The sequence below is a fragment of the Nocardia paucivorans NBRC 100373 genome, from assembly GCF_000308675.1.
In the GTDB taxonomy this organism is placed as follows: Bacteria; Actinomycetota; Actinomycetes; order Mycobacteriales; family Mycobacteriaceae; genus Nocardia; species Nocardia paucivorans.
This window is the reverse complement of sequence record NZ_BAGE01000001.1, coordinates 57,672-115,342: the sequence shown is the minus strand read 5'-3', so window position 1 is coordinate 115,342 and position 57,671 is coordinate 57,672. Positions and strand designations below refer to the sequence as shown.

Below are 57,671 nucleotides of genomic sequence, written 5' to 3'. Positions count from 1 at the left end.
CCAACAGCAGCCGGGGCGGGGCGGTCAGCGCCGTCCCGAATGCCTTGGCCTGCGCCACACCGCGTTCGGTCAGCGGCAGACCGGGTAGTCGGGTGTCGAGTATTTTGGCGACATTGCCTTCGGTTTCGCCATGTCGCACCAGGACGAGCTTGCCGGTCACAGGTCGGCAACCCCCTTCCGCAATCGGGTGAGCCACAGCGCCGGTTCCTCATCGGAGGGAGGTGGTGTTCCGGTCGCCGAGGCAGCGGGCCAGGATCCGAGATAACGGACCTGAGCGGTGCGATGCAGCGCTTTCAACGCTTCCGCCACCGCCGTGTCCTCGATATGACCCACACAGTCCAGATAGAACCGGTAGGTACCCATACCCGTTCGAGTGGGGCGCGACTCGATTCGGGTCAGGTCGATACCTCGGGTGGAGAATTCGGCGAAGGCGCGCATCAACGAACCCGGGACGTTCGGCAGTTCGAAAACGATCGAGGTCCGGTCGGCGCCGGTCGGCGCGGGCGCCGGCCGGGGCCGGGTCACCAGGACGAACCTGGTCACCGCTTGCTCATGGTCGGCGACGCCGGTGGCCAGCGGCGTCAGGCCCAGTCGTTCCCCGGCCAATGCGGTGGAGACGGCGGCATCGGCCAGACCCGAGCAGACGTCCTCGGCCGCCGCGGCATTGGAGTCCGATGTGTGAATCCGTACCCGCGGCAGCGTGCGCTCGACCCACTGTCGCACCTGGGCGAGCGCCACGGGATATGCGGCCAGGGTCGCGATCTCGTTCAAACCGACACCCGGATGGCCGAGGATGGTGAAACTCACCTCGAGCTCGTTTTCGGCAATGATCTGCAACCGGGATCCCACCGCCAGCGAGTCCAGGGTCGCAGCGATCGAACCTTCCACCGAGCTCTCGATCGGCACCACCGCGCCTTCGACGTCTTTCGCCCGGACCAGCTCCAGGGCAGCGGCCTGGCTGGACGCGGCGACTCGCTCCACAGGACCGTCGAAGGAACCCGCGGACTCGAATTCGGCGAGGGCCATCTCGGTGAATGTTCCGGACGGCCCGAAATAAGCGATACGCGGCACGCCTACGAGACTACTGGCGGCCGGGGAGCACAGCCGGCGCCAATCCGTTCGTCGGCAATCCGCTCTCGGTGGCGAATGCGGAGGTAAACGCGCCGTGCACCGACCCCGGCGAATCCGCCGATACCGCGACACGCACGGTGGCAGTGAACGCGCGAAACGCCCGTTTCCGGATTCATATCCCGAGACGCGCGCGCAGCACTTTCTCGACTTCGAGGGGGGTGTCGGATTCGATGGCCCGCAATACGTCGCGAACGGCCGCCATGGCCTCGCCGGACAAACCGATGAGAAACGGGATATCGGGAGTCACCAGCGCGGTCCGGATATCCTCCCCGCACAATGCGGCGGCGGTGGCGGCGATAATGGCGACCGCGCGGTCACCGTCGGTCGTGCGGGCCACGAAACCGCCCTCGTCGTGTGCGGCCTCGGCGAGTGCATCGGCAATCCGCTCGTCGGCCAGGGCCATGTCGACGATCCGGGCGGCCTGCCCCGTTCCGATGGGCACGACCAGGCCCTCGATCAGAGCCATCGGCGTGCCGCCGGCGGATCGTTGTCCCGCGGTGTCGAACGAGCCGCGTCGAGTGGGCATCGTCAGCGGTACGAGCACCGGTTCACCGTCAACCACCTTTTCACGGTATCCCGCCACTATCGACGAAGTGATGGCGGTGTCGAAGCGCCGAGGTGCTTGCACTCCCCCGCCGCGTCACTTAGCTTAGGGTAACCTAATTGATCGCCGTGAAGTCGGGCACACCCGGCAGTGGAGGTTCCTGATGCCACCTACGCCCCTCGCACCATCGACCGCCGAACGCGTGCGCAGCGCCTGCGCCCACGCCGACCACGCAATGCTCGCCCTGCCCGGTATGGACCCGATTCCGACCACGATGCACTACCTGCGCCCATGCGGCGACACGGTGATCGCCGTCCTTCGCGACTGCGCGGCGGTCACCATCATGGGCGGCCTCGACCCGGATACGGCGGTCACCGCGCCCGCGGTGCTCGAGCTCACCGATCACGCGCCACTACCGCTGCGGGAACCCGTCCGCGCCCTGGTCTGGTTGCGCGGTCGAATCCGGGCGGTCCCGGAACAGGCCCAGCGCGCCCTCGCCGCCGAAGTGGCCCAGGAATGCCCGGATCCCGCCCTGCTGGATATCGGCCACACCTCGACCCTGCTGCGCCTCGTTCTCGAATCCGCCGTGGTCGCCGACACCACCGGCGCCGAATCGGTTTCCATCGACGAACTGCTCTCGGCGCGACCCGATCCGTTCTGTGCCATGGAATCGGCCTGGATCCAACACATGGACGCCGACCACGCCGATCTCGTCGCCCAGATGGCGCGTCACCTACCGGCACGGCTCCAACGCGGTCGCATCCACCCACTGGCCATCGACCGCTACGGCCTCACCCTGCGGATCGAGTGCCTCGACGGCGATCACGACTTCCGGCTCCCATTCGCCGCCCCGGTCGAGGACATCGAATCGCTCGGCCGTGCCGTCCGTACCCTCGCGGGTTGCCCCTTCCTCAACGGCCTGCGCCGCGGCTGAGGAGATCCACGCCGGTACCACCGCGCCCACCATGGTCCAGGCGGAAGTGCGCCTAGATTCGGCATATGCGCGACACCAACCCGGACACCACGGAACGAGAACGGACGGCGATCCGACTCGAGATACTCGTGGTGCTCTGCGTCACCTTCGGGCTCAGCGGGCTGAACGCCATCCTCTCGCTGATCGACAGCGCCGCGGCGCCGGGTGGTTTCCGGGACCGAACCGTCGCGCTCAATGCCTCACGTTCGACGCAACCCACCCTCGACCTGCTGTTCCAACTCCTCGGGGTGCTACGACTGGCCGCCTGGGCGGCACTGGCCCTGTACCTGCTCTGGCGCAGCGGAATCGGCCCCCGGGCCATCGGATTCGCGCGGGCCCGGCTGCGGCCGGACTGGTTGCCCGGTCTGGGATTGGCCGCGGTGATCGGACTGCCCGGATTGGGGCTCTACCTCATCGCACACGCGCTGGGGTTCAGTGTGACGATCGTGCCGGACGCGCTGAACGAGCACTGGTGGCGGTTACCCGCCCTGGCCGCCTCGGCCTGCGCCAATGCCGTGGCGGAAGAAATCGTGGTGGTGGCCTACCTGATAACCCGATTGCGCGCACTGGGGTGGTCGGCCAACTCCGCCCTGGCGGCCTCGGCACTGCTGCGCGGCAGCTACCACCTGTACCAGGGCCTGGGCGGTGGCCTCGGCAATATCGTGATGGGCCTGATCTTCGGCCACTACTGGCAGCGCAGCGGCCGATTGTGGCCGTTGATCATCGCGCATGCCGTGATCGATATCGTCGCCTATATCGGGTACGGTGCGCTGCACGGCCGGGTTTCCTGGCTGCCGTGATCGGGAGCACGCCCGAACCCCGCTCACCGCCGCACCGAAGCCGGGCACATTCGGATCCGCGATTCCACCGGAGTTGACGACCGTGACTCGTTCGCGATGATCCGGACCGACCGGATAAGTAGAGTTTGAAAATGATGTACGGCGACGACCCCAGGCTTCGCCGGGTCCCGCCTCCCGATGGACCCGGCCGCCCCCGCGCGCGGCGACCCGCCCCACCACCTTCTCCCCCCGCCGAACCGACCCAGGTCATCCGTCGCAGACCTGCACCGGGATACTCACCACCACAGGCCTGGTCCCAGGTTCCCGAGGCGGCACCGGGCCGGCCCCGACCCGGTGCCACGCCACAACGGCCCCGCCCCCATCGCGACGGCAAACCCAACCCGCCGCGCACCCACGCCCCCACTCAGCGGCCGGTCCCCTATCGCGACAATCGCCGTCGCCCCCCGACACCGCCGCCCGCTCCACCCCGGTCCGGGCGCGCACCCCGCCCCGCGGAGCGGCGACGGAAGCGCCGACCGGGTCGCTGGTTGCTGGTGCTACTGCTGGTGTTCGTGGTCGGCATGGTCGCCGCGGTGGTTCAACTCGACAACTCCCTCACCCGAATCAACGCGCTCACCAACTACACCGACCGGGTAGGCGATACCGCCGGCACGAACTGGCTGCTGGTCGGCTCGGACAGCCGATCGGGACTATCCCCGGAACAGGAACAGAGCCTGGCGACCGGTGGCGACGTGGGATCCGAACGCACCGACACCATCATGCTGGTGCATATTCCGCCATCCGGCCGCACCACCCTGGTCAGCCTGCCCCGCGACTCCTATGTCGGTATTCCCGGTTACGGCCGAGACAAGCTCAACGCCGCCTTCGCATTCGGCGGCGCACCCCTGCTGGTGCAGACCGTGGAGATCGCCACCGGACTGCATATCGACCATTACGCGCAGATCGGTTTCGCCGGTTTCGCCGGTGTCGTGGATGCGCTCGGCGGTATCGAGGTCTGCATACCGCAGGCCATCGACGATCCACTCGCCGGTATCAACCTGCCCGCGGGCTGCCAGATCCTGGACGGACCGCAGGCATTGGGTTTCGTGCGCAGCAGGGCCACCGCAATGGCCGATATCGACCGGATGAACAATCAGCGCCTGTTCCTGTCCGCGCTGCTGAAGAAGGCAACCAGCGTGGGCACCCTCGCCAATCCGTTCGCGCTGTGGCCGATGGCCCGCAATACCGCGAAATCGCTGACCGTGGACGAGGACGACCACATCTGGGATCTGGCCCGCCTGGCCTGGGCGCTCGGTGGGGACACACTGGCGACAAGTGTTCCGGTGGGCGGTTTCACCGATACCGAGGGCGGCAACGTATTGCTGTGGGCCAAACCCGACGCGAGCCGTTTCTTCGAGGCCCTCGCCGAGGGCAAACCCGTCCCGGAGGATTTGCGCGGCGACTGAGCATCGGCGCAGCCGCCGCCGTGTATTTCGAAGTGCAGCATCTGCCGTGCAGCGCCTGCCGCAATTGGCCGCATACTGCTATCGATGTGGTGAGGAACACCGTGGGCACGCATTTCGTATTGTGCAGTATTTGCTCGATCGCGAGCCGGAGGTAACCGCCGGCGAGCTCGACGAGGTCCGCCCCACCTTCGAATCTCCGCATACCGCAGCGGCTTTCCTGCCGGCCCGGGAGGAGACGTTGGCGGAGCAGATCGGCGAGCTGGTGCGCCTTGCCCGAGAATAGGGCGACTACCTGGGCGAACAATTCGCGGGATGGCTACCGGAACACCAACTGCGGGACGATGCGGAGATGTCGACATTGATGGCGGTGATCGACCGCGTGGCGGGTGATTTTTCGATGTGGAGAAGTTTCGCCGAACGAGAGCCGAGTTCCGCTTCGACAGGTGCGAGCAATTCCGGCCCGAAAATGACAGGAAGAGGACGGAATTGAATTAGGCAATACTACCCTCAATAAGGGTGCACTTGGATGACATGGCACTTTTTCGACGTTAATGTCGAGTTATGTCAAACCGTCCAGAGAGCCCGCGCAGTAAATTTCATGCACTGTTGCACGATCAGATCCGGCATGAATTCAATGCCGAGCACCAGTACATTGCGATCGCTGTGTGGTACGACAACGCCGACCTGCCGCAACTCGCCAAGCGCTTCTACGCTCAGTCGGTGGAAGAGCGCAATCACGCAATGATGATTGTGCGGTACTTCCTCGACCGGAGTATCAGCGTCGAGCTGGGTGGTGTCGATGCGGCGAAGTCGCATTTCGAGAATGCGCGTGAGCCGATCGCGCTGGCGCTCGAACAGGAGAAGACGGTCACCGACCAGATCGTCCAGCTGGCCAGTACCGCTCGGGAAGAAGGCGACTATCTGGGCGAGCAATTCATGCAGTGGTTCTTGAAGGAACAGGTGGAAGAAGTCGCCAAGATGAACACCCTGCTCACGGTCGCCGATCGCGCCGGGTCGAACTTGTTCGACCTCGAGGAATTCATCGCCCGGGAAATGAGCACTCCCAGCGATACCTCCGGCGCGCCGAAAGTCGCGGGCGGCCACGCCACCGTCTGAGCGATACCGCAGGCTCGGCTGCGGCCCGGGCTCGGCCGCATATTCGGCATATGCCCCGTCTCTCCGGCGAAGAAACGGGGCATTTCGCCCTGCGAGTCGTATTCCGATTGCCGGAACTCAGCGCAAAGTGACCTGGCGCGAACGCAGTCCGTCCCGGGATCGACGCTGCTCGGAGGTCAACGGGGCGTCCACGGCCAGCGCCTCGGCCAAGCGCGCACCGAATGCGAGGGCCGCCTCCCGCCATTCATCGGCGTGACGTTCGGGGTCCAGATCGAATACCGGCACCAAAAGCCCATGGGTGCGGAACGATCCCGCGAAACGCGATCCCGCGCCCAGATTCAATCCGCCCGCCGCATGCACCCGGGCCAGGGCCGCCATGAGATCGTCCTCGGGTTCCGGCCGCACCCACCGAAGATGCGCTTTCTCCCCGGCATCCACCCACCAGGCCGCCCCGATCCCCTCCGGCCCCAGATCCAGTCGGGCCGATGGCATGATCGCCTGTTTTGCCTGTTCGATGGTCGCCGCGATCTGCGGGTCCGGCTGCGTCCCCTCGGGCACCCACCAGTCGAAGTCCTGGTGCACGGTCAACTCCAGTGGCGCATCCGCAACCAGGACATCGGCCAGTCCCGGCCCGACCTCCTTCGCCACGGCGGTGGCCAGCGAATCACCCGGTTCGGCGGACTGTGTCCACAAAATGGCGGCGGCCAGATCGGCCGAGGGGTCCGATCCCTGCGCCTGCACCTGGGCCCCGACGTATCCGGTCGGTTCGTCTCCCGCCCGCACCAGGGCCGCCACCGCGCCGGGCAGTACGGTGGCGAGCACCACGGCCCGCTCGGCCCCGACCTCGGGTGACAACGACAATGTCGCGGTGGCCGACGGCACGAACTCGCGCAAGGCGACCAGATCGCATTCGGCGGCCAACCCCTGGAACGGCCGCTTCACGGCCTGCTCCGCCTGCGCCAGGGCGGCACGCCGTTCGGCCAGGCGTTGGGCCCGGTTCCCGCCGGGCTTCGGACTGTTGCGCTTGCTCTTTCCCACGGCTGGTCAACCTACACCGGTCGTGAGCGGGCACGGGATCGCGCCACACCACACCGGCCGACCGGAGCGAAGTCAGGATGCCAGAAGCGCTTTGGTGCGCCCGGGATGGTTGGTCGCCACCCAGCTCACGCCGAGATCGGCGCACAGCCGAACATCGTCGGGCTCGTCGACGGTCCAGCAGTAGGTGGCCCGCCCGGCCGCGGCGGCCTTATCCACCAGATCGGGATGTTCGCGCAGCGTTTTCACCGAGGGGCCGACCGCCGTCGCACCGACCGTGGTGGCCGCACTACCGCCCAGATACCGCGAGGACTCGCCGAGCAGTACCGTCGGCAACAGTGGCGCGGCCCGACGAATTCGCCATACCGCGGTGGCCGCGAACGACATCACCACCGCCCGGGAGTGATCGGCCGAAGCAGGGGTGGCGATCCCGAAACGTTGGAGCTCGGCCAGCACCTTGCTCTCTACGAGCGAGCCGTAGCGGACCGGGTGTTTGGTCTCGATGAACAGTTTCGTGGGTCGGCTGCGCCAGTCCAGGACCAGAGCGATCAACTCGCCGAGGGTGAGCACCGAGGCCGGTTCCTCGGCGGTGCCGAAATCGTAACCCCGCAACTCGTCCAGGGTCATCTCGCTGACCAGGCCGCTACCGGAGGATGTTCGGTCGATGGTGCGATCGTGCACACAGACCAGATGTCCGTCCCGAGTGAGCCGCACATCGCATTCGACGCCGTCGGCTCCTTCTTGTAGAGCCAGTTCGTAGGCGGCCAGGGTGTGTTCCGGGCGGGCCGCCGACGCGCCCCGGTGCGCGACGACGAACGGCGCACGAGCACTCTGGCTCACTTGATGACAACCTCCTTCGGTGCGTGGTCGGCAAGAATCCGCGCACCCTCCGTATCGACCGATTCCGCGTCGACCGCCTCGGCATTGCCGGATCCGGTGCGACGATCATCGGGAACGGCTGGGTCGCCGGCGGGTTCCGCGGTGCTCACCGTGGCGGCCGACCCCGGTTGGACGGGCTCGATCACCGGTACGGCCGGATCGGTGGCGACCACCCAACGTTGCGCGGTCCGCGACCGGCCACGCAGATCCCTGCCCTCGACCATCCGGACGGCCCACAACGTCAACACGGCCACCGCCGCCGCCACCGCATCGGTGAGCGCAGTGAACAGTACCCCGTCGGCCTCGGCCTGCAACGAGTCCGCGAACCGCCACATCAGCGCGGCCACGGACAGCGCCCCGCCGAACACCCAGGCCGACCACCAGATCCGGACCGCCTGGACCGCTCGGGGCTCGGATACCACCTCGGTGAGGAACACACCCGGCCACAGCAGATTGACCACCGGGATCAGGCAGCCGAGGGCCAGCATGCGCACCGAACGCGGATCGCTGCGTTTACGGCGCGCATACTCCACCCGGCGGAGCTCGATCAGCCACCCGAGGGCTCCCACCGCGGCCGGCAGCGCGAGGATCAGCGCGATCAGCGAGGCGCCGATCACCAATGCGTCGGATACGGCCAGCAGCCACGGCTCGATGAGTCGGGTGCGGTTGCGCAGCAGGATCAGATATCGACCCAGTTCGGCTCCCGCGGCGAGGGCGTAGAGCACGGCCACCGCGGCCAGTAGCCCGTACACCCGATCGGCCAGGGCGCGCAGGGGTCGGCGGCGAGTCGGCTGCGGCCGCGGCGGCTCATCGCGCAGCCCCCACCGCGGAATCTCGGTATAGCGCGGGGTCGGCCGGACGGGTCGACGCCTGGGCACGACGGGACGGCGGGCGAGCTGTCCCGGCCGACGCGCGACCCAGCGATAGTTGCGGTGTTCAGGGGGCGCATCGATCGGGCCGGGCGACAACAGCACGCCACGGCAACGCGGACACCAATGCATGGGGGCTCCCTGCACGGCCCAGCGCGTGCCACAGCGCGCACAAGGTTGCACCACCGTACTCACCCGCGCACCTCGCTCTTTCCGTCAGTAGATCTTCGCCACCCGATCACCCTCGGCGGTCAACGGACGACCGAGGCGCTGCCAGGCCACCATGCCGCCCTCGACATGCACCGCCTCGAAACCGATCCGGTTCAGGTATTTCACCGCTTCGATCGATCGACCGCCCTGTCGACACACGACATACAGCTGCGCGTCGGGGTCCAGCTCGTCGGTGCGGGCCGGGATATCGGACAGCGGGATGTGAACGGCGCCCGGGGCGTGACCGAGCTGCCATTCGTCGTCCTCGCGTACATCCAGCAGGATGGTCGGCTCGGTGCCATCCCCCGGTCCGGTGGCCGCGATGTCGAATTCGGCCGGTACGGCCTCGACCGGTACCGACGGGATATCGAAGCTCGTCACGTATTCGATCCTGCCATGGGCACGGCACTGTCGCGCGATCGGCGACCTCCACCCCCTGGCGACACACCGAACCCGAGGGCTTCGGCGATTCGGTGAACCGGCGCGGACGAGGTCGGACAGGCCCCGCCCGGAAGCGGGTTATCCACATTATCCACAGATCGATCCACAGATATCGGCTATCACACCCGGTCGAAATGAGAGCTTTTCGCTATAACATCTGTATCCGGTTGTGACCTGGATGGAGCGGGCGGCCGATCCGGAACTCCCCTCCACCTATTCCGGAGCGACCACCCGCTCGCCGCGCCGGCACCGTGCCGTCGAAGGTGCCGACATCTGGTTGGACGCACCCTCCGTGGCATCGGTTCCCCCGAAATGAAAAAAATCCAAATACCCCGATACGGACGGTCCGCTCGGTAGCCTGTCGCTATGACATCGAGCAGGGGGATTCTCGAAGAGTTGGATACGACCGGCCTCGACACCGTGTTGTCCGAGGCGGCCTGCCTCGGGGCGACCGTCGACACCCGCGCGAAACTTCTGCACCTCGAAGTCGAGGCGCAGACCCTCCCGGAGCCCGGTGGCATCCTCCCGACCGCGGACCCGCTCACCGGGCACACGCGGATCCGGCTCACCTTCGAAGGAGTCACCCGGGTGGCGGCCTCGCTGCGATCCCAACGCTGGAACGACCTCGGCCCCCGGGTCCTGCCGCTGGAGCTGTCCGGCCTGGGCGAGGCGATCACCAGTTTCGGCGGCGGTCGCCTGCACGGCTGGGAGTTCATCGATATCGACGACAGCGGATGGGCGTTGTGGAGCGAACTGCTCAGCTTCGACACCGTGATCGACGACCGGCGAAACGCCCGCCATGTCCTGGAGTTCTCTCAGGAAGAGGGCGTCGACCCACGGGAACTCGATGTGCGGGTCTGGTTCGACACCGTCGAGGCACACCTCACCGACGGCCGGACGGTACCGCTATCGGAATTGGTCTCGGCCGCCCGACGCTGGTGGGCGGCGCACGACGCCGGAGACCCACGGGCTCTGCACCCCGGTATCACCCCCGCGCTCTGATACCCGACACCTCGAACGATCGGGCATCGGGCCCACCGACGAGACCATTTCGAGTACGAGAAGGCGGGCCCGTCCGACTAGTTGGTCGCGCCCCGGCATGATTCGATGCTACGCATGGGTCGGTCCCGACACGGCGGACACGGGAATGGCGAGACGTCGGGACGAGTTCGACCCATCGGGTGTACGAATGATGGTCGAGGGCACCCCGGTACGGGAAGCGCTCGACCCGACTAGGAAGGGACATTGTGGCTGAGTACACGCTGCCAGATCTGGATTACGACTACGGCGCCCTGGAGCCGCATATCTCGGGGCAGATCAACGAGATTCACCATTCCAAGCACCACGCCGCCTATGTCGCCGGTGTGAACGCCGCACTGGAGAAGCTGGAAGCCGCCCGCGAATCCGGTGATCACTCCGCCATCTTCCTGCACGAGAAGAACCTCGCCTTCCACCTCGGCGGTCACGTCAACCACTCCATCTGGTGGAAGAACCTCTCCCCCAACGGTGGTGACAAGCCGACCGGCGAGCTGGCCGCGGCCATCGACGACCAGTTCGGTTCGTTCGACAAGTTCCGCGCGCAGTTCACCGCGGCGGCCAACGGTCTGCAGGGTTCCGGCTGGGCGGTGCTCGGCTACGACACCCTGGGTCGGAAGCTGCTGACCTTCCAGCTGTACGACCAGCAGGCCAATGTTCCGCTGGGGATCATCCCGCTGTTGCAGGTCGATATGTGGGAGCACGCCTTCTACCTGCAGTACAAGAACGTCAAGGCCGACTACGTGAAGGCCTTCTGGAACGTGGTCAACTGGGCCGATGTGCAGGAGCGTTTCGCCAAGGCCACCAGCCAGGCCAACGGACTCATCTTCGGCTGAGTAATTCCGGCCGAGCACTACTCGACCGAATACTCGCCGTACCGAACGGAAACGAGACCCGCGACCGCATGGCCGCGGGTCTCGTTTGTTTCTGCCGCGCTTCCCCTGGGCAACCAGGTGATTTCGGGCCGATAACTAGCACTCTCTGGTACTTGTGTGCCAGATAACTCTCGAGTAATTCTCGTCTTCCAAGAAGTTCGAGGACGGGTAAGGCCGCCGCCCCGGCATATGCGGGAGGCATCATGCGCAGCAGTAGTTCGATCGGTATCACCCCCTTCCAAGCGAAAGGTTCCCTGCGGGGTTTCGTCGTCTCCGGCCGCTGGCCGGAAACCACCAAGGAGTGGGCACAGGTATTGGTGCTCGCGGTGCGGGTGGCCACCCTGCCCGGACTACTTCCCACCTCCACGGTCTTCGGCGTACGCGAGGAACTCCCCGACGATCCCGAGCCGGATACGGTTGGCCTGGTGATGGCCGAGGGACCCGTGCTCGGTGCGGAAGCGGTGGAACCCGGCCGGTTCGCCGAGCACATACCACCGGCCCTGCTCATGCTGCATCCACCGTCGGAAACCACCCCATCCCTGCCCGAGTGCACCGGCGCCGCCTCCGGATGCGTGTTGTTGCCCGGGTTGCCCCATCTGGGTCTGGGACATCGCGCCGCATGGGCCGAGGCCGAGGCGGATGGCACCATCACCTCACTGGTCAGCCGGGTAGGGCTCGATCCGATCAGCGATCCCGATACCGCTGTCCTGGCCATGCTGCTGGCAGCCTGACGAGCTCCTCGACCGTCGGTCGATCGAGGTGCGCAGATCGCGGAATCCGGCGTTCACCGGCGGTGATCGCCGGGACGAGCCATGCCCTTCACCGGCCCGAACGGGTTTGCCAGGCGCATGCCGACATGGTGTTGAGGCTACCCAGGAACGGTTTTCAGGTAACCCTGAATATCACCAAAGCCTTACCAAACTTATTGTGACGGTTGACTTTTCGATACCGCCTCGTTGTCGGCGCCGGAATGCTGCGGTACAGTTGCCGATAACGAAGGGGAGTAGCCCCCAATCACGTAATCGACATACTGACCCACACCCGTTGGGTCCGGTTGCGTGAACCGACGGCGTTCGGTGGGCGAGACCTTCGGCCGAACAAGCCCTACGTTGTCGGCCGGAGGCGTACCCGTATCCGGCCGGCAGGCCGAAGAAACGGGAGCAACAGCCAGAAATGATCGCCACCATCGGACTCGCCATCGGCATCGTGTTCTTGGCCGAACTGGGCGATAAATCCCAGCTGATGGCCTTGACGTTCGCCCTGCGCTACCGCTGGTGGGTCGTACTCGGCGGGATAGCCGCGGCCAGCGCGGCGGTCCACCTCATCTCGGTGACGATCGGCCACTTCCTCGGCACGGCGCTGCCCGCCGATGCGATCGCCTTCCTCGCCGCCCTGACCTTCCTCGCCGTCGGCCTCTGGACGCTGCGCGAGCTCGCCACGGACACCCCCGAGGAGCAGTCGTCACCGTCCCGGTTCACCACCGCCGCCCCGTTCTTCGTGGTGGTCTCGGCCTTCCTGCTGGCCGAACTCGGCGACCGCACCATGTTCGCCACCGCGGCATTGGCCACGGAGAATTCGTGGGCCGGGGTCTGGCTCGGCTCCACCATCGGCATGGTGGCCGCCGACGCGCTGGCCCTCGCCCTCGGCATTCTGGTCGGCAAACACCTACCCGAACGTGCCATCGGTATCGGCTCCGGCCTGTTGTTCCTCTTCATCGGCACACTCACCGCCCTCGACACCGGCCTGCCGAGCCTCGGGCTCCTGCCCGCCGCAACCATCGCGCTGCTCGTGCCGCTCATCGCGGGGGCGGTGCTGTGGGCGACCCTCGGCCGTCGGACACGCGAACTGCCCACCGCCTCGGCGAGCCCTGCCGAGATCCCGACCCAACGGGCGGATGATCTTCGGTAAGGGGTCCGCTCCCGACCACGCGGACCGCGGGCCGATATCCGGCCGAGCCCGAAGAATGGATCTCTACCTGCACTTCAACCCGACGAGGGCCGGCCACGGGACCGTGTCCGGTCGGGTCGGTTAGGGTGCAATTGACGTAATGCCAACTGGCTTGTCACGAACGAGAGGACCATCGTGGAGATTTCGGGTTCCGCCGCCATCGTCACCGGAGGCGCGTCCGGGCTGGGCGCCGCCACCGCCAAGCGCTTCGCCGAACTGGGCGCCACTGTCTTCGGGCTCGATGTACCGCAGTCGATCGAGCGGGCCGGCGACAATGTGCCCGACGGGGTCACCCTCCTCGCCGCCGATGTCACCAGCCACGAAGAGGTCGAGGCCGCCGTCGCCAAGGTGGTCGAATCGGGCTCGCCGCTGCGTATCGTGGTCAACTGCGCCGGTGTCGGCTGGGCCGGACGCATTCTGTCCAAGAACGGCCCACACGACCTGGAACTGTTCCGCACGGTGATCACCGTGAACCTGCTCGGCACCTTCAATGTCATGCGGCTGGCCGCCGACGCCATCGCCAAGACCGAGCCCGTCGACGAGTTCGGCCAGCGCGGTGTGATCATCAACACCGCCTCGGTGGCCGCGTTCGAGGGTCAGATCGGCCAGATCGCCTACTCGGCGTCCAAGGGTGGTGTGCATGGTATGACCGTTCCGGCCGCCCGCGACCTGGCCCAATTCGGTATTCGGGTCAACACCATCGCCCCCGGCATCATCGACACCCCCATGCTGGCCGGTGTCACCGAGGAATACCGCAAGGGCCTGGAGGCCGGCGTGCCGTTCCCCTCGCGCCTGGGCCGTCCCGATGAGTACGCCCAGCTGTCGCAGTACATCGTCGAGCACGACTACCTGAACGGCGAGACCATCCGGATGGACGGCGCCCTGCGCATGGCGCCGCGGTAATCACTTCCGCGCGATTTCCCGACGTCCGCCCTTCCGGCCACCACGCCGGAAGGACGGACGTTGTCATGGGGGTATCGACCCCGATATACCGCGAAGATCGACCGGCACCATCACTCGGTCGCACACGATCGTCAAGGGCCCGCGGGCCGTATGAACGAGCACACGAACCCGCGGGCGAACCACTCGACGACTACAGCGTGCGGGTGAGCCGATCGGTGAGGATATGGGCGAATTTCGCCGGATCCTTCAGTTCACCGCCTTCGGCCAGGACCGCCGTGCCGTAGAGGAGCTCGGCGGTTTCGGTGAGCTCGGGCACCTTGCCCGCGTCGGCATCCTGTTTGCGGCTGTCGTAGGCATCCCGCAACCCGGTCACCAGCGGGTGGGTCGGGTTGAGCTCCAGGATCCGCTTGGTTGTGGGCAGCAGCTGCCCGGAAGCGCGGTACATCCGCTCCAGCGTCGGCGTGAAGTCGAAGACATCACCGACCAGGCAGGCGGGCGAAGTGGTGAGCCGGTTGGTCAGGCGCACCTCCTTGACGTTCTCCTCGAGCGTTTTGCCCAGCCAGGACAGCAGGTCGGCGAACTCCTTGTCCTGCTGTTCACGCAGCTGTTCGGTTTCCTTCTTCTCCTCCTCGGTCTCCAGATCCACTTCGCCCTTGGCAATGGACTGGAACTGTTTGCCGTCGAATTCCGGCACCGAACCGACCCACATCTCGTCGACCGGGTCGGTGAGGATCAGCACCTCGAGGCCCTTGGCCTTGAACGCCTCCATATGCGGCGAGCTCTCGACCTGCTGTCGGGACTCGCCGGTCATGTAGAAGATCTTGTCCTGACCGTCCTTCATCCGCTCCACGTACTGGGCGAGCGTGGTCGGCTCGGTCTCGGAGTGCGTGGACGCGAACGACGACACCTGCAGGATGGTCTCGCGGTTGTCGAAGTCCGACAGCAGACCCTCCTTGAGGACGCGGCCGAACTCCCGCCAGAACACCTGATACTTGTCCTGCTCGGTCTTCGCCGACTCCTCGCTGTCGGTCTCGGCGCTCTTGGCCTCGAGCCACGCCGTCTGCATGTCCTTGACGGTGGACAGCACCTTCTTGACCAGCCTCTTGCGGATCATCTGGATCTGCCGGTCCTGCTGCAGAATCTCGCGCGAGACGTTCAGCGACAGATCCTGCGCATCCACCACACCCTTGACGAAGCGCAGGTACTCCGGCATCAGCTCTTCGCAGTTGTCCATGATGAACACCCGCTTGACGTAGAGCTGAACCCCGCGCTTGTGCTCCCGGGTGAACAGGTCGAACGGCGCCTGCGACGGCAGGAACAGCAGCGCCTGGTATTCGAAGGTGCCCTCGGCCTTGAGCGGGATGACCTCCAACGGATCGTCCCAGGCGTGCGAGATGTGCTTGTAGAACTCTTTGTATTCGTCGTCGGAGACCTCGCCGCGGGGGCGGGTCCACAACGCCTTCATGGAGTTGAGGGTCTGCTCCTCGGTGACCGTCTTCTCCTTTTTGTCCTCGCCTTCCCCTTCGGTGACGGTCCGCTCCACCTTCATGCGGATCGGCCAGGCGATGAAATCGGAGTATTTCTTGACGATCTCGCGGAGCTTCCACTCCTGCGTGTAGTCGAAAAGATGATCCTCGGTATCGACCGGTTTGAGATGCAGCGATACCGCCGTGCCCTGCGGGACATCATCGAGGGTTTCGATGGTGTAGCCGGAGCTGCCCGCGGTGGATTCCCAGCGGGTGCCCGTGGTTTCACCGGCGCGACGGGTGGTCAGTGTGACCTTGTCCGCCACCATGAACGTCGAATAGAAACCGATACCGAACTGGCCGATCAATTCCTCGGCCGCGGCCTCGGACTTGGCCTCGTTCAGTTTTTTGCGCAGCTCCGCGGTTCCGGATTTGGCCAGGGTGCCGATGAGATCCACCACTTCGGCACGTGACATGCCGATACCGTTGTCCTTGACCGTCAGGATCCGCTGATCCTTGTCGACCTCCAGCTCGATGTGCAGGTCGGTGGTGTCGACATGCAGATCCTTGTCCCGGTAGGACTCCAGCCGCAGCTTGTCCAATGCGTCGGAAGCGTTGGATATCAGCTCCCGCAAAAAGGTGTCCTTGTTGGAGTAGACCGAGTGGATCATCAGCTCGAGCAGCTGATGGGTCTCGGCTTGAAACTCGAGGTGTTCGACGTTATCGGTCACGTCGAAATATTACGACTCCGCCGAGGACAAAACCGCGCCACCCGAGCGAGTGAAATCGGCCAGCGCGGGCACCTCGCGTTCGGCACAGTGCTCGCGGGGGGTGCGGGGGGTCATCCACTCCCGTAGCACGGCGGTGGCACGCACATCGTCCTCGTTGTACTCCAACAGCCGGGTGCGCTGGGTGAGATCGGGCTCGCCGTCGTAGCCGACCGCGTGCCGATACCACGTCATCGACGCCTCCCCATTGGCCTCCGGATCGCGCCAGGAGAAACCGGCGACCGGGGCGATCTTCTTCAGACCCTTACCGCTCGGGCAGATGAACTGGTCGGTCACCGCCTGGAACATATCCACCCACTGGGGGGAGTTCACGAACTCGGTGACCTGTTCGACCGTGGGCACTCCAGGACGTCCGGCGAACCGACGGGCCGATTCGAAGAGCCATTTGTCCTCTGCGGTGCGGGAGTAACAGTAGGCGGCGAAAGTTTTACCGGCCGCGGTGGCATCCGCCCGCACCCGCATCAACCAGGTCCAGAACTCGCCGAAGGACCGTCCCTCGTCCTCGGTCGGGAGCGGATCCCAGGTGACGAACGGACGATACCGTCCCTCGAGCAGGGTGCCCCATAGATAGGCGCCCTCCTCCTGATAGCTCTCCAGGTCGACGTCCACCTCGACATCGGCGCGGCGCACCCGCACCCGATCGAACCGACGAACCAGCGGCGCACCCGCGAGCCAGGCCCGAGCGGTGACCACGGCCTCCTCGAACGGACCGTGTTGCCAGTCGTCGGGTTCGGGCCCGGACCAGGCGGCGAGCTCGTCGATGGTCCGAACGCCGTGACCACGCAGCACCTCGGCGCGCGAACCGGGCGCCACCACACTGACATCACGCCGCGCGGTCAGCCACTCCTGGCAACCGCCGGGCTCCCCGCGGGTCCACCAGGGGCACTGCCGACATTCGGGCACCTTGGACGGCAGCGTCGGCGCCTGGCCGCGCAGGACCGCGATTCGGTCCGCGTATCGGCGGTCGTAGTCGTCCAGGACCGAGGTGAGATCGTGCACCAGTATCCGATCGAAGTGGTAGCCGATCACTCCGCCCACCACCGCCGGGCTCGCCAGACCATGGCGCTGCAACATGCGATACAGGTGGGCCAACCGCTGCTGGTTACGCGGCTGCTGACGCAGTTTGCGGTGGGGGTCGGGTTGCGGATCCCAGCGGTACAGATCGGAGGTGGTCGGATGGAAGTCGGCGGGTTCCGGGCGGCGCGGGTCGGTCACCTTGTGATTGACCACGATCACCGGGATATATCCACCTCGCTCGGGGTCGCGAAGCAGAATCTCCGCCCCACCGCGCCTGCCGGTATCGGGTTCCTGCGGCAACAGTCCACCCCAGATACGCGGCGCTCCGGCGGCGCAGGCCCGCATAGTGGCCTCCGCCCGCGCGCTCGCGGACAATGTCGGGTCTATGACCACCCAGCTCTCGGGGTCGGCCGACACCAGGGCGTCGCGTACCCGCGCGCGATGTTCCGCGGCGGCGATACGACGTTGCTGGACGCCCGGGTCCTCTCGGACCGTTGCCAGTATTTCCGGGTGCGCCGCGTCCAATCCGAGTCGATGCCGACAGCCGATCAGCCCGCGGGCGTCGAGATACACCGGGGTCGAACCGCGCCGATCGGCGTGCTCGCGAACGGAAGAACCCGTCTCGTCTCCACTGGTGCGAACGCCGTTCGCCCGTCCGGCACGGTCGGCGTCCATACCACCCTCATGGTCCAAATTCTCGTGACCTTCGCGGTCGGCACTGCCCGGCTGCACTCATGCAGTATGGTCCCTCCCCCCGACACTTCCGCCCACCGCATATATCCACAGCCATTCCGCACCCACGGTCGAGCCCACCGCTCGCCGGAGCGACACTCGACCCGATAGGGTGTCGACAGACCGTGTGACATGGGCGAACGACGCCGTTCCCGCGCCGTATCGCCATGGCGAACCAGCATGACGGAGGGCTTCGATGGGGTTGTTCAAGCGCAAGCGGCGGCCGAGTCGCCGGGCCGAGGCGAAAGCCCTCAAGCACAAGGCCGCGCTGGAGGCCAAACTGGCCGCGAAGAACGACCGCAAACGCCATCGCGCGGAAGCCCGCACCCAGCGCAAGGTCGCCAAGGCCCAGATCGCGACCCTGCAGGCAGAGGAGAAGGCCGCGCTCAAACTGGCCGCCAAGGCCGAACGCGACCCGTTCGGTCCGGCACAGATCAAGAAGTACCTGAGTGTGGCGCGGATACTGCTGCCCGTACTCGCTCCGCTGGCCTACCGCGGCGCCACCTACCTACGCGGGCAGCTCGATGCCCGACGTGCCGCACAGCTGGGGATCGGCATGGACCAGCTCGGTGATTTCGCCGGTCACGGTGGGCGGCTGAAGGTGCGCATCGCCAATGCCGAGGCGGCGCTGGACAAGATCACCTCGAACAAGGACGCCGACGGGGCGCAGCGATTCGTCACCGCGACCCGCAAGCGCCTCGATTCCCTGTCCACGGCGATCCGCACCGCCGAGCAGCTGCCGCCGGCGCGCCGCCGGGCAGTGCATACCTCCGTCGATACCGAACTGGCCACCATCGAAGCCGATGTGCTGGCCCGCCTCGGCGTCTCCTGACCCGCTCGACACCCCGCCGTGTCCCCCCGGTCGGCCGGCTGTCCGCCCCGCGGTTGCGCGGTCGGCGCGACGACGGGCGCGTTGGCCCTCGCCGCGCACGGTATATCCGGCGGTGGCTACCCTTCCACCGCCGGTGCCGCACTACTCGTTCTGACGGCGGCGCTCACGGGATTCGCCGCCGGGTCGGTCGATTCCGTGGCGCTCGGGCACAACCGCTCGTGGCCCGATAGCGGTGGTTCCGGCTCGACATCGTTCGCCGGCCTCGTCACCACCCTGGCCGCCGGACAACTCATCGGGCATATGGCCCTGACCGCCCTGGTGGGACACGCATCCGGGACGGGCCACCACCACCCGGACGCTGCCGGGGTATTCGGTGGTGTGCCGTTCGGCGATATGCCGGCGCCCTGCCGGTCGGCGATCGCACATATGTTGGCGACCCTGCTGTGTGCCGCCGCCATCGCCGTCGCCGAACGGCTGTATCGGCTGCTCTCCCGAGTGTTGCGCATACTTCTCACCGCACCTGCTACGCCGCCCGGCGCCGAACAGCGCACCTGTCACGGAAATCCGGTGGCATCGCTTCGTCTTTCTCCGAACGGGCCCGGTGGACCGCGTGCTCCACCGATGGGCCTACGCGTTGCCCGACCGTTCCCTTCGAAGAGAAAGCGATCCGCTCATGCACAGTTCGATCCCGCATGCCCGGGCTCTGCCCCGACCCGCATCAACCCCCCGCTCCGTGGCCGTGCTGTTCGCCTTCGTCGCCGCCGCGCTGTTCCTCGTGGTGGGTCCGGCCGCCGGCCCGGCCCTGGCGCATTCCGCGGTGGTCGGCAGTTCACCGGAGGACGGCGCCACCGTCGACAGTGGTCCGGCGCGGGTGACGATCACCTTCAACGAACCCATTCAACCGAATTTTCCGGCCATGACCGTTGTCGGGCCGGACGGGCACCTGTGGTCGAAGGGTGTTCCGATCGTCGAGGGCAAGACGGTCAGCGTCCCGCTCGGGGAACTCGGTCCGGCCGGGGTCTACCGGGTGGCCTATCGCGTGACCTCGGCGGACGGCCATGTGGTCAAGGGCGAGCGCACCTTCACCCTGACCACTCCGGGTACAGGCACTCCCGGCCCCAAGGCGGGTGCGGAGCAAAGCGATGAGGGATCCGGTGGTATCCCGGCCTGGGTGTATGTGGCCGGGGTAGTGGTGCTGTTCGGAGCCGTGCTGGCCTTCGCCCTGTTCGGGACCAAATTGTTCGGCGGCAAGGGCAAGTCGAACCGGTGATCGGTACCACCCCCGAGCACGCTCGGCCCACCGCATTGTTGCCGATCGTGCCGGCGGGGCTGTTCGGAGTGGCGCTCGCCTGGATATTGGCCACGGTCACCGGCGCGGCCACCGTTCGTTTCGGCGCCGACGGGGCCGGCGCCGCGGTGCTGGGGTTGGCTGCGCTGCCTCGGCTACACGACCGGCTCCGCGTGCCCTGGCGAATGCTCGCCGTGCTGGCCGGTCTCTGGTGCGGCACCGAGTTCACGGTGCTGGTCTTCGAGGCGGCCGATGTGGTGGGTGTGGGGCCGGAGACGATGGGCCTCCACGACTTCGGCATCTACCTGGGCGAAACCAGTAGCGGCCAGGTGGGAGTGGTCATTCTGATGGCCACTGCCGCCATCACCGGGTACGCGGTGTTCGCCTTCCGACGACCGGAGCAGGTCACACCCGATCTGGTGTTGGTCTTCGCCGCGGTGACCCTGGTACTGCGGCCGATCACCGGGCATATGTCCCAGCAGCCGTTGGGGTCGGTCCTCGCCGCGATCCACACACTGGCGGCGGCCGGCTGGTTCGGTCTGCTGATCGGATTGGCTCTGGTGGTGCGTGGTCGCGGCGACTGGGCGGTGACCCTGCCTCGATATTCGGCGATGGCCCTGCCCTTGGTCGCGGTAATCGCGACGACCGGAGTGGTCAACGGCCTGGTCCGGATCGGCGGGCTCGAACCTCTCGTGAGCACCGGATACGGGCGAATACTGCTGGCGAAGACCTCGATCCTGGTGATCCTGTCGGTGCTGGGCTGGTGGTGGCGGCGCACCTGGGTGATCCGGGCCGCGGCGCATCGAATGCCCGCCGAGGCATCGCTGCGGCGGGCGGTGGTGGAGTTGACGGTGATGGCGCCGGCATTCGGGTTGGCGGCTTCCTTGGCGGTTACCGCCTGAAAAGTCAGCGGTCACCGCCGGAAAAGTCAGCCGCGCGACAACCCGGGCATATCCGCCGGTCGGGTCCATAATCACCCTGGCATGATGCACACCATAGGAATAGCCTATTGATATGAAAAAGCCCACTTTCAAGCAACGGATCGCCTACGATCTGGGCCGCGAACTTCCCGCGGAGCTGCACGAGTGGGTGCTCCACGACCTCGTCGGTCACGGGGCCATGGAACGCTACCTCGTCCGTTTCGTCGGGCCGATCATTCCGCTCCTGGCACTGATCCTGCTGTTCCCCGGTGGGTCGACCACTCTCGAGGTGGCAATCATCGGAATGATGATCGTCCCACTGATCATCTTCACGGTCGCACTGAGCCATGTGTGGCGGCGGTTCCGCTTGGTCCAGCACGGGCTCGACCCCGAACTGGTCGACCACAGCAAGGTTTCCGAGCGTGATCGACAGCTGTACAACCGGCACTACCGGCACGGATAGCGCATTGCGATAACCAACCGGAGACCGGGCCGACCGAACGGCCGGTTCGGTGAGGCGGCACAATCGACTATGTGACCGAATCAGCGCATGACACGGCGACCGCGGATCTGGCCGACGAGATCGGCCCGGATATCCGCAGCTGCGATACCCAGTTCATCCAATTCGGCGGCCGGGCGGTTTTCTCCGGTCGGATCACCACTATCCGCTGCTTCCAGGACAATCTGCTGGTCAAGCAGACATTGAGCGAGCCGGGCGAAGGTAAGGTGTTGGTCGTCGACGGCGGTGGCAGTGTGCACACCGCCCTGGTGGGCGATATCATCGCCGGCCGCGGCGTGACCAACGGCTGGGCCGGGGTCGTGATCAATGGCGCGGTGCGCGACTCCGCCATCCTGCGCACGCTGGACATCGGCATCAAGGCCCTGGGCACCAATCCGCGCAAGAGCACCCAGACCGGCGCCGGAGAAAAGGATGTTCCCGTCGAGTTCGGCGGTGTCACCTTCGTTCCGGGCGAAATGCTCTACAGCGACCACGACGGCATAGTGGTCCGCGCGCAGGACTGACCTGGTCACGCAGGGAAGACGGTCGGCGTCCTCGCGCGCCGGCCGCACACTATCCTGCGGCGACCCGCGCCCGGTGACCGGCCAGGGTGACCACATCACCGACCTGCAACTGCCGACCACGCCGTAACTCGACCTCGTCGTTCACCCGCACCAGTCCCGCGGCGATCACCGTTTTGGCCTCCGATCCGGAGTCGATCAGATTGGCCAGTTTCAGGAATTGACCGAGTCGGATGATTTCGTCATCGATCGGTACATCGACTGGTTCTGACATGAAGTAAATACATACTCCCCCTTTCGGACTCGCCGAACACCACCCCATCCCGTCGACGACATCGAGCACCTCCCTTTGTCGGCGACAACGATAGTGGCGCACGAGGACGACGAACACGCCGCGCCAGAGGCATGGCATATCCGACATCCCTGTGTACAGACTGGTCAGGTGATGTCCACGCAGGCTCGACAACACCTCGAAGCCACAAGTCCGGCACAACGAACGAAACCACCCGTTCCCCATCGGGGGCACGGGCGTTTTTCGGAAGTGCCGCATATCGCGGGATCGATACTCGGCGTGTTCGCGGTGCTGTGTTTTCTGTGGAGTCTTTCGCCCACACTGCGTTTTCTCATGCGAGCACCGCGTCACTATATCGATAGCTATTACTTCGACGCGCCGGATACCAACCTGATGTGGGCGCTGATCGTCGGCCTGCTCGCGGGCGCGATCAGCAGTCGCAAACGGGTCGCCTGGTGGCTCCTGTTGGGCTATATCGGCTCCTATGCGGTGGTCAACGCCATGGCCGTCGTCCGACACGGCGATATGCACGCGCTGGTGGCCCTGGTGGTGCATCTGTTGATACTCGCCGTCCTGGTCGCGGCCTGGCCGGAGTTCTACACGAAAGTGCGCCGCGACGCGGGGTGGAAAGCGGCCGGGATATTGGTCGGCGGCCTCGCGATCGGCACATTGTGGGGCTGGGTTCTGGTGGAGTTGTTTCCCGGCAGCCTCCCGCCCGGGATACAGCGACCCGCCTGGGCGCTCTACCGCGTAACCGCGGCGGTACTGGCGGAGAACGAGCACTTCGATGGGCATCCGCACCCCTTCGTCAATTTCCTGCTCGGCCTTTTCGGTGCCATCGCCCTCTTGGCGGCGGTCGTCGTCCTGCTGCGTTCCCAGCGGGCGGCGAACGCGATGACCGGTCTCGACGAATCGGCGATCCGCGGCCTGCTGCAACGCTCCGATGTGGAGGATTCGCTCGGTTACTTCGCTACCCGACGGGACCGGGCGGTGGTATTCGCGCCCAGCGGCAAAGCGGCGATCACCTATCGCGTCGAATTGGGTGTCTGCCTGGCCGGTGGTGACCCGATCGGCATCAAAGAGGCGTGGCCACAAGCGATCGACGCGTGGCTGCGGCTGGCCGATCGGTTCGGCTGGGCGCCGGCGGTGATGGGCGCGAGCGAGCTCGGCGCGACGGCATATCGGCGGGCCGGACTCTCGGCCTTACGCCTCGGCGACGAAGCCGTTCTGGACACCCGGAATTTCTCCCTGGCGGGGGCCGAGATGAAACCACTGCGTCAGGCCGCGAACCGACTGCGCGCGCACGGCGTCACCGTACGTATTCGCCGGCACGGCGATATCCCCGCCGAGGAATTCACTCGCATCGCCGCCCGCGCCGACATCTGGCGTGATACCGAGACCGAGCGTGGCTTCTCCATGGCGCTCGGCAGGTTGGGTGACCCGCTGGACTCGGACTGTCTGCTGGTCGAGGCGGTCGACGCCCAGGGCCGGGTACTGGGTATGCTGTCGCTGGTCCCGTGGGGACGCACCGGCGTCTCACTGGATCTGATGCGTCGCGACCCCACCGGTCCGAACGGGGTCATGGAGCTGATGATTTCCCAGCTCGCCCTGAATTCCGAGTTGTACGGCATCACCAAGGTGTCGTTGAACTTCGCGGTATTTCGCTCGGTATTCGAAGAGGGCGGGCGAATCGGGGCCGGTCCCATACTTCGGCTGTGGCGTGGCGTACTGCTGTTCTTCTCCCGCTGGTGGCAGTTGGAGGCCTTGTACCGCTCGAATGCGAAATACCGGCCGCGCTGGGTGCCCCGGTTCTTCATGTTCGAAGAATCCAGACAGCTGCCACGAGTCGCGGTGGCCGCCGCACTGGCCGAGGGTTTCCTGCCGCGGTTCGGTAGGGAACCGGAGGCGATGGCCCACACCGGTGTGCGCACATCGGTACCCGCGACCCTCACCGGACTGCACCCCGACGGCAGCGCGCCCGATCTCGTCGAAGGGGCGGTGGAAACACGAGCGCCGCGGCGACCGGAGCAGGTCAAGGTGCGCATGGACAAGCTCGCGCGTCTGGCCGCCGCGCAGATCGACCCGTATCCGGTCGCCTACCCGCCCACGCACACCATCGCTGCGGCCCGACATTCTCCGCTGGGCACTACGGTCCGGGTCTGTGGGAGATTGCTGCGCATCCGCGACCACGGTGGGGTGATTTTCGCGCTGATCCGGGACTGGACCGGAGATATTCAGCTGCTCATCGAACGCGACCGGGTGGGGATCGAGCGCAGCGCCGAATTCGGCGCGTTCTTCGATCTGGGCGATCTGATCGAAGTGAGCGGCCGACTCGGACACAGCAGACGCGGTGAGCTGTCCCTGCTCGCGGCGGATTGGCGGATGCTGGGCAAATGTCTGCATCCGCTGCCGAACAAATGGGAAGGGCTGACCGATCCCGAGGTCAGGGTGCGGCAGCGCTACCTCGACATGGCGATCAATACCGATATTCGGGAGGTGCTGGCCAAACGCAGCGCCGTGCTGCGTTCGCTGCGCGACTCGCTGAACTCGCTGGGATATCTGGAGGTGGAGACACCGATCCTGCAGCAGGTACACGGTGGCGCAAATGCGACACCATTCGCCACCCATATCAATGCCTACGATCTCGACCTCTATCTGCGCATCGCGCCGGAGTTATATCTCAAGCGGCTGTGTGTGGGCGGTATGGAGAAAGTGTTCGAGATCGGACGGACTTTCCGCAACGAAGGCGTCGATTACAGTCACAACCCCGAATTCACCATTCTCGAGGCCTATGAGGCGCACAGCGACTACGAGCGCATGATGCACATCTGCCGCCGACTCATCCAGGAGGCCGCGATCGCGGCGAACGGCGCGATGGTGGTGTTGCGACCGAATGGCGACGGCACCTTCGCGGAGGTGGACATCTCCGGTGACTGGCGGGTGAAAACGGTGCACGGCGCGGTATCCGAGGCGATCGGAACCCAACTCACCCCGGCGACGCCGGTGGAGGAACTGCGCGTATTGTGCGACAAGGCCGAAGTGCCCTATCAACACGCCTGGGACGCCGGCCAAATGGTGCTGGAGATGTACGAGCATCTGGTCGAGTCGCGCACCGAGGAACCCACCTTCTATATCGACTTCCCCACCTCGGTATCGCCGCTGACCAGGCAACATCGCAGTATTACCGGCGTCACCGAGCGCTGGGATCTGGTGGCGTGGGGAGTCGAACTCGGCACCGCCTACAGCGAACTCACCGACCCGGTGGAGCAGCGGCGCAGGCTCACCGAACAATCGCTGCTCGCGGCCCACGGCGACCCGGACGCAATGGAACTCGACGAGGACTTCCTGTTGGCGCTCGAACACGCCATGCCACCGACCGGTGGGCTCGGGATGGGCGTGGATCGACTCGTCATGCTGATCACCGGCCGCAGTATTCGCGAAACCCTCCCGTTCCCATTGGTGAAACCACGCTGAATCCGGCAGCGCCGGAAATATTCCCCATCCCTGGTGGCGCCAGTAGGGTGGGAACGAGCCAGGACGCAGGAGGAGGCGTCCGGATACCATCCAGATCGGGGTTTTCTTTGTACCATCTTGACCTGCTCACCAATGCGAGTCTGCTGGATCATTCGACCTGGGCGAGCCCGGATGTGCTGACATCCGCGCTGGAATACGAGGCTCGTAAACGGAGTAGGAGTAAAGGTCGCGGCGGCTTCGGACTGTTCGGCCTGCTCTGCTGCGTGATCGTTGTCCTCCTGATCGTCGGTCTGATCCTCCTGATGAAACGGAAGAACAACAACCAACAGCCTCCCGGACAATTTCCGCAACAGCCCTATCCACCGCAGGGCGGTTATCCCCAGGACCCCAATAACCCCTACCCGCCGCAGGGTGGCTACCCCCAGAATCCGAACAATCCCCACCCACCACAGGGTGGCGGTCAATATCCGCCGCCCCCGCCCCAAGGCTGGTGACACCGGTCCGCGCGGTCGAATACATCACCTCGGCCCGGCTCGCGAACTCGCGGGTCGGGCCGAGTGCTGTCCACCCGTCCTCGGCGGGACCGGGCGGCCGCGTCGATATCCGGTATCTGTCCGGTGATACCCGAATGGTGGCGGGCGCCGGGATGGGGCAGAGTTGATCGAGTGCAGTTGATACTCGTTCGCCATGCGCAGCCCCAGCGGATCGAGCAGGCCGCTACCGAATCGGAAACATCGCTGCCCGCCGCCACGGAATCGGCTCCTTCGAGGACGGTGTCGGCCGCCGACCCGGCCCTGGCTCCGATCGGGGTCGAACAAGCCGAGCGAGTGCCGACCGCATTGGACCACCATCGGATCGTCCGGGTGATCAGCAGTCCGCAGCGACGGGCTCGGGAAACGGCCGCACCGCTGGCCGCAAAGCTGGGACTGTCCGTCGATATCGTCGATGATCTGGCCGAATACGACCGTGACCTTCCGTTCTATATTCCGATCGAGGACGCCAAGGTCGATCACCGGGAATCCTACGAGCGGATCAAGGCCGGTTTCCTACCGACGCAAATCGATGCGGACGCATTTCGCATGCGGGTACACGATGCGATAACCGAGATCGCCTCGACCACCGAACCGACCGATACCGTGGTCGCCTTCACCCATGGCGGGGTCATCAATGTCACCCTGCAGGAATTACTCGGTCTGTCCCGGCCGCTGACCTTTCCGATCGACTACTGCTCCATCACCCGAATTCTGTTCTCCCGGACCGGTCGACGCACCGCGGCGACGGTGAACGAGAACGGTCATGTCTGGGATCTGCTGCCCCGCAATATGACTTCGCGTTCCTGAACACCCGATCGGCGACGCCACACCGCAAACGAACGGCCGCCCGACCCAAACCTGGGTCGGGCGGCCGTTCGAGTCGAAGGTCCGTGGTTCGGATCAGGCCATACCGGCGATCCAGTTGTGCATCCAGGAAACAGCGGTCTGACCGCCACCCACCTGATAGCTGCCGTAGCTGTTGTGGGCCTGGGACTTGTAGAACTGCTCCAGCTCCTTGGCCCGCCGCTCGGTTGCGCTTTCGCTGAGCTGCTGATGCAGGGCCGGCACCCCGCCGTGCCGCATCAGATCATTGACGATGGCCGCCGCTTCCAGCTGATAACGCCACAGATTCGCCGGATTGGCGTCGGAGATCTGCACGAGGAACCCCGCGAAGCGGGTGACGAAATCGTCCGGGGCCGTCGAGCAGTAGAGGTCGTTCACGGCGCAGACGGTCCGCACTCGGTCGCTGATCCAGCCGAAACCACCTACCCGCGGGCCGCTGGCCCCGGCGCCGGGCGCGGGCGTACCGACCTGGATATCGGTCGGCGACCGACGCGGATCGGAGATCAGCCCCACCCCGGCAATGCGATCGGGCGGAACGACGCCGAGTCCGGTGCCGATCTCGGCGGCGAGATCACCGGCGGCGTCGGCACCCTGGCTGTAACCGACCAGGGCGATCTTGGTCGCCCCGCAGCGCTGCGCCATGGCCGAGATCATACCGCGCGCATTGTCCACGGCCTCTTTCTTGGACTTACCGTAAACGTCGCCCTCCCAAGGGAAAGCGGTGGCCGCGTAGGTCACGTAATCGACTTTTGCCGAGGATGGCAGACCACGGGTGACCCCGGCCAACATGCCGGGCTGCGGTGTCCGATCATGGCCGGTTTCCCAGGTGCCCGGGATCGCCACCACATACAGACTCGGGCAGCCGGGTGCCGCCGATGCCGCGCCGCTACCGAATACCAATCCGGATGCGACCGTCGCACATGCACCCAGGGCCGCGGCAATCCTTTTCAACCGCATACCGCTCCAGTTCCCTACTGCCTCGCCCGGGAGGCCCTTCGATATCGCCACGTCCGTGACCCGACGGATACATCGAGAACCGCGCCGTTCACATCCGTGTCCGGGCCACTCCGGAAGATAACAATAAGGCCACTCAACCCACCGCGCCATACGGAAAACCAGCGCGTCCTATTTCGGTCATATAAAAAGACGCCTGCCGGAATGAATCCGGCAGGCGCCTTGCTCGCGAGCGTAATTCAGCGTTGGGCGACCATGGTGGGAGTGATGGGAGCCGGCAGCGCGGTCTCACCTTCCAGGTAACGGTCGACCGCGGAGGCAGCGGAACGCCCCTCGGCAATGGCCCAGACGATCAGCGACTGACCGCGACCCATATCACCGGCGACGAAAACACCGGGCACATTGGTGGCCCAATTCTTGTCGCGCTGCACATTTCCGCGCTGGTCGTAACCAACCCCCAGATCGTTGAGCAGCCCCGACTTCTCGGGTCCGACGAAGCCCATGGCCAGCAGCACCAGATCGGCCTCGAGCGTGAAGTCGGTGCCCTCCACCTTCTCGAAGCGACCGTTGACCATTGTCACCTCGTGCGCCTCCAGGCCGGTGACCTTGCCATCCGCGCCGATGAACCGCTCGGTGTTCACCGAGAACACCCGTTCGCCGCCCTCTTCGTGCGCCGAGGACACGCGGTACATCAGTGGGTAGGTCGGCCACGGGGTGGAGCCGGCCCGCTCGGCCGGTGGACGCGGCATGATCTCGAACTGGTGCACGGTGGCCGCGCCCTGGCGGTGCGCGGTACCCAGGCAGTCGGCACCTGTATCGCCACCGCCGATGATGACGACCTTCTTACCGCGCGCGTGGATCGGCGGCAGACCGTCACCATCGGTGACGGGATCGCCGTGCTGCACCCGGTTGGCCCACGGCAGGTACTCCATGGCCTGGTGGATACCGTCCAGATCGCGTCCCGGGATCGGAAGATCCCGGGCCACGGTGGCACCACCGGCCAGCACGATCGCGTCGAACTGTTCGCGCAGCCGATCGGCGGTGATATCGACACCGACGTTCACCCCGGTCTTGAAGATGGTGCCCTCGGCCTCCATCTGCGCCAGCCGGCGGTCGATGAAGCGCTTCTCCATCTTGAATTCCGGAATGCCGTAGCGCAGCAGCCCGCCGATCCGGTCGGCCCGCTCGAACACGGTCACGGTGTGTCCGGCGCGGGTCAACTGTTGAGCGGCGGCCAGACCCGCCGGCCCGGAGCCGACGACGGCGACCTTCTTACCCGTCAACCGGGTCGGGTACACCGGCGCGACCCAGCCCTCGTCGAAGGCGTTCTCGATGATCTCGATCTCGACCTGCTTGATGGTCACCGGGTCCTGGTTGATACCGAGCACACAGGACGCCTCACACGGCGCCGGACACAACCGACCGGTGAATTCCGGGAAGTTGTTGGTCGCGTGCAACCGGTCGATGGAATCGCGCCAACGGTCCTTGTAGACCAGGTCGTTCCACTCCGGGATGAGATTGCCCAGCGGGCAACCGTTGTGGCAGAACGGGATACCGCAGTCCATGCACCGGCTGGCCTGGCGTTGCAGGGTCTCGTGCGGGAAGCCCTGCTCGTAGACCTCTTTCCAGTCCATCAGGCGCAACGGCACCGGACGCCGGGCGGGCAACTCCCGCTGTGTGTACTTCAGAAATCCCTGGGTGTCACCCACGAGCGGCCTCCATGATCGCCTCGTCGACGTCCTTGCCACTCTTCTCAGCCTCGGAGATAGCGAGGAGTACCTTCTTGTACTCGCGTGGCATAACTTTCACGAAGTGGTTCACCTGCTGCGACCAGTCACTCAGAATCCGCTCGGCGACAGCCGACGCGGTCTGGTCGCGATGCTCGGTGATGATGTCGCGCAGCCAACCGAAGTCGTCCCCGGACAACGGCTCGATGGCATCGCTCTGTTCGGGGTTGACCCGGGACGGGAACACCCCGTCGGGGTCGTAGACGAACGCGATACCACCGGACATACCGGCGCCGAAGTTGCGTCCGGTCTCGCCGAGGATGACGACCCGACCGCCGGTCATGTACTCGCAACCGTGGTCACCGACACCCTCGACCACCGCGATGGCGCCGGAGTTGCGGACCGCGAATCGTTCGCCGACCACACCGCTTATGAACGCCTTACCGCTGGTCGCGCCGAACAGGATCACATTGCCCGCGATGATATTGCGCTCCGCGGCGAAATCCGCCGGTGCGTTCGGGGCCGGGCGCACCACCAGGTGTCCACCCGAAAGACCCTTGCCGACATAGTCGTTCGCGTCACCGCGCACCCGCAGCGTGATACCCGCCGGGACGAACGCGCCGAAGCTGTTGCCCGCGGAACCGGTGAAGGTGATGTCGATGGTGTTGTCGGGCAGGCCGGCGCCACCGTAGAGCTTGGTCACCTCGTGGCCGAGCATGGTACCGACCGTCCGGTTCACGTTGGTGATCTTGGTTTCGATCTTCACCGGCTTGCCGAATTCGAGCGCGTCGCGACTCTGCGCGATGAGCTCGTTGTCCAGCGCCCGGTCCAGACCGTGGTCCTGCTCCTTGGTGCGGCGACGGTCCTGGTACATGAACGCCGTCTCGATATCGTCGAGGATCGGCGACAGATCCAGCTTGCTCGCCTTCCAGTGCTCTTTGGCCTTGGTGGTGTCGAGCAGATCGACGCGGCCGATGGCCTCGTCCAGGGTGCGGAAGCCCAGCTGGGCCAGCAGTTCCCGAACCTCTTCGGCGATGAACATGAAGAAGTTCTCGACGAATTCCGGCTTACCGGTGAACCGCTGCCGCAGAATCGGGTTCTGCGTGGCCACACCAACCGGGCAGGTGTCCAGGTGGCAGACCCGCATCATGACGCAGCCGGACACCACCAGCGGAGCGGTCGCGAAACCGTACTCCTCGGCGCCGAGCAGCGCGGCGATCATGACATCGCGGCCGGTCTTCATCTGGCCGTCGACCTGCACCACGATCCGGTCGCGCAGACCGTTGAGCAGCAACGTCTGCTGGGTCTCGGCCAGACCGAGCTCCCAGGGGCCACCGGCGTGCTTGAGCGAGGTCAGCGGCGACGCGCCGGTACCACCGTCATGGCCGGAGATCAGCACCACATCGGCATGCGCCTTGGACACACCCGCCGCGACGGTACCCACACCGGGCTCCGCGACAAGTTTCACGTGAATCCGCGCCTGCGGGTTCGCGTTCTTCAGATCGTGGATGAGCTGCGCCAGGTCCTCGATCGAGTAGATGTCGTGGTGCGGCGGGGGCGAGATCAGACCCACACCCGGTGTCGAATGCCGCACCTCGGCGACCCACGGATACACCTTGTGCGCGGGCAGCTGACCGCCCTCGCCCGGCTTGGCGCCCTGGGCCATCTTGATCTGGATATCGGTGCAGTTGGTCAGGTAGTGCGCGGTCACACCGAATCGACCCGAGGCGACCTGCTTGATCGCGCTGCGCCGCCAGTCGCCGTTCTCCTCCGGTTCGAAACGGGCCGGCGACTCACCGCCCTCACCGGAGTTGGAGCGACCGCCGAGACGGTTCATGGCGATGGCCAGCGTCTCGTGCGCCTCCGCGGAGATGGAGCCGTAGCTCATCGCGCCGGTGGAGAACCGCTTGACGATCTCACTCGCCGGCTCGACTTCTTCGATCGGGATCGGGGAACGCACGCCGGTCTTGAACCTGAACAGACCGCGCAGCGAGGCCAGCCGCTCGGACTGGTCGTCCACCAGCCTGGTGTACTCCTTGAAGATCGAGTACTGCCCGGTGCGGGTGGAATGTTGCAGCTTGAAGACGGTGTCCGGGTTGAACAGGTGATATTCGCCCTCACGCCGCCACTGGTATTCACCGCCGACCTCGAGCTCGCGGTGCGCGCGCTCGTTGCGGTTCTCCAGGAAAGCGATCCGGTGCCGGGCCGCCACCTCCGCGGCGATCTCGTCCAGCCCTATACCACCCAGGTGCGAGCGCAGACCGGTGAAGTACTCGTCCACCAGCTCCTGCGACAGACCGATCACCTGGAACAGCTGGGCGCCGTTGTAGGAGGCCAGAGTGGAGATGCCCATCTTGGACATCACCTTCAGCACACCCTTGCCGGCGGCCTTGTTGTAGTTGGCGACCGCCTTGCGGTAGTCGGCGGCCAACCCGGCCTTGCCGTCGGTGCTCGCGGTGCTGTCCGGCATCTGCAGCACACCGCGTTCGAGCATGTCCTCGATGGACTCGAAGGCCATGTAGGGGTTGATCGCAGCGGCGCCGAAGCCGACGAGCATGGCCATATGGTGCACCTCACGGGCGTCACCGGCCTCGACCACCAAACCGACCATGGTCCGAGTGCGCTCGCGGACCAGGTGGTGATGCACCGACGAGGTGAGCAACAGCGACGGAATGGGCGCCAGCTTCTCGTTGGACTCACGGTCGGACAGCACGATGATCCGGGCCCCGCCGTCGATCGCGGCCGAGACCTGGGTATTGATCGCCTCCAGCGCCTTGCGCAGCCCCTCACCGCCCTCGGCCACCGGATACAGACCGCGCACCACCACCGAACGCAGTTCGGGATGACTGCCGTCGTCGTTGATGTGGAGCAGCTTGGCCAGCTCGTCGTTGTCCAGAATCGGCTGCTCGATGGCGATCTGCTTACACGAGTCCGGGGTGGGGTGCAGCAGGTCGGCCTCCGGGCCGATATGCCGACGCAGACTGGTCACCACCTCTTCCCGGATGGCATCCAGCGGTGGGTTGGTGACCTGCGCGAACAGCTGGGAGAAGTAGTCGAAGAGCAGTCGCGGCCGCGCCGAGAGCACGGCGATCGGGGTGTCGGTGCCCATCGAGCCGAGCGCCTCGGCCCCGGTGCGGGCCATCGGCGAGATCAGCAGGTTCAGTTCCTCGTTGGTGTAGCCGAAGATCTGCTGCCGGATCAGCACCCGGTCGTGCGGCATATGCACATGCGGACGGTCGGGCAGATCGGACAGGTGCTTGACCCCGGCCTCGAGCCATTCCCGGTAGGGGTGCTCGGCGGCCAGTTTCGCCTTGATCTCCTCGTCGTCGACGATCCGACCCTGTTCGGTGTCGACCAGGAACATTCGGCCCGGCTGCAAACGGGCCTTCTTGATCACCTTGGACTGGTCGATATCGAGCACACCGACCTCGGAGGCCATGACGACCAGGCCGTCCTCGGTCACCCAGATCCGACTGGGACGCAGGCCGTTGCGGTCGAGCACGGCGCCGATCACAGTGCCGTCGGTGAAGCACACCGAGGCCGGACCGTCCCACGGCTCCATGAGCATGGAGTGGTACTCGTAGAACGCCCGCCGAGCGGGGTCCATGTTCTCGTTGCGTTCCCAGGCCTCGGGGATCATCATCAGCACCGCATGCGGCAGGCTGCGTCCGCCCAGGTGCAACAGTTCCAGGACCTCGTCGAAGCGCGCGGTGTCACTGGCACCGGGGGTACAGACCGGGAAGATCTTCTCCAGCCGGTTCTTACCCGCCGAGTCGTAACCGAACACCTCCGAACGCAGCAGCGCCTCTCGCGCCCGCATCCAGTTCTCGTTGCCGGTGACGGTGTTGATCTCACCGTTGTGCGCGACCCGGCGGAACGGGTGGGCCAGCGGCCAGGACGGGAAGGTGTTGGTGGAGAAGCGGGAGTGCACGATGCCCAGGGCGCTTTCCACCCGTTCGTCCTGCAGATCCAGGTAGAACGCCCGCAGCTGCGGGGTGGTGAGCATGCCCTTGTAGACGAAGGTCTGCCCGGACAGGCTCGGGAAGTAAACCGTTTCCCGGCCGACCGCACCCTCGCCCGGACCGGATTTGCCCAGCTCGCGTTCCACCCGCTTGCGGATCACATAGGCGCGCCGCTCCAGGTCCATTCCGGACAGCTGTTCGGCGGACCCGGCGGGCGAGCCGATGAAGATCTGCCGGAAGGTCGGCATGGCGTCGCGGGCGAGCGCACCCAGCGACGATTCGTCGATGGGCACCTCGCGCCAGCCGAGTACCGCCAGGCCCTCTTCCTTGACGATCTTGTCCACGCGGTAGGCGGCCAGGGCCGCTTCCCGACGGGCCTGCGGCAGGAAGGCGATACCGGTGGCGTAGGAACCTTCGGGGGGCAACTCGAAGTCGACCACTGCCCGGAAGAAGCGATCCGGGACCTGGATCAGGATGCCGGCGCCGTCGCCGGAGTTCTGCTCGGCGCCGGCGGCACCTCGATGCTCCAGATTCAACAGAGCCGTAATAGCCTTGTCGACAATGTCACGGCTACGACGACCGTGCATATCGACAACGAATGCGACGCCGCAGGCGTCGTGCTCGTTCGCCGGGTCGTAGAGCCCGATGGGTCCGGGCGACCTGTGGCCAGGAAGTTGCGTCATGCCTCTGCCTTCGAGAAAGTCGACATTCGACGTGGTACGGCCCATCGGATGGCCCGTCGAACGCCTGAGCTGTCGAACGCTTTCGTCTCCGACCGCGTCCGTACGTTCCGGAAACCAGCCGCGCTGATGGTCTTCGGCGTGCAGTCACGTCTGAAGTTGTCCACCCGCATGTGCCGCGGGTCTCGGGGTAACAAAACGCCTATGTATCCCTATCGGCGAGCGGGGTTCACCCGCTCGGCTCGGGTCCCCGCAGTGGGTTGTCCGAGCGTGCGCTCCTCGCCGGACATTTCCTGTTCGACGTAAGAGCAAACGATAAGTCAGGTCCGGGGCCCAACCAACCAAGGTTCCCCTAAGAAAAAGAACTAGCTGGGCTTCTTCATCCGATCCTCCACATATGCGTGTTATTCAGTGTAAAGCAGCGAGCGGGCCCGGATCGAACTCGATCGGTCGTTCCGAACAGCGATGATCCACCGATCGCGGCCGTTCCCAGGTCGCCCCGTTGCGACCTCGGACCCTCGCTCACCTGCGTCGAAGATGAATTCCCGGCGATGGAACCAGGCAAACACATCCGCGCGCGGCTAACTGTCCTCCGCCGGAAAGAGATGTCCGCAACAGCAGCGTGACAAGCGCGTAACATGATCCGACCGTCCGGCCTGTTTTAGAAATTCCGAGAGCCGGCACACATTCAGCAAACCGCCCCATAGTGGAATCGGACACACTTTTCGCCCCCATTGACACCCCCGGATCCACCCGGCATCGGCGGCCCACACGGCCGCGAGAAAGAGTTCGATCTCACCTCTGTGACACCGGACACAGACGCTTGTTCGTACTCGGTATATCGCGCGGAGCCTGTCACGCTGAAACAACGAACCAGTGACAGTTCGGCCCACGTCCGCCCGGGATTCGGACCGACGGCGCATACCCACGGACGACACGTGTGGCGGCGAACTGGTCCGTACCCAAGAGCTCTGGGACGTGGAGGAGACGTAGAGGATGTGGCTCCCATGACCGTCGCCGGCATGTTCGTCTGGCTCGGCGGAGGCCAACCGGCCGAGCCGGCCGATGGGTACGAACGTACCGGATACCTCGTCACCGGTGCGAGCGTTACGGTCTTCGCGCTGGTCGCCGCCGGAATCGCCATGACGGCATTGGGTCTCTCCGATGGATGGCCGCTACCTGCCGCCATCGCGGTCGCGGTGGTGGTGGGATTCGTCACCGGACTGATCGGGCGCACCCTGGCCGGGGCCGAACAAACCGGACGTCCCGATCTACCCGCCGGCACACCGAACCGTCGGGCGGTGGTAGGACGGATCACGGTGGCGGCGTTGATGGGAATCCTGCTCGCCGAACTCGCCGCCACGGTGCTGTTCGACGGCACGATCGATCGGCTGCTCGACGAACGGGCCGCGACCTCCGCCGCGGCCACACCGGAAGTACGTCTCGCCCACACCCGACTGGACCGCGCCGTTGCCGACCGCGCCGCACTCGACCGGACCCTCACCGAGGCCGAGACCGCGCTCGACGAAGCTCTGATCATCGCCCGATGCGAATACCACCCGACCCCACAGTGCCCGCAGACCAAGATCACCGGGGTACCCGGGCGCGGACCGGAGGCCCGAACGGCCGAAACCATGCTCGACGACGCCCGCGCCCGGCTACGGGACGCCCGAACGCGAATCACCCCGCTGGACCAGCGGATAGCCGACGCCCGCGGCGCCCTGGACGAGGCCGAGGCCACCGCGATCGCCACCGCCGACCGCGGCTTCGGCGCCCGCTGGGCGGCCATGCACGACCACACCGTCTCGACGCCGAGCGCGTTCATCCTGCGGCTGCTCGGCACCATTGCCTTCGTACTGTTCGCCCTGTTGCCACTCGTCCTGCGATGGTGGCGCGGTGAGACCACCCAGGAGCGGCGTCGAGCCGCCGCCGCGGTGCGTGACCGGGCCGAACGCGCCGCGGATGCGGCGATCGCCGAGAAACAGGCCCAACTCCGGGCCGAAGCCGAAACCCTGCGCGCGGAACAGCAACTGGCCGAAACCCGGCTGGCCGCCGAGGCCGATACCGCCATTGCCCGGGAACAGCAGCGGACTCGCATCATCGCCGCCATCGGCGGCCTGGAGATCGGGGTCACCGAATCACCGCGCCGCACCCCCGAACAGGTCGGGCGAGAAGTAACCACCCGCGACCGCGCCCTACCTGTCGGCGACCTCGCACCCGACGACGCGAACGCCGAGCCCCACCATCGCCCCGGCGACCCGGCCGAAGCCCCGGCAGCCGTCGACCCGCGCTCCGACCGCCTCCCCGACGTGCGGACGGCACCGCCGGCCGGCTCGGATGGCCTGGAGCTGCCGCTGATCGGCATCGTTCCGTTCAGCGATACCGCGGTTCGCCTGATCCGCCCATTGGTCCCGTCGTTCGTCACCTCGGCCATCGATACCGCGAGTCGGCCGCTGCGCACCGCCCGACAGGTCCTGGAAGAAGCCGAAGAGATCACCTTCACCCTGCGCCGGACCCGGGCGGTCACCATGAACACCACCACCGGTCCGGTCCCGTCGTCTTCCCCCGAATCCGGCACCGACCGGCAACTCTCGGCCTCGGTCGTCGATATCACCTACCCCGACGCGGAAACGGTCGCCGTGCCCACTTCCCCGCTCACGGGCGAACCGGATGTCGTCGACCCCGACGAGCTCTCGGCACCGCACGCCACCGCACTGTCGAAGCGACCGAACCCGCCACAACTGCCTCCCGGCCACTGACCCCGGCCATTTCACCCACCGACACCAGGAGCGGCGAAACCGTCGACGGGCCGATGGTGGCCGCACCCACTAGACTCGGCCGCGTGCTGCCGGCCGCCGACACGGACGGCGCCGTCGGGGCGGGAACGGATTCGCAATCGCTACCCCACGACATGACGGTGCCGATCCGCCCCCTGACCTTCCGCGAGCTACTGGACCTTCCGTTCGCCCTCGTCCAACCCGATATCGGCCGGCTGGCCGGCTTCGCGGGCATCCTGTTGGTGGTCGGTGAGGTGGCAGTGGTGGGAGTCACCGGCGCGGTGTCCTGGCTGACCGACGGCTCGGACGCCGGCACCGCCCTCGCGGCGATTCTGACGACGATATGCGCCGCCTGGCTGCTCCGCTTCGTCCTCCGCGGGGTGTGTACCGCCATCGGACTGGCGCGGGTCTTCGCCGAACCGATCGGTTGGCGGACCGCAGTGACACGATTCGGCACGCGATGGCGGCCACTACTGCTGTTTCAGACACTGTTCACCCTGGTGGGGGTGGGTGTCCTGCTCATCGGCATTCCGCTGGCGTTCATCGGTCCACTCGGACTGGTCTGGCTGGGATGGTTGCGCGCGAAGCGATTCATAGCGGTGCCGATCATCATGGCGGAGGGGTTGCCCGGCCGAGCCGCGATGGATCGCGCGCACCTACTGGACCGGGATGTGCTGTGGGCCCGAACGAGCCTGTGGATCTGTCAACGCCTACTGCTCGGGTTGCTGACGATCCCGCTGCTGGCGATTCCCTGGTTCATCAGCGATATCTCCGGCACCCACCGCTGGGCGTTCACCGCACTGCTCTCCTCGGCCGCGCTGTTGCTCGTCGCCTTCGGCGAAATCGTGGAGGCGGCCGGGCGAGTGGTTTGCTACATCGATTCACGCTGCCGGAGAGAAGGTTTGGACATCCGGGTTCCCGGCTTTTCGCCCGGTGGCCGACCAACCGACGTGGGCGAACCCGGTCCGACCGGCTTCCCGGCCGCCGAACCGTTCGGAGGGCGATGTTGATCCCCATGCATCAACCACCGTCAGACCCCTACCGGCCGCCTCCCGCACCCGACATACCGCATCTGGAGTCCGCCGAAGCCCACCGTGCGGCAGCGGAAGCGGCGGCCGCACGCCAGGATTTCGACACCGCGTTGCGGGAACGATTCCGCGCGATGCTGCGCGGTATGGAGCAGCACGGCGTCCTGAAGGTGCGCCGATCCCGAACCGCCCACGAAACCGCCCACGAGGCGGCCGGAACCCTACCGTCGCCGCAATCCACCGAGTTGTCACCCACCGCCCGGGGTTTCGACGAGGTCGTCTACGGCGGCCGACCCGCCGGCGAAGACGAGTACCACCGGTTGTCGACCGTCGATATCTTTTCCGCCGCGGCGCCTCCGCCCGCCCCCGAACCTGTCGAGGTGGACGCCGGGGAAAGGAAGAACCGCGCTCACCGGTCCCTATCCCTGCCGACACTGCTCCGGGACCATCGGTTCTGGATCACACTGGTGGCTTCGGTTCTCCTCGTCGTGCTGTTGTGGGCCGTACTGCACTCGTGCGGCGCACCGCCCACCTCGTCGGCTCCCGACGCACCGCCACCACCGACCCGACAGCCTCGAGATGGCGACACCGCACCACCCGGGCTCGTGGGCTCCGATTCCGTCTTCGGCCGGTTACCGGCCCCGGTGGCCTTCGGCGGTTTGCAATTTCTCATCGTCATCGGACTCCTGGCCTGGTGGCGGGCTCGACGCCGCGGGGCGTTGGTCGGCGAACCACGCCCGGTGGAGGTCGCGGCCGATGAGCTGCTCACCGGCCAGGCCGGGCTCTACCGCCGGTCCGGCGACCACGAACACATCGCGGCCGTCCTTCGCGCCGCCACCGTGCGCCGCGTCCGGCGCGCGCTCGGCACCGGCGCGGGCGATACCCCGGATGCGCTGATCGCCGCGATCGCCACACGTATCAACGCCGATCCACGGCTGATCGGCACTGCTCTCTACGGCCCGGTTCCCGACGCATCCACCGTGGAACTGATTGCCGCCCAACTCGAATGGATCGAAGCGGAGATCGGATGACCAGCATCGACACCAGTAAAACCCCCGCCCCGACCGCGGCCGAAGCCGGGGCCGCGCTGGCCGCGCTGCGCACCGAGATCGGCAAGGCCGTGGTGGGTAACGACGAGGCCGTCATGTATCTCGTCCTCGCCCTGCTGTGCCGCGGCCACGTCCTCCTGGAAGGTGTTCCCGGCGTGGCGAAGACGCTACTGGTGCGGGCCCTGGCCACCGCCCTCGACCTGGAGCACACCCGGGTGCAGTTCACGCCCGACCTCATGCCGGCCGATGTCACGGGTTCGCAGATCTACGATCCGCATTCGGCGGAGTTCACCTTCCGCCAGGGGCCGGTGTTCACCAATCTGCTACTGGCCGACGAGATCAACCGCACACCGCCGAAAACCCAGTCCGCCCTGCTGGAATCGATGGAGGAACGACAGGTCTCCGTCGACGGCCGCCCTCGCCCGCTGCCCGACCCGTTCGTGGTGGTCGCCACCCAGAACCCGATCGAGCACGAGGGGACCTACCCGCTGCCGGAAGCGCAGCTGGACCGGTTTCTGTTCAAGGTCGATATCCGACTTCCCGGCCGCGACGACGAATTCCATATTCTGCAGCGGCATGCCGCCGGGTTCGATCCCCGGGACCTGAACGCCGCGGGTCTGCGACCGGTCGCCGGTTCGGCGCATATCGCCGCCGCCCGGGCCGCCATCACCCAGGTCACCATCAAACCGGAGGTGCTCGCCTACATCGTCGATATCTGCCGGGCCACCCGCGCCGCGGCGGCCGTCCGCCACGGTGCCTCCCCCCGAGGTGCGACCGCGCTCATGGCCGCCGCCCGCGCACTGGCCTGGCTGAACGGCCGCGGGTTCGTCACCCCCGACGATGTGAAAACGGTGGCCGTGGCGGTGCTGCGGCATCGGCTGCAATTGAAACCCGAAGCGGAGCTGGACGGGGTGACCGGTGAGCAGGTGATGTCGTCGTTGCTGCTGTCGGTCCCTGTCCCGGTGTGATCATGGTCGTCACGGGTCGGTTGGTCGCCGCGGCGGCAGTGGGGGCCGTATTGGTCACCTTCGCGGTGCCGTCGTGGCTCGGTGTCGCCTTGACGAGCCTGACCATCTTCACGTTGATGATGATCGACCTCGCCCTGATGGGTCGTGCCGACGACCTGCTCCTGGAACGGACACCGCTATCGGTGGTGCGGCTGGGTCGCAGTATCGATAGCGAGTTGGTGGTGACGAATATCGGTGACCGGCACATTCGCGGACTGCTGTGGGACGACTGGCCGTACAGCACCCGCCCGGCCCACCGCGAACACCGGATCGATCTCGCACCCGGCACCCGCACCCGCCTGCGCACGACGCTTACCCCCACCCATCGTGGAGACCGCGCGGCGGGTCCGATCACCCTGCGGCTGTTGGGTCCACTGGGGATGGCCGGCCGACAGACCCGACAGACGGTCGACACACGGGTTCGGGCACTGCCGCCGTTTCGCAGCGAGCGACTGCTCGTGTCGAAGGCGAAACAGTTGCAGCTCCTCGAAGGCCGTAATCGATCCACTCTGCGCGGGCAGGGTACCGAATTCGATTCGTTCCGGGAATACGTTCCGGGCGACGATGTCCGCGCCATCGACTGGCGTGCCACCGCTCGGGCCGCCGATGTGTTGGTGCGCACATGGCGGCCGGAACGCAACCGCCATGTGCTGATGCTGCTGGACACCGGCCGGATCAGCGCGGCCCGCGTCGGCGACGGCACCCGACTGGACGCCGCGATCGAGGCCGCCCTCCTGCTCGGTGGGCTCGCCGCCGCGGCCGGCGATACGGTCGGCCTGCTCGCCTACGACCGCCGTGTCCGGTGCGAAGTAAGCGCCGAGAACGGCCGGGGACTGCAGCCGAAACTGATGCACGCCCTCGCCGGTGTCACACCTGCCCTGGTCGATACCGATACCGGCGGCCTGGTGCGGGAGGCCGTGCACCGGTCCCGCAGGCGCGGTCTGCTCGTCTGGTTCACCGGCCTCGACGGCGTCGCGGCCGCGGAGAACCTGGTGCCTGTGCTTCCGATGCCGGCCCGTCGGCATCGGGTGCTGATCGTCTCGGTCACCGATCCCGAGATCGCCGCCGCGGCCGACGACCGCACCGATCTCGACGCCATCTACCGCGCGGCCGCCGCCGAAACCCGACTCGCCGAACAGGCATTGGTTCAGGAATCGCTGCGCCGGATGGGGGTATCCGTGGTCGCCGCGACGCCGGAACGACTGCCCGAGGTCCTGGCCGACGAATATCTGGAACTCAAACGATCCGGCGCCGTGTAGCTCGACGCTTTCACGGCCGCCGGATCACGACGAACGCCGCCTACGAGACGAATCCCACAGGACGGGTCGGCATTACAACGCCCGGCGGCAGCACACCGGGGACCGGCATCGTGGACGGCACCGGCGGTGGTAGCGCACGTCGCTGACGTTCCGCGATCACGCTGCCCAGGATCTGCACCGGTGGGTATCCCTCGGGGGGCGCGACCCGTAGCCGCGCGCAGACCGCGCTCACCAACGCCACACCGAGCTCGTGCTGCGCGGCCGGGGTCAGAGAGTGCACCCGGGTCAGATAATGTCGCATCGACAACGCCAGATCGTCCGGCAGCGCGGCCAGGTCGAGTTTCGCCGACCAGCCGGTGAGCCAATGCGGCGGCACGGCCAGGGCCGGTGGTGGCAATTGTTCCCGGATGTACACGACCACGGTGCCCGCGAGCACATCGCCCACCCGCCGGGCGTGCGGCGAACACATCGAGGTGATCACCGCGATGACGCCGAATCCGCCCAACATCCAGAAGTCCACGATGGCACCGGCCAGACCACGGGTGATGGTGTGCCGGAAGTCCACCGGTCCGCCGTCGGCGCGGACCACCCGCAATCCGAAAACCAGTTTGCCCGGGGTACTGCCCCGCAACAGGGTTTCGCAGGTCACCGGATACCCGACGAGCACCGTGACGACCATGAGCACCGACGCGGTAGCGACCCACGCCCTGTCCGCGGACGAGAACAGCACCAGGACGCCGAACGCCAACAGCCAGCCCAGCAACAGCTGAACCACGACATCGATCAGGAACGCGGCGGCCCGGGACGGGATGCGGGCCACGGGTAGCTGTAGCGCCACCGCTTCGCCGGTCGTGAATTCAGCCATGTCGAATAGCATTCTTCCACGGCAGCGCCGCCACCGCCGGATCGGCGGAACCGGCCGGGCGCACGAATCGGGAGCGGGAGGCAACCGTATGGACGTGGATGCATACAGCTACGCACATCGCGGGGCCTGGATCCGCTTGGATGCGCTGGCTCGCAAACGCAAGCTCACCGGTGCGGAGGCCGACGAGCTGGTCACGCTCTATCGGCGTGCCTCACAGCAGTTGGCCCGATTGCAGACACACAGCCCCGAACCGGAACTGGTGAGCGGTCTCAGCGCGGTGCTGACCCGGGCGCGGGGTCGGATCGTCGGCAGCCGAAACGATACCCGGACCGAGATCGGTCGCTTCTTCGCCCATCGCTTCCCGGCGGCGGTGTATCGCGCCGGCCCGTGGGGTTTGACGGTGGCGGTGGTATTCCTGGCGGTCTCCGCCGGTTTGGCCCGTTGGATCGCCGAATCGGATTCGGCGCGTACGGTGCTGGGCATCCCGACGAACACCGCGGACCTGACTGCCCCCGGGGGGCGGTTCGAGTCCTACTACTCCGAACATCCCAATGAGGCGTTCGCGGCACAGGTCTGGACCAATAACGCCTGGGTGTCGGCAATTGCGCTGTTCACCGGCGTACTGATCCTGCCCGCGGTGTACCTGCTGTTCATGAATGCGCTCAATCTCGGGGTGACGGCCGGATTGATGATGGAAGCAGGTCGTCTCGATGCCTTCTTCGGCTTCATCCTCCCGCACGGGATCCTCGAGCTGTCGGCGGTGTTTCTCGCCGGGGGCGCCGGATTGAAACTCGGCTGGACGCTGGTGGATCCGGGCCGGTCGAGCCGAATGGAGGCGGTGGCCCGACAGGGCCGGGCCACCGCGACGATCGCGCTGGGACTGGTGCCGGTATTGCTGGTGGCGGGCCTGTTGGAGGGATTCGTGACACCGAGTGATCTGCCCACACCGGTACGGATCGGATTCGGGGTACTCGCCGAGGCGGCCTTCCTCGGTTACGTCTTTCTGGTCGGACGAAAAGCGACCCGGGAACCGGAAACCGGAAACATTACGGGGGCGAAACCGGGGTTGTAGACAACACCGAGCACACCGCGGCCGAACATGGTCGAACAGCGGCAGCAACGCTCTTCGAGCAACCAGGTGAAGGTTCCCCCATTTGAATTCCGCTGGCCGCAGCGAGTCGCTGCTCAGCTGCGGCCAGCGTTGCTTTCAACTGTACACAATCGTTACCCACACGCAACCCACTTCGACACAGGTCACACGTATAGGCAGCCGGCCGGCAAACTCATTCGAAACCACAACTTTTCACCTCGGTGGCAAACTTTCAGCAGCCGCATATGAATGGAAAACGGTACTTTCATTTGCAATTGCATTCCATAGCTCCAGGTCACACACATAACCAACGAGAACGGCGGCGAGCGCCACACGATCGACCCCATGAGACCCAACCCGTCCACCCATGAGAACCCCCACGACCTGCAGATTCGGGCAAAAGCCAACGTCGAGCAAGAATTCGGATGCAATAATGCGACCGCAAGTATGTTTATAGGGGCAGAAACCGGGGTAGTCTCTTCAACAAGCCTTACAGAAGTACCTGCACACAGTTAACCAGCGCCATAACAGGGCGTGAGCCAGCCCACTCTCCCCCATGCCCCCCGGCCGCCGCGGGGAAACCCAGCAGCGCCACCGCAACCAAAATCGACGGTGTGATCTTCACCTCATCAATGAATGGGCATATGTTTCCGGAAATGCACCGGCTTTCGGGTTTCGGACCGCTCACCTGCCCGTTTCGTCGTTGAACGACCGCATGAAGACCCTGCACACTCGCGCCCGTTGTCGAGCGTGACCGATCGGCCGGCCCGACCGCACGGCCTGTTCGAAGGAGGTTTCACACCTCCGCTGAATCGCAGACAATCCGCGCGATATCGCAACGGAGACCGCCAGGGGACGATTGCGACTCGCCAAGACTTCCTCACCGCGCTACCGCCGCCGGACGCGAGTCCGGCCGCCGCCATCACCACCGACACGATCTATTTCATGGACGACCGGGACGCGGCCTGCGCCGAACCGGCCCCGGGCACTCTGCCCCGGGGCCGGGCGGTGATCCTCGTCGCCGATCCGAACACCCTGGCCCCGAACACCCTGGCCCCGAACACCCTGGCCCCGAACACCATGGCCGAGACGCCGTTCACCGCGCACCGCTTTCGCCCGCCGACCGGTCACCGAAGTCGGTGCGACATCGGAGCGGGCCGGGCGCACGGTGAAACACCGCACGGACCACCGCCAACCGATACCCGCTCGCCTGCTCATCACCCCGTGGAGGACTACATGAGCGCCCCACCATCGATTCGGATCTCGGTACCGGTCATATAGCGACCGTCCTCGGAGCCGACCATGGCGACCACCCCGGCGATGTCCTCGGGCGTACCGAGTGCCCCGTTGTTCATCCATCCGGTCAGCCGGGCGAACAGGCTCCCGTCGGCGCCCTCGGGCTGATCGACGATGGATTTGGTGGTGATACCGCTGGTGATTCCCGCCGGCACGATATTGACCGCACGCAACCCCTGTTTGACGTACTCCAATGCGATCGCGTGGGTGAAAGCGTTGACTCCGGCCTTGGACGCGGCGTAGGCCGCCAGATACGGTGCGGCGCTGAAAGCAGCGGTCGAGGACAGATTCACCACCACACCGTGACCGGAGTCCACCAGGGCGGGCAACAGCGCCTGGGTTACCAGGAAGGTTCCGGTGAGATTCACCGTGATCACCTGATTCCAGGCTTCCAACGGCATTTCATGGGTGCGCGCCGGTCGGAGAATACCCGCGGCGTTCACCAGCATGTCCAGTCCGCCCAGGGTCGCGAGGGCCGCGTCGGCGGCGGCGCGTACCGACTCCTGGTCGGCCACGTCCACCTGTACGGTGCTCAGCCGTTCGGCGGCGTCACCGGCCTTCTCGACCGTGACCGCCAGCCCTTCGGCATTGATATCGGCGGCCACCAGTCGGGCTCCTTCGTCCAATAATCGCAGGGCGATACCCTGGCCGATGCCCGATCCCGCACCTGTCACCACAACCCGCCGGCCGTCATATCTGCGCATAGGTTGAATTAGAACAGGTTCTGGTGACGAGTCAACAGGTATGCCCGTTTTCCTGGCGTATTACTGTAACGAGTTCTAGTGTGTATTCATGGTGATGGACACGCCCGATCCCTTCAGCCCCGCGACACTCGGCCCGATACGCTTGCGTAACCGCATCATCAAGGCCGCAACCTTCGAGAGCCGGACGCCCGACGCGTTGGTCACCGATGATCTGATCGATTTCCACCGCCAGGTCGCCGCGGGCGGCGTGGGTATGACCACCGTCGCGTATTGCGCGGTCGCCCCCGAGGGACGGACCGACCGGCACCAGATCTGGATGCGCCCGGAAGCCCTCCCCGGCCTCCGAAAGCTCACGGACGCCGTACATGCCGAAGGCGCTGCAATCTCGGCGCAATTGGGACATGCGGGACCGGTTGCCAATGCGAAATCGAATCAACTACCCGCCTTGGCCCCCACCAAGCATTTCAGCCCTCTCGGTATGCGAATGACCCGCTCGGCGACCCGAGCCGATATCGATCGCATCGCCGAGGCGCATGCCCGGGCCGCCCGGCTCGCCGTCGAAGCCGGATTCGACGCGGTGGAACTGCATTTCGGCCACAACTATCTGATCAGTTCCTTCCTCAGCCCCCTGCTCAACCGGCGATCCGACGACTACGGTGGCTCGCTCGCCAACCGCGCCCGGTTCGCTCGGTCCACGGCCGAGGCGGTACGCGCGGAAGTGGGAACAGAGATCGCGGTTCTGGCCAAATTCAATATGGACGACGGCATACGCGGCGGATTCGCTCCCGAGGAGAGCCTGACCGTCGCGCAGTGGCTGGCCGCCGACGGCCACCTGGACGCGCTCGAACTCACCTGCGGCAGTTCCCTGCTCAATCCCATGTATCTGTTCCGCGGCGACGTTCCGCTCCGTGAATTCGCCGCGCAGTTCCCCATCCCGCTGCGGTGGGGGATGCGGATGACGGGCAACAAATTCCTGCGTCGGTACCCGTATCAGGAGACCTATATGCTCGATATGGCGCGACGTTTCCGCGAGGCCATCGATCTGCCACTGGTTCTGCTCGGCGGTATCGCCTCTCGGGAGGCGGTCGATACCGCCATGGCCGAAGGCTTCGATTTCGTCGCCATGGCGCGCGCCCTGCTCTATGACCCTTCCATCGTGCGGCAGATGGAGAGCCGATCCGCCTCGGTCTCGCCGTGCACGCATTGCAACCGCTGTATGCCGACCATCTACGAACGCACCCGCTGCGTACTCACCACGGAATCGGTGGATGCCTGACCGGCGTCGGAGCGGGTGACGGAAAACACAACACCGGAAGACCACCCGCTCCACACCACCACGTGACCCATTTGCGCAGGTGGCGCAGTTGTGTCAGTCATCCTATGAATTTCGGGTTCACACCATAGATTGGCCTATTGTCCAGTTTCGTAGCTGTCCGCAACCGGTACCAGCAACGGAGCGCGCGTGTTAGAACTGGAACATTTCAACTATGGGTGGGTGACACCGGTCATCGCCTATGTCATCTCGGTTATCGGGTCGATTCTCGGTCTGCGCTGCGCTGCGCACGGCCGCTCCTCGTCCCGTCCGGCCGGATGGCTCGTCGCGGCGGCCGTCGCGCTCGGCGGAGCCGGTATCTGGGTCATGCACTTCACCGCGATGCTCGGCTTCTCCATCCGCTCGGTGACCATCAGCTACGACGTGCCGATGACCCTGCTCAGCGCCGTGGTGGCAATCGTGGTGGTGTGGCTGGGTCTATCCATCGTGGTGCGCAGCGAGCGCGAGTTCGTCGCCCTGCCGCTGGGTGGCGCGATCACCGGCCTCGGCGTCGCCGCCATGCATTACATGGGTATGTACGCGATGAAATCCGATGCGAAGGTGTCCTATGCCATCGTGCCGGTCGCGGCATCGATTCTGATAGCGGTGATCGCGGCAACGGCCGCGCTGTGGTTCATGCTGCATATCCACGGGCGGACGGCCACTATCGGCGCCGCGCTGATCATGGGTGTCGCGGTCTGCGGTATGCACTACGTGGGCATGACCGCCATGCACGCCGAACACTCCGGCCACCACAGCGCCACCCCGGCCGGTGTCGAGCCCCTCGAACTACTGACCCCGCTGATCACAGTGGTCACCCTTGTGCTGGCAATGCTGATCATGATGGTCGGTGTTGCCGAATTCGACGAGCGCGCGGTCGTCGCGGCCACCCCCACGCCCGCATCCGTTCGGGAGCGCAACGGAGTTCTCGCCTCGGCGCACAACCCCGATGTGACGGAGGACGGCCGGCTACTGCCACACGGGCACAAGCGGAAATAGCCGGGTAGATCCACGCCGTCCGATATCGGGTGCCCTCGCAGTCTCATCACGACTCCCGAGGACACCCGACGGGCACCCGACGGACACCCGACGCGCTCCTGTCGTTCGCAACTTCCCGATGCGGTCCGTGAGCCGAATCCACAACCGCGCCCGTCCTCGTATCCTCACCCATCCCGATAAGTCGAGTGATCTTCACCACTCGAAAAGCAGCGTCGGGCAATACGGGGTACGACCCCGGCGAATGCGCCCTGCCCGGCCCCGATCACGGCAGACCGCTTCCACATGGAGCGTGTCACGGCCTCGAATCCGGGAGCATTCATCGAGTCGGCACCGGAAGGCCACGTCGGCACCGGAAGGCCACGTCGGCACCGGAAGGCCACGTCGGCACCGGAAGGCCACACCGGCGCTTTCGGTTCCTCCCCGCTTCTGGTTCCTCTCCGCTTTCGGTTCCTTTCGGAGGCCTCCGCGAGTTTTGCGAGCTCTCGCGAAAAGATCGAGCCCCCGTGAAAGGATTCAGGGCCGGTCGGAAATTCCGACCGGCCCTGAATCTCATGGTGGGCGAAGGGGGACTTGAACCCCCACGTCCCGAAGGACACTGGCACCTGAAGCCAGCGCGTCTGCCATTCCGCCACTCGCCCGAGCGACGGTCAGACAGTATCACGAGGACGGCTCAGAGGCGAAATCGCGGTGGTGTCCGCCGGACGACGGGCTCCTACCTGCCGTGACCTCGATCGTATCGGGGAAGCGTGGAACTCTCGTGCGACTTCGATAGTTACAGGGGTGGGCGAACGCGGATATCATGCAGAGAACGTGCTCGTAGAACGACACGCCATGTCCGTGCGCCGTCGTTGCGAAAGAGGAGACCACCTCACCGAAGGGAGGGCCACGATGGGCATCGTATCGAGATTCGAACGTCGCCTGCAGGGCGCCGTCGGTGATGTGTTCGCCAGGGCCTTCGGTGGGAGTGTAGTGCCCCAGGAGGTGGAAGCGGCGCTGCAGCGTGAGGCCGCCGATCGACTCCAGGACCTCGGCGACGGGATCATGCTCGCCCCGAACAGCTATGTGATTACCATAAATCCTTCCGACCATCGACAGCTCGATGCCGATCACGACCTCACGACACGCGCATTCGCCAAACATCTACAGGACTACATCCGTGATCAAGGATGGCAGACCTACGGCGAAGTACACGTGACATTCGAGGCATCCCCTACGCTGCACACCGGAATGTTCAGGACGAGCGGTCGGGTCGACCCCGATGTCGGCCGCGGAGCTCCCGCAGCTCCTCGCCCGGAACCCCTGCCACAACGACACGCACACCCGCAATCAGGAGCTGGCCCCATGACGCAGAACTCTGGCTACGACCCGAGCCGTGAGCACGCGGAGTCCGATCCACGCAACCGCGGGTACGCTTCCCCGCCCCCTGGGCGCGGACCGCAGAACGGCGCGTACCCCGACGACTACGGCTCCGGCGCGCCGTACGGCGGCGGCTCCGATTACCGGGCGCCCGATTCTCAGGGTTACGGCGACTATCAGAACGGCTACGACTACCAGCAGGGCGGGCCCGGCTACGACCAGCAGGCCTACGACCAGGGTTACGGCCGACAGGGCTACGACCAGCAGGCCTACGGCCAGGGAGACCAGCAGGCCTACGGCCAGGGATATGCGGACCAGCAGGGCTACCCCCAGCAGGGGTACGACCAGGGCTACGGCCGACAGGGCTACGACCAGGGCTACGGTCAGCAGGGCTACGACCAGGGCTACGGCCGGCAAGGCTATGACCAGGGTTACGACCAGCAGGGCTACGACCAGCAGGCCTACGACCAGGGCTACGGCCGACAGGGCTACGACCAGGGCTACGACCAGCAGGGCGGTTACGCCGAAGACCAGGCCTACGGTCAGCCGAACCAGGCGGCGTACTCGCAGCAGAGCGGCTACGGCCCCCAGGGCGGTTACGCGGCCGGCGGTTACGCGCCGGCGCCGGGGGGCACCCTCTCGGCGACCCTGTCCCTCGACGACGGCAGCGGCCGCACATATCAGCTGCGAGAGGGAAGCAATATCATCGGCCGTGGTCAGGACGCACATTTCCGGCTACCCGACACCGGGGTCTCCCGTCGCCACATCGAGGTGCGCTGGGACGGCCAGACCGCGATGCTCTCGGATCTCGGTTCGACCAACGGCACCCTGGTCAACGGTTCGCCGGTGCAGGACTGGCAGCTGGCCGACGGCGATGTGATTCGCGCCGGACACTCCGAGATCCTCATTCGCATCGTCTGATCGCGTAGGCTCGCCGTGCGGATCACGAGATGCCTCTCACATAATGGAGCGGCTTATCGTGATCGAAATCGGCCGACGGTCCTATGATGTGCCAACACACGCGCGGCACCCATCGGGGCCGCGCCAGAACACAGCGGTGGGGTGGGTCGCACCACACCTACGGCACCGACACACGGTCGAACAGGAGGTGGAGCGCCGTGCAGGGACTGGTTCTGCAGCTGACCCGTGCGGGGTTCCTCCTGCTGCTGTGGGTTTTCGTATGGACGGTGCTGCGGACGCTGCGCAGCGATATCTACGCGGCATCCGGCATGCGGATACAGCCCCGGCCCACCCGAGGGTCCGCGGTGCTGCCATCCCTGCGCCGAGGCCAGAAGGGCGCCAAATATCTTGTGGTGACTCAAGGTTCCCTCGCCGGCACTCGCATAACCCTCGGCACCCAGCCGGTGCTGATCGGTCGTGCGGATGACTCAACGCTGGTGCTCACCGATGACTACGCATCCACTCGACATGCGCGACTATCCCCGCGCGGTGACGATTGGTACGTCGAAGACCTCGGCTCGACGAACGGTACCTATCTCGACCGTGCAAAAGTCACCACCGCCGTCCGCGTTCCGCTCGGCACACCTGTCCGGGTCGGCAAGACAGTGATCGAGCTCCGATCGTGACACTTGTTCTCCGCTACGCAGCGCGCAGCGACCGCGGCCTGGTCCGCGCAAACAACGAAGATTCCGTCTACGCGGGAGCCCGGCTGCTCGCGCTGGCCGATGGTATGGGTGGTCATGCCGCGGGCGAGGTGGCGTCACAGCTGATGATCGCCGCATTGGCGCACCTCGACGACGACGAGCCCGGCGACGATATCCTCGGCAAACTCGACCGCGCCACCCGCGCGGGAAATGCCGCCATCGCCGACCAGGTCGAGGAAGAGCCGGAACTGGACGGTATGGGCACCACGCTCACCGCCATCCTGTTCGCGGGCAAGAAACTCGGCTTGGTGCATATCGGCGACTCCCGCGCCTATATGCTCCGCGACTCCGAACTCACCCAGATCACCCGGGACGACACCTTCGTCCAGTCCCTGGTCGACGAGGGCCGGATAACCGCCGAGCAGGCCCATACCCACCCGCAGCGTTCGCTCATCATGCGCGCCCTCACCGGTAACGAGATCGAACCGACGCTGATCATGCGGGAGGCCCGCGCGGGTGACCGCTATCTGCTGTGCTCGGACGGGCTCTCCGATGTGGTGAGCGACGAGACCATCGCGAACACCATGCGCGAGGGCACGGCCGACGAATGCGCCGACCGCCTCATCGAGCTGGCCCTGCGCAGTGGCGGCCCGGACAATGTGACCGTCGTCGTCGCCGATGTCATCGATCTCGACTACGGACAAAGTCACCCGATCGTGGCGGGCGCCGCCTCCGGTGAGAGCGAGGACACCCCGCCGCCGAATACCGCCGCCGGGCGCGCTGCCGCCATGCGCCCGCCGCAGGCGACTCCGCGCCGCGCCCCCGCGGCCGCTCCCGAACCCCCGCCCTCTTCCTCGCACAAACTGCGCTGGATACTGCTCGCGATGGCCTTGGTGCTGGCCGTCGGCATCGGTCTGGTGGTCGGGTACAAGATGATCCGCGACAACTACTACGTGGGCGCGGACAACGAGAGCGTGGTCATCCTGCGCGGACTGCCCGGCTCGATTCTCGGCTACTCCATCCACGAGGTGAATCTCATCGGCTGCGTCGATGCCCAGGGTGCGCTCACCTTGGTCGAAAGCGGCGCCGAATTGCCACCGGGCTGCCGGGAACTGAAGATGAGCGATCTCGAGCAGACCGGTCGTGACCAGGTGGACAAAGGACTGCCACCCGGCTCACTGGAGAAGGCCAAAGATCAGATGCGGGTCCTCGCCGAACGTGAACTGCTGCCGCCGTGCCGGAAGACTCCGAGCATTTCGCAGCCCGGCGTTGTTCCGAGCACGAGCGCGGTGCCGCCACCGCCGCCGGCACCGCCCACCCCGGCACCGGACGCACCGCAGCCGCCCGCCCCCGGTCCGACACCGGAGGTCCCGGCACCGGCCGCACCGGCACCGGATGGGGTATTGCAGCCGCCGGCGCCGGCCACCGCTCCCGCGCCGACAACGGCCCCCGCACCGACGACAGCTCCCGCAAAACCGCAGGTCGCGGGGGAGAACTGCCGGGTGACGGACTGATGTCCGCACCGGCACCACCGTCCGCCGGGGCTTTTCCTAGTCCCCCGGGCGGTTTCGCCCAGGTACCGCCGAGCACCAGGCGCAACACCGAACTGCTGTTGCTCGGTTTCTCGGCGTTCATCACCACCACCGCGCTCTTTTTGGTGGAAGCGAGCCAGGAGCAGTCGATCACCTGGGATATCGCCAAATACGGCGTGGCCTACCTGGGATTGTTCGCGGTCGCGCATCTGGCCGTCCGGCGCTTCGCGCCGTACAGCGACCCCCTGTTGTTGCCGATCGTCGCCCTGCTCAACGGTATCGGTCTGGTCTTGATCCACCGGCTGGATCTGGCCGACCAGGAGAACGCGGCGTTCCTGTCCCAGGAACTTCCCGCCCCCAATGCCAATCCCCAGGTCCTGTGGACGGCCCTGGGCATCGTGGTGTTCGTCGCGGTATTGCTCGCGCTGCCCGACTACCGCACCCTGGCCCGCTACAGCTACACCCTCGGGCTGATCGGGTTGGTGGCGCTGGCCATCCCCGCAATACTGCCGGGCCGGTTCTCCGAGACCAACGGCGCCAAGATCTGGATCAAACTACCCGGTATCAGCATTCAGCCCGGCGAATTCGCCAAGATCCTGCTGATCATCTTCTTCGCCTCGGTGCTGGTGGCCAAGCGTGAACTGTTCACCGCGGCGGGTCGGCATGTACTGGGGATGGAATTCCCGCGCAGGCGGGACCTGGGCCCCATCCTCGCGGTGTGGATCCTGTGCATCGGAGTGCTGGTACTCGAGAAGGATCTCGGCACCTCCCTACTGATCTTCGGAACCGTGCTGGTGATGCTCTACATCGCCACCGAACGGGTCGGCTGGCTGATCATCGGGGGTGGCCTGCTCACCCTCGGCTTCGTCTTCGCCTACCAATTCTTCGGCCACGTCCGGGTACGGGTGGCGACCTGGCTGCATCCGTTCGACGACTACAACAACACCGGCTACCAGATCGTCCAGTCGCTGTTCGGGCTGGCCACGGGCGGCCTGGCCGGCACCGGCCTGGGTAGTGGACGTCCCTCACAGGTGCCCTTCGCCAATACCGACTTCATCATCACCACCGTCGGCGAAGAACTCGGGCTCATCGGGCTCACCGCGATACTCGTGCTGTTCCTGATCCTGATCCTGCGCGGTATGCGCACCGCCCTCGCCGTCCGCGACAGCTTCGGCAAGCTGCTGGCCGCCGGTCTGTCGTTCACCATCGCCATCCAGATCTTCGTGGTGGTCGGCGGCGTCACCAAGCTGATCCCGCTCACCGGTCTCACCACGCCGTTCGTGTCGTACGGCGGATCCTCGCTGCTGGCCAACTACGCGCTGCTGGCCCTGATCATCAAGATCTCCGACGCCGCGCGGGCCCCGGCCCCGCCCCGCAAACGCGAACCGGCCGCACCGCTCGCGGAAATGCAGACCCAGCTGGTGCGCCGTCGGGAAAGGGGGCGAGCGCTGTGAACACTCCGCTGCGCCGCGTGTCGATGGCCGTTATGGTGATGATCGTCGCTCTACTGTGCAACGCCACTTATATCCAGGTCATCAAGGCCGACGACTATCGCACCGATCCGCGCAACTCGCGGGTCCTGTTGGACGAGTACTCACGCCAGCGCGGACAGATCTCCGCCGGGGGCACCGTGCTCGCCAGTTCGGTCGCCACCGACGACCGTTACAAATATCTGCGCGTCTACCCCAGCAGCCCGGCCGCGTATGCCCCGGTCACCGGCTTCTATTCGATGCAGTACGGCAGCACGGGCCTGGAACGGGCCGAGGACCCGGTGCTCAACGGCTCCGACGGCCAATTGTTCGGTAGCCACCTGGTGGATCTGATCTCCGGCCGCGACCCGCGGGGCGGCAATGTCGTCACCACCATCGACCCGGCTATGCAGGAAGCCGCCTACCAAGAGCTCACCGACCGGGGGTACACCGGTTCGGTGGTGGCCATCGAGCCCAGCACCGGCAAGATCCTCACCATGGTCTCCACGCCCAGCTACGATCCCAACCGGTTGGCGGGCCACGATGGGGCCAGTGGCACCCAGGCCTGGGAGGACCTGCACACCGATTCGAACCAGCCGATGCTCAACCGTGCCGTCTCGCAGACCTACCCGCCCGGTTCCACATTCAAGGTCGTGGTCACCGCGGCGGCGCTGGCCCGCGGCATCGCCTCACCCCAGGACCAGTTCACCGCGGCCCCGACCATCACCTTGCCGGGCACCAGCACCCCTTTGGAGAACTACAACGGCACTACCTGCGGTCCCGGGCCCACGGCCTCGCTGTACGAGGCGTTCCGCAGGTCCTGCAACACCGCGTTCGTCGAGCTCGGGGTCAAAGTGGGCGCATCCGCTCTCGAGGACACCGCCGCGGCCTTCGGCATCGGCCCCCACCGCGGTATTCCGATTCCGGTCGCCGAGAGCACCGTGGGCGATATCCCCGACGACGCCGCACTCGGGCAGAGCAGCATCGGGCAGCGTGATGTGGCGCTGACCCCGCTGCAGAACGCGGTGATCGCGGCCACCATCGCCAATGGTGGTGTCCGAATGGAGCCGTACCTGGTCGACCGGATCCAGGGCCCGGATCTGAGTGAGATCGACAGCACAGAGCCGGTCTCCGTGGGGCAGACGATCAGCGCCGCGGTAGCGTCGACGCTGACCGACCTGATGATCGCGTCGGAGAACAACACCGCGGGCGGTGGGCGGTCGGCGTACCAGATCGCGTCCAAGACCGGTACGGCCGAACACGGCACCGATTCACGCAACACACCGCCGCACGCCTGGTACATAGCATTCGCACCCGCGCAGAATCCGAAGATCGCCATCGCGGTGATCGTGGAGAACGGGGGCGACCAAGCTCTGGCAGCGACCGGTGGATCGGTCGCGGCGCCGGTCGCCCGGGCGGTGTTGGACGCGGGTCTGCGAGGGCGCTGAACGAGATGGATGTGCGAGTGAATCTGCGGGGAACCCGATGCTGAACAACGGTGCGATGATCGCGGAGCGGTACCGGCTGCAGCGGCTGATCGCTACCGGCGGGATGGGCCAGGTGTGGGAGGCCCTGGACACCCGGCTCGACCGGCGCGTCGCGGTCAAGGTGCTCAAGTCCGAGTTCTCGGCCGACCCCACCTTCCGGCACCGGTTCCGCACCGAGGCCAAGACCACCGCACAGTTGAATCACCCCGGTATCGCCGGAATCTACGACTACGGCGAGACCTACGACCCGCAGGGCGGCGAAACAGCCTATCTGGTGATGGAGCTGGTACAGGGCGAGCCGCTGAACTCCGTGCTGAACCGCCTCGGTCGCCTGTCCGTGGCACAGGGTCTGGACCTGCTGGAACAGACCGGACGGGCCCTGCAGGTGGCGCATGCCGCGGGCGTGGTGCATCGGGACGTGAAACCGGGAAACATCCTGGTCACCCCGACCGGTCAGGTGAAGATCACCGATTTCGGTATCGCCAAGGCGGTGGATGCCTCTCCGGTGACCAAAACCGGCATGGTGATGGGGACCGCGCAGTACATCGCACCCGAGCAGGCGGTCGGCGAGGACGCCACCGCTGCCAGCGATGTGTACGCCCTGGGCATCGTGGGCTACGAGGTGTTGGCCGGACAACGTCCGTTCAGCGGGGACGGCGCCATTACCGTCGCGATGAAACACGTCCGCGAGGCGCCACCGCCGATGCCATCGGATCTGCCGCCCAATGTGCGGGAACTGATCGAGATCACCATCGGCAAGGACCCGACCCAGCGCTACGCCGACGGGGGTGAGTTCGCCGATGCCGTCGCGGCGGTCCGCGCCGGACGCAGGCCCCCGCTACCCCGGAACATGCCGGCCGAACCGATCGATGAGGGCGACACCCGGATATTGCCCCCGAACCCCACGGTGGTGCTGCCGCCCTCCCGGCAGGATTTCGACAACAATGTGACGTCACGCTACCCCCACAGCGGGAGCGCCGCCCCTACGCCTCGCCCGGCCACCGGTGCGCATCGCCCGGCCGCCGACCGACCCGATTCGGAGGAGCGGCGCGCGGGCCTGTCCGGTACCAGCCAGAAGTTGCTGATCGGGCTCGGTATCGGAGCTCTGTTGCTGGGCAGCGCGGTGCTGTGGCTGTTGTTCGGCGGGGACACCAACCCGGACCCGAACCGCCCGGCCCCCGCCACCACGAGCACGGTCACCAGTAGCACTCCACAGCCGCTGCCGCCGCCACCGACCACCGAGTACGTGGAACCGGAACCGGAACCGGAGCCGCCGACCGTGGAGCCGACCACCCTGCCACCGACCACCCTGCCGCCGACGACCGTGGAGCCGACCACCACGCCGCCCGGCACCACCGCGCCGTCGGCCACCACGGCACCATCGTCGACGCCCACCGCGGCACCGAGCACCCCGAGCCAGACGACGACCACCCGCCGACCGTTCCCGACAATTCAGATCCCTATACCGTCGTTCCCTGATATGGGCGATGACGAGGACGCCTTAGGCCGCGCCCCCCGTGCATCGGCTACCTATCCGCAAGGACTGCCATGACGACCCCGAAGAATCTCTCCTCCCGCTACGAGCTGGGCGAGACCATCGGATTCGGCGGGATGTCAGAGGTCCACAAGGCACGTGACCTCCGGTTGAACCGCGATGTCGCGATCAAGGTGCTGCGCGCCGATCTGGCCCGCGACCCCACGTTCTATCTGCGGTTCAAACGCGAGGCGCAGAACGCCGCCGCGCTGAACCATCCCGCCATCGTCGCCGTATACGACACCGGTGAGGCGGAGATCGGGGGCGGCCCGCTGCCCTACATCGTGATGGAGTACGTGGACGGCGATACATTGCGCGATATCGTGCGCAACGAAGGGCCGCTGCCACCGCGCCGGGCGATGGAGGTCGTGGCGGACGTCTGCGCCGCGCTGGACTTCAGCCACAAAGCGGGCATCGTGCACCGCGATATGAAGCCGGCCAACATCATGATCAACCAGGCCGGTGCGGTGAAGGTGATGGACTTCGGCATCGCGCGCGCGATCGCCGATGCCGCCAACCCGATGACGCAGACCGCCGCGGTGATCGGCACCGCGCAGTACCTTTCGCCGGAA

49 protein-coding genes and 1 tRNA gene (2 of these 50 cut by a window edge) are annotated in these 57,671 nt (G+C 66.1%); 34 read left to right on the top strand and 16 right to left on the bottom strand.

The window, feature by feature from the left end; genetic code table 11:
* The 3 genes from ON32_RS00475 to ON32_RS00465 form a co-directional block, all read right to left on the bottom strand.
* Positions 1 to 160: the 5' portion of a histidine phosphatase family protein gene (locus ON32_RS00475; protein WP_040787789.1), read on the bottom strand. The gene continues 503 nt to the left of window position 1, outside the view; the window shows 160 of its 663 coding nt (coding positions 1-160); it begins with the start codon at positions 158 to 160; its stop codon lies beyond the left edge, outside the window.
* Positions 157 to 1,071, bottom strand: coding sequence for a prephenate dehydratase (gene pheA, locus ON32_RS00470; RefSeq protein ID WP_040787787.1), 915 nt, complete (start codon positions 1,069 to 1,071; stop codon positions 157 to 159). Before pheA ends, ON32_RS00475 begins: the two co-directional genes overlap by 4 nt.
* A 172-nt stretch (positions 1,072 to 1,243) precedes the next feature.
* Entirely contained in the window at positions 1,244 to 1,693 is a 450-nt protein-coding gene (locus ON32_RS00465) for a hypothetical protein (RefSeq protein WP_245550726.1), read from the bottom strand.
* Between the two features lie 145 nt (positions 1,694 to 1,838).
* Here ON32_RS00465 and ON32_RS00460 point away from each other — a divergent pair, with 145 nt between their 5' ends.
* The 5 genes from ON32_RS00460 (at position 1,839) to ON32_RS00440 (ending at position 6,009) form a co-directional block, all read left to right on the top strand.
* A complete protein-coding gene (locus tag ON32_RS00460; RefSeq protein ID WP_040787786.1) occupies positions 1,839 to 2,609 on the top strand; it encodes a DUF2470 domain-containing protein in 771 nt (256 codons plus the stop codon).
* A 65-nt stretch (positions 2,610 to 2,674) separates the two neighbouring features.
* Positions 2,675 to 3,448, top strand: a complete 774-nt coding sequence (locus ON32_RS00455) for a CPBP family intramembrane glutamic endopeptidase (protein WP_040787784.1) — start codon at positions 2,675 to 2,677, stop codon at positions 3,446 to 3,448.
* A 131-nt stretch (positions 3,449 to 3,579) separates the two neighbouring features.
* Entirely contained in the window at positions 3,580 to 4,893 is a 1,314-nt protein-coding gene (locus ON32_RS00450) for an LCP family protein (RefSeq protein ID WP_373284215.1), read from the top strand.
* Between the two features lie 46 nt (positions 4,894 to 4,939).
* Entirely contained in the window at positions 4,940 to 5,176 is a 237-nt protein-coding gene (locus ON32_RS30735) for a ferritin-like domain-containing protein (RefSeq protein ID WP_051132706.1), read from the top strand.
* 278 nt (positions 5,177 to 5,454) lie between these two features.
* On the top strand, positions 5,455 to 6,009 hold the full coding sequence (locus tag ON32_RS00440; RefSeq protein ID WP_040787782.1) for a ferritin: 555 nt from the start codon (positions 5,455 to 5,457) through the stop codon (positions 6,007 to 6,009).
* 117 nt (positions 6,010 to 6,126) lie between these two features.
* Here the strand turns inward: ON32_RS00440 and ON32_RS00435 are convergent, their stop codons facing one another.
* The 4 genes from ON32_RS00435 to ON32_RS00420 form a co-directional block, all read right to left on the bottom strand.
* Complete coding sequence (locus tag ON32_RS00435; RefSeq protein ID WP_040787780.1) at positions 6,127 to 7,047, bottom strand: DUF5926 family protein; 921 nt, start codon at positions 7,045 to 7,047, stop codon at positions 6,127 to 6,129.
* Between the two features lie 72 nt (positions 7,048 to 7,119).
* A complete protein-coding gene (locus ON32_RS00430; protein WP_040787778.1) occupies positions 7,120 to 7,884 on the bottom strand; it encodes a glycerophosphodiester phosphodiesterase in 765 nt (254 codons plus the stop codon).
* Complete coding sequence (locus ON32_RS00425; protein WP_245550725.1) at positions 7,881 to 8,924, bottom strand: DUF4328 domain-containing protein; 1,044 nt, start codon at positions 8,922 to 8,924, stop codon at positions 7,881 to 7,883. The genes ON32_RS00430 and ON32_RS00425 overlap by 4 nt, the downstream gene beginning before the upstream one ends.
* 84 nt (positions 8,925 to 9,008) lie before the next feature.
* Positions 9,009 to 9,383 (bottom strand): rhodanese-like domain-containing protein, encoded by a 375-nt coding sequence (locus ON32_RS00420; protein WP_085995092.1) that lies wholly within the window; start codon positions 9,381 to 9,383, stop codon positions 9,009 to 9,011.
* A gap of 426 nt (positions 9,384 to 9,809) precedes the next feature.
* On the opposite strand from ON32_RS00420, the gene ON32_RS00415 reads away from it, so the two are divergent.
* The 5 genes from ON32_RS00415 to ON32_RS00395 all read left to right on the top strand — a co-directional run bounded on the left by ON32_RS00415 (position 9,810) and on the right by ON32_RS00395 (position 14,203).
* A complete protein-coding gene (locus tag ON32_RS00415; protein WP_040787777.1) occupies positions 9,810 to 10,445 on the top strand; it encodes a hypothetical protein in 636 nt (211 codons plus the stop codon).
* Positions 10,446 to 10,690: 245 nt separating this feature from the next.
* Complete coding sequence (locus ON32_RS00410; protein WP_040787776.1) at positions 10,691 to 11,314, top strand: superoxide dismutase; 624 nt, start codon at positions 10,691 to 10,693, stop codon at positions 11,312 to 11,314.
* A gap of 242 nt (positions 11,315 to 11,556) precedes the next feature.
* Entirely contained in the window at positions 11,557 to 12,084 is a 528-nt protein-coding gene (locus ON32_RS00405) for a hypothetical protein (RefSeq protein ID WP_040787774.1), read from the top strand.
* Positions 12,085 to 12,526: 442 nt separating this feature from the next.
* The gene (locus ON32_RS00400) at positions 12,527 to 13,261 is read left to right on the top strand and encodes a TMEM165/GDT1 family protein (RefSeq protein ID WP_040787773.1); all 735 of its coding nucleotides are present in this window, start codon (positions 12,527 to 12,529) and stop codon (positions 13,259 to 13,261) included.
* 174 nt (positions 13,262 to 13,435) lie between these two features.
* Entirely contained in the window at positions 13,436 to 14,203 is a 768-nt protein-coding gene (locus ON32_RS00395) for an SDR family NAD(P)-dependent oxidoreductase (RefSeq protein ID WP_040787772.1), read from the top strand.
* Positions 14,204 to 14,393: 190 nt separating this feature from the next.
* Here ON32_RS00395 and htpG read toward each other — a convergent pair whose 3' ends face one another.
* Together htpG and ON32_RS00385 are read right to left on the bottom strand one after the other, a co-directional pair.
* Positions 14,394 to 16,400, bottom strand: a complete 2,007-nt coding sequence (gene htpG / locus ON32_RS00390) for a molecular chaperone HtpG (protein ID WP_040787771.1) — start codon at positions 16,398 to 16,400, stop codon at positions 14,394 to 14,396.
* Positions 16,401 to 16,409: 9 nt separating this feature from the next.
* The gene (locus ON32_RS00385) at positions 16,410 to 18,206 is read right to left on the bottom strand and encodes a TM0106 family RecB-like putative nuclease (RefSeq protein WP_245550723.1); all 1,797 of its coding nucleotides are present in this window, start codon (positions 18,204 to 18,206) and stop codon (positions 16,410 to 16,412) included.
* 196 nt (positions 18,207 to 18,402) lie between these two features.
* Between ON32_RS00385 and ON32_RS00380 the strand changes: the two genes are divergently transcribed.
* The 5 genes from ON32_RS00380 to rraA all read left to right on the top strand — a co-directional run bounded on the left by ON32_RS00380 (position 18,403) and on the right by rraA (position 22,269).
* Entirely contained in the window at positions 18,403 to 19,038 is a 636-nt protein-coding gene (locus ON32_RS00380) for a DUF6474 family protein (protein ID WP_040787770.1), read from the top strand.
* Positions 19,039 to 19,711: 673 nt separating this feature from the next.
* Complete coding sequence (locus ON32_RS00370; protein ID WP_051132705.1) at positions 19,712 to 20,308, top strand: copper resistance CopC family protein; 597 nt, start codon at positions 19,712 to 19,714, stop codon at positions 20,306 to 20,308.
* Positions 20,308 to 21,228: a CopD family protein gene (locus tag ON32_RS00365; RefSeq protein WP_040787913.1), complete on the top strand. Its 921-nt coding sequence runs from the start codon at positions 20,308 to 20,310 to the stop codon at positions 21,226 to 21,228. Before ON32_RS00370 ends, ON32_RS00365 begins: the two co-directional genes overlap by 1 nt.
* Positions 21,229 to 21,340: 112 nt before the next feature.
* Positions 21,341 to 21,709, top strand: coding sequence for a DUF5313 family protein (locus tag ON32_RS00360; RefSeq protein WP_040787766.1), 369 nt, complete (start codon positions 21,341 to 21,343; stop codon positions 21,707 to 21,709).
* A 71-nt stretch (positions 21,710 to 21,780) separates the two neighbouring features.
* Entirely contained in the window at positions 21,781 to 22,269 is a 489-nt protein-coding gene (rraA, locus tag ON32_RS00355) for a ribonuclease E activity regulator RraA (protein ID WP_040787765.1), read from the top strand.
* A 49-nt stretch (positions 22,270 to 22,318) separates the two neighbouring features.
* On the opposite strand, the gene ON32_RS00350 is transcribed toward rraA, so the two are convergent.
* Positions 22,319 to 22,540, bottom strand: coding sequence for an RNA-binding S4 domain-containing protein (locus ON32_RS00350; protein WP_040787763.1), 222 nt, complete (start codon positions 22,538 to 22,540; stop codon positions 22,319 to 22,321).
* 171 nt (positions 22,541 to 22,711) lie between these two features.
* On the opposite strand from ON32_RS00350, the gene lysX reads away from it, so the two are divergent.
* From lysX to ON32_RS00335, 3 genes are all read left to right on the top strand, one after another.
* Positions 22,712 to 26,032, top strand: a complete 3,321-nt coding sequence (gene lysX / locus ON32_RS00345) for a bifunctional lysylphosphatidylglycerol synthetase/lysine--tRNA ligase LysX (protein ID WP_040787911.1) — start codon at positions 22,712 to 22,714, stop codon at positions 26,030 to 26,032.
* Between the two features lie 107 nt (positions 26,033 to 26,139).
* Positions 26,140 to 26,526: a hypothetical protein gene (locus ON32_RS00340; protein ID WP_051132704.1), complete on the top strand. Its 387-nt coding sequence runs from the start codon at positions 26,140 to 26,142 to the stop codon at positions 26,524 to 26,526.
* A gap of 171 nt (positions 26,527 to 26,697) precedes the next feature.
* A complete protein-coding gene (locus ON32_RS00335; RefSeq protein ID WP_040787761.1) occupies positions 26,698 to 27,372 on the top strand; it encodes a histidine phosphatase family protein in 675 nt (224 codons plus the stop codon).
* A 93-nt stretch (positions 27,373 to 27,465) separates the two neighbouring features.
* Here the strand turns inward: ON32_RS00335 and ON32_RS00330 are convergent, their stop codons facing one another.
* From ON32_RS00330 to gltB, 3 genes are all read right to left on the bottom strand, one after another.
* Positions 27,466 to 28,365 carry a cutinase family protein gene (locus ON32_RS00330; protein WP_083873802.1) on the bottom strand — a complete coding sequence of 300 codons (900 nt, stop codon included), beginning with the start codon at positions 28,363 to 28,365 and terminating at the stop codon, positions 27,466 to 27,468.
* A gap of 236 nt (positions 28,366 to 28,601) precedes the next feature.
* Positions 28,602 to 30,071, bottom strand: coding sequence for a glutamate synthase subunit beta (locus ON32_RS00325; RefSeq protein WP_040787759.1), 1,470 nt, complete (start codon positions 30,069 to 30,071; stop codon positions 28,602 to 28,604).
* The gene (gene gltB / locus ON32_RS00320; RefSeq protein WP_040787757.1) at positions 30,064 to 34,734 is read right to left on the bottom strand and encodes a glutamate synthase large subunit; all 4,671 of its coding nucleotides are present in this window, start codon (positions 34,732 to 34,734) and stop codon (positions 30,064 to 30,066) included. The genes ON32_RS00325 and gltB overlap by 8 nt, the downstream gene beginning before the upstream one ends.
* Positions 34,735 to 35,738: 1,004 nt before the next feature.
* Here gltB and ON32_RS00315 point away from each other — a divergent pair.
* The 5 genes from ON32_RS00315 to ON32_RS00295 all read left to right on the top strand — a co-directional run bounded on the left by ON32_RS00315 (position 35,739) and on the right by ON32_RS00295 (position 41,851).
* Positions 35,739 to 37,490: a DUF4407 domain-containing protein gene (locus ON32_RS00315; RefSeq protein ID WP_051132703.1), complete on the top strand. Its 1,752-nt coding sequence runs from the start codon at positions 35,739 to 35,741 to the stop codon at positions 37,488 to 37,490.
* An 83-nt stretch (positions 37,491 to 37,573) separates the two neighbouring features.
* Complete coding sequence (locus ON32_RS00310) at positions 37,574 to 38,518, top strand: hypothetical protein (protein ID WP_157224029.1); 945 nt, start codon at positions 37,574 to 37,576, stop codon at positions 38,516 to 38,518.
* Between the two features lie 5 nt (positions 38,519 to 38,523).
* Positions 38,524 to 39,567, top strand: coding sequence for a DUF4129 domain-containing protein (locus ON32_RS00305; RefSeq protein WP_040787903.1), 1,044 nt, complete (start codon positions 38,524 to 38,526; stop codon positions 39,565 to 39,567).
* Positions 39,564 to 40,553: an AAA family ATPase gene (locus ON32_RS00300; RefSeq protein ID WP_051132702.1), complete on the top strand. Its 990-nt coding sequence runs from the start codon at positions 39,564 to 39,566 to the stop codon at positions 40,551 to 40,553. Before ON32_RS00305 ends, ON32_RS00300 begins: the two co-directional genes overlap by 4 nt.
* A 2-nt stretch (positions 40,554 to 40,555) precedes the next feature.
* Positions 40,556 to 41,851 carry a DUF58 domain-containing protein gene (locus tag ON32_RS00295; protein WP_040787901.1) on the top strand — a complete coding sequence of 432 codons (1,296 nt, stop codon included), beginning with the start codon at positions 40,556 to 40,558 and terminating at the stop codon, positions 41,849 to 41,851.
* A 40-nt stretch (positions 41,852 to 41,891) separates the two neighbouring features.
* Here the strand turns inward: ON32_RS00295 and ON32_RS00290 are convergent, their stop codons facing one another.
* Positions 41,892 to 42,716, bottom strand: coding sequence for an RDD family protein (locus ON32_RS00290; protein WP_051132723.1), 825 nt, complete (start codon positions 42,714 to 42,716; stop codon positions 41,892 to 41,894).
* Between the two features lie 88 nt (positions 42,717 to 42,804).
* Between ON32_RS00290 and ON32_RS00285 the strand changes: the two genes are divergently transcribed.
* Together ON32_RS00285 and ON32_RS00280 are read left to right on the top strand one after the other, a co-directional pair.
* A complete protein-coding gene (locus ON32_RS00285) occupies positions 42,805 to 43,788 on the top strand; it encodes a stage II sporulation protein M (protein ID WP_040787755.1) in 984 nt (327 codons plus the stop codon).
* A gap of 768 nt (positions 43,789 to 44,556) precedes the next feature.
* Positions 44,557 to 45,087 (top strand): hypothetical protein, encoded by a 531-nt coding sequence (locus ON32_RS00280; protein ID WP_051132701.1) that lies wholly within the window; start codon positions 44,557 to 44,559, stop codon positions 45,085 to 45,087.
* On the opposite strand, the gene ON32_RS00275 is transcribed toward ON32_RS00280, so the two are convergent.
* Complete coding sequence (locus ON32_RS00275; RefSeq protein WP_040787753.1) at positions 45,039 to 45,806, bottom strand: SDR family NAD(P)-dependent oxidoreductase; 768 nt, start codon at positions 45,804 to 45,806, stop codon at positions 45,039 to 45,041. The two genes, ON32_RS00280 and ON32_RS00275, sit on opposite strands and share 49 nt — an antisense overlap.
* 94 nt (positions 45,807 to 45,900) lie before the next feature.
* Between ON32_RS00275 and ON32_RS00270 the strand changes: the two genes are divergently transcribed.
* Positions 45,901 to 47,082: an NADH:flavin oxidoreductase gene (locus ON32_RS00270; protein ID WP_040787899.1), complete on the top strand. Its 1,182-nt coding sequence runs from the start codon at positions 45,901 to 45,903 to the stop codon at positions 47,080 to 47,082.
* Between the two features lie 186 nt (positions 47,083 to 47,268).
* The gene (locus tag ON32_RS00265; protein ID WP_083873801.1) at positions 47,269 to 48,117 is read left to right on the top strand and encodes an MHYT domain-containing protein; all 849 of its coding nucleotides are present in this window, start codon (positions 47,269 to 47,271) and stop codon (positions 48,115 to 48,117) included.
* 552 nt (positions 48,118 to 48,669) lie between these two features.
* Here ON32_RS00265 and ON32_RS00260 read toward each other — a convergent pair.
* Positions 48,670 to 48,755 (bottom strand) — tRNA-Leu (locus tag ON32_RS00260).
* 250 nt (positions 48,756 to 49,005) lie between these two features.
* Between ON32_RS00260 and ON32_RS00255 the strand changes: the two genes are divergently transcribed.
* The 7 genes from ON32_RS00255 to pknB all read left to right on the top strand — a co-directional run.
* Complete coding sequence (locus ON32_RS00255; protein WP_040787751.1) at positions 49,006 to 50,394, top strand: FHA domain-containing protein; 1,389 nt, start codon at positions 49,006 to 49,008, stop codon at positions 50,392 to 50,394.
* Between the two features lie 197 nt (positions 50,395 to 50,591).
* Positions 50,592 to 51,059 carry an FHA domain-containing protein FhaB/FipA gene (locus ON32_RS00250; RefSeq protein ID WP_040787750.1) on the top strand — a complete coding sequence of 156 codons (468 nt, stop codon included), beginning with the start codon at positions 50,592 to 50,594 and terminating at the stop codon, positions 51,057 to 51,059.
* Positions 51,056 to 52,591, top strand: coding sequence for a PP2C family protein-serine/threonine phosphatase (locus ON32_RS00245; RefSeq protein ID WP_040787749.1), 1,536 nt, complete (start codon positions 51,056 to 51,058; stop codon positions 52,589 to 52,591). Before ON32_RS00250 ends, ON32_RS00245 begins: the two co-directional genes overlap by 4 nt.
* A complete protein-coding gene (locus tag ON32_RS00240) occupies positions 52,591 to 54,063 on the top strand; it encodes an FtsW/RodA/SpoVE family cell cycle protein (protein ID WP_040787748.1) in 1,473 nt (490 codons plus the stop codon). The genes ON32_RS00245 and ON32_RS00240 overlap by 1 nt, the downstream gene beginning before the upstream one ends.
* Complete coding sequence (locus ON32_RS00235; protein ID WP_040787747.1) at positions 54,060 to 55,526, top strand: peptidoglycan D,D-transpeptidase FtsI family protein; 1,467 nt, start codon at positions 54,060 to 54,062, stop codon at positions 55,524 to 55,526. Before ON32_RS00240 ends, ON32_RS00235 begins: the two co-directional genes overlap by 4 nt.
* A 37-nt stretch (positions 55,527 to 55,563) precedes the next feature.
* A complete protein-coding gene (locus ON32_RS00230; RefSeq protein ID WP_040787745.1) occupies positions 55,564 to 57,117 on the top strand; it encodes a protein kinase domain-containing protein in 1,554 nt (517 codons plus the stop codon).
* On the top strand, positions 57,114 to 57,671 hold the 5' portion of the coding sequence (gene pknB / locus ON32_RS00225; protein ID WP_040787743.1) for a Stk1 family PASTA domain-containing Ser/Thr kinase. The gene runs 1,365 nt beyond the window's last position; 558 of the gene's 1,923 nt are visible here — the first part of the coding sequence; the start codon lies at positions 57,114 to 57,116; its stop codon lies off the right edge, out of view. The genes ON32_RS00230 and pknB overlap by 4 nt, the downstream gene beginning before the upstream one ends.

Excerpts from the sequence above, each read along its gene's own strand:
- ON32_RS00460 (WP_040787786.1), top strand. The coding sequence starts at position 1,839 with ATGCCACCTACGCCCCTCGCACCATCGACCGCCGAACGCGTGCGCAGC.
- ON32_RS00455 (WP_040787784.1), top strand. The coding sequence starts at position 2,675 with ATGCGCGACACCAACCCGGACACCACGGAACGAGAACGGACGGCGATC.
- ON32_RS00450 (WP_373284215.1), top strand. The coding sequence starts at position 3,580 with ATGATGTACGGCGACGACCCCAGGCTTCGCCGGGTCCCGCCTCCCGAT.
- ON32_RS00440 (WP_040787782.1), top strand. The coding sequence starts at position 5,455 with ATGTCAAACCGTCCAGAGAGCCCGCGCAGTAAATTTCATGCACTGTTG.
- ON32_RS00425 (WP_245550725.1), bottom strand. The coding sequence starts at position 8,924 with ATGCATTGGTGTCCGCGTTGCCGTGGCGTGCTGTTGTCGCCCGGCCCG.
- ON32_RS00415 (WP_040787777.1), top strand. The coding sequence starts at position 9,810 with ATGACATCGAGCAGGGGGATTCTCGAAGAGTTGGATACGACCGGCCTC.
- ON32_RS00405 (WP_040787774.1), top strand. The coding sequence starts at position 11,557 with ATGCGCAGCAGTAGTTCGATCGGTATCACCCCCTTCCAAGCGAAAGGT.
- ON32_RS00400 (WP_040787773.1), top strand. The coding sequence starts at position 12,527 with ATGATCGCCACCATCGGACTCGCCATCGGCATCGTGTTCTTGGCCGAA.
- ON32_RS00380 (WP_040787770.1), top strand. The coding sequence starts at position 18,403 with ATGGGGTTGTTCAAGCGCAAGCGGCGGCCGAGTCGCCGGGCCGAGGCG.
- ON32_RS00370 (WP_051132705.1), top strand. The coding sequence starts at position 19,712 with ATGCACAGTTCGATCCCGCATGCCCGGGCTCTGCCCCGACCCGCATCA.
- ON32_RS00360 (WP_040787766.1), top strand. The coding sequence starts at position 21,341 with ATGAAAAAGCCCACTTTCAAGCAACGGATCGCCTACGATCTGGGCCGC.
- ON32_RS00350 (WP_040787763.1), bottom strand. The coding sequence starts at position 22,540 with ATGTCAGAACCAGTCGATGTACCGATCGATGACGAAATCATCCGACTC.
- lysX (WP_040787911.1), top strand. The coding sequence starts at position 22,712 with ATGTCCACGCAGGCTCGACAACACCTCGAAGCCACAAGTCCGGCACAA.
- ON32_RS00330 (WP_083873802.1), bottom strand. The coding sequence starts at position 28,365 with ATGCGGTTGAAAAGGATTGCCGCGGCCCTGGGTGCATGTGCGACGGTC.
- gltB (WP_040787757.1), bottom strand. The coding sequence starts at position 34,734 with ATGACGCAACTTCCTGGCCACAGGTCGCCCGGACCCATCGGGCTCTAC.
- ON32_RS00315 (WP_051132703.1), top strand. The coding sequence starts at position 35,739 with ATGACCGTCGCCGGCATGTTCGTCTGGCTCGGCGGAGGCCAACCGGCC.
- ON32_RS00305 (WP_040787903.1), top strand. The coding sequence starts at position 38,524 with ATGCATCAACCACCGTCAGACCCCTACCGGCCGCCTCCCGCACCCGAC.
- ON32_RS00300 (WP_051132702.1), top strand. The coding sequence starts at position 39,564 with ATGACCAGCATCGACACCAGTAAAACCCCCGCCCCGACCGCGGCCGAA.
- ON32_RS00295 (WP_040787901.1), top strand. The coding sequence starts at position 40,556 with ATGGTCGTCACGGGTCGGTTGGTCGCCGCGGCGGCAGTGGGGGCCGTA.
- ON32_RS00290 (WP_051132723.1), bottom strand. The coding sequence starts at position 42,716 with ATGGCTGAATTCACGACCGGCGAAGCGGTGGCGCTACAGCTACCCGTG.
- ON32_RS00285 (WP_040787755.1), top strand. The coding sequence starts at position 42,805 with ATGGACGTGGATGCATACAGCTACGCACATCGCGGGGCCTGGATCCGC.
- ON32_RS00275 (WP_040787753.1), bottom strand. The coding sequence starts at position 45,806 with ATGCGCAGATATGACGGCCGGCGGGTTGTGGTGACAGGTGCGGGATCG.
- ON32_RS00270 (WP_040787899.1), top strand. The coding sequence starts at position 45,901 with ATGGACACGCCCGATCCCTTCAGCCCCGCGACACTCGGCCCGATACGC.
- ON32_RS00255 (WP_040787751.1), top strand. The coding sequence starts at position 49,006 with ATGGGCATCGTATCGAGATTCGAACGTCGCCTGCAGGGCGCCGTCGGT.
- ON32_RS00240 (WP_040787748.1), top strand. The coding sequence starts at position 52,591 with ATGTCCGCACCGGCACCACCGTCCGCCGGGGCTTTTCCTAGTCCCCCG.
- ON32_RS00230 (WP_040787745.1), top strand. The coding sequence starts at position 55,564 with ATGCTGAACAACGGTGCGATGATCGCGGAGCGGTACCGGCTGCAGCGG.